Source organism: Clostridium sp. FP2, from assembly GCF_011065955.2.
Taxonomy (GTDB): domain Bacteria; phylum Bacillota; class Clostridia; order Clostridiales; family Clostridiaceae; genus Clostridium_AD; species Clostridium_AD tagluense.
The window spans coordinates 3,171,936-3,229,606 of the sequence record NZ_JAAMNI020000001.1; the positions used below are offsets into that span (position 1 = coordinate 3,171,936).

General features: G+C 30.7%; 56 protein-coding genes (2 of these 56 cut by a window edge). 12 read left to right on the forward strand and 44 right to left on the reverse strand.

Annotated features, from left to right (window positions below; genetic code table 11):
• Both G9F71_RS15255 and glyA read right to left on the reverse strand, forming a co-directional pair.
• Window positions 1-750 carry the 5' portion of an ATP-binding protein gene (locus G9F71_RS15255; RefSeq protein ID WP_164950254.1) on the reverse strand. 519 nt of this gene lie to the left of the window's left edge, so 750 of the gene's 1,269 nt are visible here — the first part of the coding sequence; its start codon is at window positions 748-750; the stop codon falls past the left edge of the window.
• A 170-nt stretch (window positions 751-920) separates the two neighbouring features.
• Window positions 921-2,147, reverse strand: coding sequence for a serine hydroxymethyltransferase (glyA, locus tag G9F71_RS15260; RefSeq protein ID WP_164950284.1), 1,227 nt, complete (start codon window positions 2,145-2,147; stop codon window positions 921-923).
• A gap of 405 nt (window positions 2,148-2,552) precedes the next feature.
• Here glyA and G9F71_RS15265 point away from each other — a divergent pair, with 405 nt between their 5' ends.
• Window positions 2,553-3,326 carry a threonine/serine exporter ThrE family protein gene (locus tag G9F71_RS15265; RefSeq protein ID WP_164950253.1) on the forward strand — a complete coding sequence of 258 codons (774 nt, stop codon included), beginning with the start codon at window positions 2,553-2,555 and terminating at the stop codon, window positions 3,324-3,326.
• Entirely contained in the window at window positions 3,323-3,748 is a 426-nt protein-coding gene (locus G9F71_RS15270; RefSeq protein WP_124999263.1) for a threonine/serine exporter family protein, read from the forward strand. The genes G9F71_RS15265 and G9F71_RS15270 overlap by 4 nt, the downstream gene beginning before the upstream one ends.
• A gap of 31 nt (window positions 3,749-3,779) precedes the next feature.
• Here the strand turns inward: G9F71_RS15270 and G9F71_RS15275 are convergent, their stop codons facing one another.
• From G9F71_RS15275 to G9F71_RS15375, 21 genes are all read right to left on the reverse strand, one after another.
• On the reverse strand, window positions 3,780-4,067 hold the full coding sequence (locus tag G9F71_RS15275) for a metal-sensitive transcriptional regulator (RefSeq protein ID WP_224617608.1): 288 nt from the start codon (window positions 4,065-4,067) through the stop codon (window positions 3,780-3,782).
• 229 nt (window positions 4,068-4,296) lie between these two features.
• Window positions 4,297-6,081 carry an aspartate--tRNA ligase gene (gene aspS, locus G9F71_RS15280; RefSeq protein ID WP_164950252.1) on the reverse strand — a complete coding sequence of 595 codons (1,785 nt, stop codon included), beginning with the start codon at window positions 6,079-6,081 and terminating at the stop codon, window positions 4,297-4,299.
• Between the two features lie 55 nt (window positions 6,082-6,136).
• Window positions 6,137-7,390 (reverse strand): histidine--tRNA ligase, encoded by a 1,254-nt coding sequence (gene hisS / locus G9F71_RS15285; protein WP_164950251.1) that lies wholly within the window; start codon window positions 7,388-7,390, stop codon window positions 6,137-6,139.
• Window positions 7,391-7,480: 90 nt separating this feature from the next.
• Window positions 7,481-8,908 (reverse strand): coproporphyrinogen III oxidase, encoded by a 1,428-nt coding sequence (locus G9F71_RS15290; protein ID WP_164950250.1) that lies wholly within the window; start codon window positions 8,906-8,908, stop codon window positions 7,481-7,483.
• Window positions 8,909-8,963: 55 nt separating this feature from the next.
• Window positions 8,964-9,572 (reverse strand): MBL fold metallo-hydrolase, encoded by a 609-nt coding sequence (locus tag G9F71_RS15295; protein WP_164943878.1) that lies wholly within the window; start codon window positions 9,570-9,572, stop codon window positions 8,964-8,966.
• Window positions 9,573-9,582: 10 nt separating this feature from the next.
• Window positions 9,583-10,029 (reverse strand): D-aminoacyl-tRNA deacylase, encoded by a 447-nt coding sequence (gene dtd, locus G9F71_RS15300; RefSeq protein ID WP_164943879.1) that lies wholly within the window; start codon window positions 10,027-10,029, stop codon window positions 9,583-9,585.
• 33 nt (window positions 10,030-10,062) lie between these two features.
• Window positions 10,063-12,264, reverse strand: coding sequence for a RelA/SpoT family protein (locus G9F71_RS15305; RefSeq protein WP_164950249.1), 2,202 nt, complete (start codon window positions 12,262-12,264; stop codon window positions 10,063-10,065).
• Window positions 12,265-12,383: 119 nt separating this feature from the next.
• The gene (locus G9F71_RS15310) at window positions 12,384-12,902 is read right to left on the reverse strand and encodes an adenine phosphoribosyltransferase (protein WP_164950248.1); all 519 of its coding nucleotides are present in this window, start codon (window positions 12,900-12,902) and stop codon (window positions 12,384-12,386) included.
• A 151-nt stretch (window positions 12,903-13,053) separates the two neighbouring features.
• Window positions 13,054-13,932: a DHH family phosphoesterase gene (locus G9F71_RS15315; protein WP_164950247.1), complete on the reverse strand. Its 879-nt coding sequence runs from the start codon at window positions 13,930-13,932 to the stop codon at window positions 13,054-13,056.
• 155 nt (window positions 13,933-14,087) lie between these two features.
• Window positions 14,088-14,966, reverse strand: a complete 879-nt coding sequence (gene secF / locus G9F71_RS15320; RefSeq protein ID WP_164950246.1) for a protein translocase subunit SecF — start codon at window positions 14,964-14,966, stop codon at window positions 14,088-14,090.
• 4 nt (window positions 14,967-14,970) lie between these two features.
• Window positions 14,971-16,209 (reverse strand): protein translocase subunit SecD, encoded by a 1,239-nt coding sequence (gene secD / locus G9F71_RS15325; RefSeq protein WP_164950245.1) that lies wholly within the window; start codon window positions 16,207-16,209, stop codon window positions 14,971-14,973.
• Between the two features lie 79 nt (window positions 16,210-16,288).
• Window positions 16,289-17,653, reverse strand: coding sequence for a thioether cross-link-forming SCIFF peptide maturase (gene scfB, locus G9F71_RS15330; RefSeq protein WP_164950244.1), 1,365 nt, complete (start codon window positions 17,651-17,653; stop codon window positions 16,289-16,291).
• A 62-nt stretch (window positions 17,654-17,715) separates the two neighbouring features.
• The gene (gene scfA, locus G9F71_RS15335; RefSeq protein WP_124999239.1) at window positions 17,716-17,853 is read right to left on the reverse strand and encodes a six-cysteine ranthipeptide SCIFF; all 138 of its coding nucleotides are present in this window, start codon (window positions 17,851-17,853) and stop codon (window positions 17,716-17,718) included.
• A gap of 67 nt (window positions 17,854-17,920) precedes the next feature.
• Window positions 17,921-18,289, reverse strand: a complete 369-nt coding sequence (locus G9F71_RS15340) for a TIGR04086 family membrane protein (RefSeq protein ID WP_164950243.1) — start codon at window positions 18,287-18,289, stop codon at window positions 17,921-17,923.
• Between the two features lie 97 nt (window positions 18,290-18,386).
• Complete coding sequence (gene yajC / locus G9F71_RS15345; protein WP_164950242.1) at window positions 18,387-18,680, reverse strand: preprotein translocase subunit YajC; 294 nt, start codon at window positions 18,678-18,680, stop codon at window positions 18,387-18,389.
• 129 nt (window positions 18,681-18,809) lie between these two features.
• A complete protein-coding gene (tgt, locus tag G9F71_RS15350; RefSeq protein WP_164950241.1) occupies window positions 18,810-19,940 on the reverse strand; it encodes a tRNA guanosine(34) transglycosylase Tgt in 1,131 nt (376 codons plus the stop codon).
• 50 nt (window positions 19,941-19,990) lie between these two features.
• A complete protein-coding gene (gene queA, locus G9F71_RS15355; RefSeq protein ID WP_164950240.1) occupies window positions 19,991-21,016 on the reverse strand; it encodes a tRNA preQ1(34) S-adenosylmethionine ribosyltransferase-isomerase QueA in 1,026 nt (341 codons plus the stop codon).
• A 32-nt stretch (window positions 21,017-21,048) separates the two neighbouring features.
• A complete protein-coding gene (gene ruvB / locus G9F71_RS15360) occupies window positions 21,049-22,107 on the reverse strand; it encodes a Holliday junction branch migration DNA helicase RuvB (RefSeq protein ID WP_187353487.1) in 1,059 nt (352 codons plus the stop codon).
• Between the two features lie 23 nt (window positions 22,108-22,130).
• A complete protein-coding gene (ruvA, locus tag G9F71_RS15365; protein ID WP_124999227.1) occupies window positions 22,131-22,730 on the reverse strand; it encodes a Holliday junction branch migration protein RuvA in 600 nt (199 codons plus the stop codon).
• Between the two features lie 205 nt (window positions 22,731-22,935).
• Entirely contained in the window at window positions 22,936-23,694 is a 759-nt protein-coding gene (locus tag G9F71_RS15370; RefSeq protein WP_164950238.1) for a hypothetical protein, read from the reverse strand.
• A 61-nt stretch (window positions 23,695-23,755) separates the two neighbouring features.
• Complete coding sequence (locus tag G9F71_RS15375) at window positions 23,756-24,751, reverse strand: YbgA family protein (protein ID WP_164950237.1); 996 nt, start codon at window positions 24,749-24,751, stop codon at window positions 23,756-23,758.
• A gap of 300 nt (window positions 24,752-25,051) precedes the next feature.
• Here G9F71_RS15375 and aat point away from each other — a divergent pair, with 300 nt between their 5' ends.
• Window positions 25,052-25,720 (forward strand): leucyl/phenylalanyl-tRNA--protein transferase, encoded by a 669-nt coding sequence (gene aat / locus G9F71_RS15380; protein ID WP_164950236.1) that lies wholly within the window; start codon window positions 25,052-25,054, stop codon window positions 25,718-25,720.
• 103 nt (window positions 25,721-25,823) lie between these two features.
• Here the strand turns inward: aat and rd are convergent, their stop codons facing one another.
• From rd to G9F71_RS15420, 8 genes are all read right to left on the reverse strand, one after another.
• Window positions 25,824-25,982 carry a rubredoxin gene (gene rd, locus G9F71_RS15385; protein WP_124999217.1) on the reverse strand — a complete coding sequence of 53 codons (159 nt, stop codon included), beginning with the start codon at window positions 25,980-25,982 and terminating at the stop codon, window positions 25,824-25,826.
• A 208-nt stretch (window positions 25,983-26,190) separates the two neighbouring features.
• On the reverse strand, window positions 26,191-27,201 hold the full coding sequence (gene splB, locus G9F71_RS15390; RefSeq protein WP_164950235.1) for a spore photoproduct lyase: 1,011 nt from the start codon (window positions 27,199-27,201) through the stop codon (window positions 26,191-26,193).
• Window positions 27,202-27,376: 175 nt separating this feature from the next.
• Window positions 27,377-27,610: a hypothetical protein gene (locus G9F71_RS15395; RefSeq protein ID WP_124999212.1), complete on the reverse strand. Its 234-nt coding sequence runs from the start codon at window positions 27,608-27,610 to the stop codon at window positions 27,377-27,379.
• Window positions 27,611-27,726: 116 nt separating this feature from the next.
• Window positions 27,727-28,218 carry an LURP-one-related/scramblase family protein gene (locus G9F71_RS15400; protein WP_164950234.1) on the reverse strand — a complete coding sequence of 164 codons (492 nt, stop codon included), beginning with the start codon at window positions 28,216-28,218 and terminating at the stop codon, window positions 27,727-27,729.
• Between the two features lie 91 nt (window positions 28,219-28,309).
• Window positions 28,310-30,064, reverse strand: coding sequence for a DUF4153 domain-containing protein (locus G9F71_RS15405; RefSeq protein WP_164950233.1), 1,755 nt, complete (start codon window positions 30,062-30,064; stop codon window positions 28,310-28,312).
• A 23-nt stretch (window positions 30,065-30,087) separates the two neighbouring features.
• Window positions 30,088-30,876, reverse strand: coding sequence for a RelA/SpoT domain-containing protein (locus tag G9F71_RS15410; RefSeq protein WP_164943898.1), 789 nt, complete (start codon window positions 30,874-30,876; stop codon window positions 30,088-30,090).
• Window positions 30,877-30,923: 47 nt separating this feature from the next.
• Entirely contained in the window at window positions 30,924-31,844 is a 921-nt protein-coding gene (locus tag G9F71_RS15415) for a putative RNA methyltransferase (RefSeq protein WP_164950232.1), read from the reverse strand.
• A gap of 2 nt (window positions 31,845-31,846) precedes the next feature.
• A complete protein-coding gene (locus tag G9F71_RS15420; protein ID WP_164950231.1) occupies window positions 31,847-32,872 on the reverse strand; it encodes an AI-2E family transporter in 1,026 nt (341 codons plus the stop codon).
• Window positions 32,873-33,045: 173 nt separating this feature from the next.
• Between G9F71_RS15420 and G9F71_RS15425 the strand changes: the two genes are divergently transcribed.
• Entirely contained in the window at window positions 33,046-33,306 is a 261-nt protein-coding gene (locus G9F71_RS15425; protein WP_164950230.1) for a glutaredoxin family protein, read from the forward strand.
• A 55-nt stretch (window positions 33,307-33,361) separates the two neighbouring features.
• Here G9F71_RS15425 and G9F71_RS15430 read toward each other — a convergent pair whose 3' ends face one another.
• Together G9F71_RS15430 and G9F71_RS15435 are read right to left on the reverse strand one after the other, a co-directional pair.
• Window positions 33,362-34,084, reverse strand: coding sequence for a hypothetical protein (locus G9F71_RS15430; protein ID WP_164950229.1), 723 nt, complete (start codon window positions 34,082-34,084; stop codon window positions 33,362-33,364).
• Window positions 34,085-34,533: 449 nt separating this feature from the next.
• Window positions 34,534-35,808 (reverse strand): DEAD/DEAH box helicase, encoded by a 1,275-nt coding sequence (locus G9F71_RS15435; RefSeq protein WP_124999191.1) that lies wholly within the window; start codon window positions 35,806-35,808, stop codon window positions 34,534-34,536.
• Between the two features lie 406 nt (window positions 35,809-36,214).
• Here G9F71_RS15435 and G9F71_RS15440 point away from each other — a divergent pair, with 406 nt between their 5' ends.
• From G9F71_RS15440 to G9F71_RS15450, 3 genes are all read left to right on the forward strand, one after another.
• A complete protein-coding gene (locus G9F71_RS15440) occupies window positions 36,215-37,084 on the forward strand; it encodes an SDR family oxidoreductase (protein ID WP_164950228.1) in 870 nt (289 codons plus the stop codon).
• Window positions 37,085-37,168: 84 nt separating this feature from the next.
• Window positions 37,169-38,104: a M15 family metallopeptidase gene (locus tag G9F71_RS15445; protein WP_164950227.1), complete on the forward strand. Its 936-nt coding sequence runs from the start codon at window positions 37,169-37,171 to the stop codon at window positions 38,102-38,104.
• A gap of 15 nt (window positions 38,105-38,119) precedes the next feature.
• Window positions 38,120-39,235, forward strand: a complete 1,116-nt coding sequence (locus G9F71_RS15450; protein WP_164950226.1) for an amidase domain-containing protein — start codon at window positions 38,120-38,122, stop codon at window positions 39,233-39,235.
• A gap of 67 nt (window positions 39,236-39,302) precedes the next feature.
• Here G9F71_RS15450 and G9F71_RS15455 read toward each other — a convergent pair whose 3' ends face one another.
• The gene (locus G9F71_RS15455) at window positions 39,303-40,967 is read right to left on the reverse strand and encodes a ribonuclease J (RefSeq protein ID WP_164950225.1); all 1,665 of its coding nucleotides are present in this window, start codon (window positions 40,965-40,967) and stop codon (window positions 39,303-39,305) included.
• Window positions 40,968-41,277: 310 nt separating this feature from the next.
• Here G9F71_RS15455 and G9F71_RS15460 point away from each other — a divergent pair, with 310 nt between their 5' ends.
• From G9F71_RS15460 to pepF, 4 genes are all read left to right on the forward strand, one after another.
• Window positions 41,278-41,577: a hypothetical protein gene (locus G9F71_RS15460; RefSeq protein ID WP_124999181.1), complete on the forward strand. Its 300-nt coding sequence runs from the start codon at window positions 41,278-41,280 to the stop codon at window positions 41,575-41,577.
• A 309-nt stretch (window positions 41,578-41,886) separates the two neighbouring features.
• Window positions 41,887-42,597, forward strand: coding sequence for a Crp/Fnr family transcriptional regulator (locus G9F71_RS15465; RefSeq protein ID WP_164950224.1), 711 nt, complete (start codon window positions 41,887-41,889; stop codon window positions 42,595-42,597).
• 121 nt (window positions 42,598-42,718) lie between these two features.
• Window positions 42,719-43,165, forward strand: a complete 447-nt coding sequence (locus tag G9F71_RS15470) for an RrF2 family transcriptional regulator (RefSeq protein ID WP_164950223.1) — start codon at window positions 42,719-42,721, stop codon at window positions 43,163-43,165.
• A gap of 226 nt (window positions 43,166-43,391) precedes the next feature.
• The gene (pepF, locus tag G9F71_RS15475) at window positions 43,392-45,356 is read left to right on the forward strand and encodes an oligoendopeptidase F (protein WP_164950222.1); all 1,965 of its coding nucleotides are present in this window, start codon (window positions 43,392-43,394) and stop codon (window positions 45,354-45,356) included.
• A gap of 151 nt (window positions 45,357-45,507) precedes the next feature.
• Here the strand turns inward: pepF and G9F71_RS15480 are convergent, their stop codons facing one another.
• From G9F71_RS15480 to G9F71_RS15505, 6 genes are all read right to left on the reverse strand, one after another.
• Window positions 45,508-46,851, reverse strand: a complete 1,344-nt coding sequence (locus G9F71_RS15480) for a patatin-like phospholipase family protein (RefSeq protein ID WP_164950221.1) — start codon at window positions 46,849-46,851, stop codon at window positions 45,508-45,510.
• 178 nt (window positions 46,852-47,029) lie between these two features.
• Entirely contained in the window at window positions 47,030-47,803 is a 774-nt protein-coding gene (gene sigG / locus G9F71_RS15485) for an RNA polymerase sporulation sigma factor SigG (RefSeq protein WP_124999171.1), read from the reverse strand.
• A 185-nt stretch (window positions 47,804-47,988) separates the two neighbouring features.
• Window positions 47,989-48,354 (reverse strand): hypothetical protein, encoded by a 366-nt coding sequence (locus G9F71_RS15490; protein ID WP_164950220.1) that lies wholly within the window; start codon window positions 48,352-48,354, stop codon window positions 47,989-47,991.
• 48 nt (window positions 48,355-48,402) lie between these two features.
• Window positions 48,403-50,274, reverse strand: coding sequence for a MutS family DNA mismatch repair protein (locus G9F71_RS15495; RefSeq protein ID WP_164950219.1), 1,872 nt, complete (start codon window positions 50,272-50,274; stop codon window positions 48,403-48,405).
• A 184-nt stretch (window positions 50,275-50,458) separates the two neighbouring features.
• Window positions 50,459-50,611, reverse strand: coding sequence for a hypothetical protein (locus tag G9F71_RS15500; protein WP_164943911.1), 153 nt, complete (start codon window positions 50,609-50,611; stop codon window positions 50,459-50,461).
• A gap of 582 nt (window positions 50,612-51,193) precedes the next feature.
• Entirely contained in the window at window positions 51,194-52,075 is an 882-nt protein-coding gene (locus G9F71_RS15505; RefSeq protein WP_164950218.1) for a GNAT family N-acetyltransferase, read from the reverse strand.
• A 485-nt stretch (window positions 52,076-52,560) separates the two neighbouring features.
• Between G9F71_RS15505 and G9F71_RS15510 the strand changes: the two genes are divergently transcribed.
• A complete protein-coding gene (locus G9F71_RS15510) occupies window positions 52,561-53,301 on the forward strand; it encodes a hypothetical protein (protein WP_164950217.1) in 741 nt (246 codons plus the stop codon).
• A 306-nt stretch (window positions 53,302-53,607) separates the two neighbouring features.
• Here G9F71_RS15510 and hfq read toward each other — a convergent pair whose 3' ends face one another.
• From hfq to mutS, 4 genes are all read right to left on the reverse strand, one after another.
• The gene (hfq, locus tag G9F71_RS15515; RefSeq protein WP_164950216.1) at window positions 53,608-53,859 is read right to left on the reverse strand and encodes an RNA chaperone Hfq; all 252 of its coding nucleotides are present in this window, start codon (window positions 53,857-53,859) and stop codon (window positions 53,608-53,610) included.
• Between the two features lie 81 nt (window positions 53,860-53,940).
• Window positions 53,941-54,879 carry a tRNA (adenosine(37)-N6)-dimethylallyltransferase MiaA gene (miaA, locus tag G9F71_RS15520; RefSeq protein WP_164950215.1) on the reverse strand — a complete coding sequence of 313 codons (939 nt, stop codon included), beginning with the start codon at window positions 54,877-54,879 and terminating at the stop codon, window positions 53,941-53,943.
• Between the two features lie 15 nt (window positions 54,880-54,894).
• On the reverse strand, window positions 54,895-56,781 hold the full coding sequence (mutL, locus tag G9F71_RS15525) for a DNA mismatch repair endonuclease MutL (RefSeq protein ID WP_187353484.1): 1,887 nt from the start codon (window positions 56,779-56,781) through the stop codon (window positions 54,895-54,897).
• Window positions 56,782-56,802: 21 nt separating this feature from the next.
• Window positions 56,803-57,671, reverse strand: the 3' portion of a protein-coding gene (gene mutS / locus G9F71_RS15530; RefSeq protein ID WP_164950214.1) for a DNA mismatch repair protein MutS. Its footprint extends 1,813 nt past the window's final position; only the last 869 of its 2,682 coding nucleotides appear in the window; the start codon falls outside the window, past its right edge; the stop codon is at window positions 56,803-56,805.

Below are 57,671 nucleotides of genomic sequence, written 5' to 3' on the forward strand. Positions count from 1 at the left end.
TCCTTTTATAACACTGATATAATCCTTTTTTATTTCATGTACATCTTTTGCTATATCAAGAGAAATGTTTTTTAAATCTAAGGGATAGTTTTGCTGCGATATAACTTTATAAAGAGAATAGGCTTTTTTCATAACATCTTCAATATCCGAATTATTTTTGTTCATAAAATAAATTTCACTTTTTACACTTGAAGTCATTAAAATTAATTTTCTATATCTTTCTTCATGCTCATCCTTTATCAGTAAGAATTTGTAATATTTCAGTAGTAATATTATAGATATTGCTATTGCAGTTCTTATAAAGGCTATAATTGCTAAATCTTGGAACAATATATAGCTATACCCCTTGAAACAAAGCATTATGTTAATTTCTATAATGTTTGAAATAAAATCACAGAAAAATACCGAAAAAAATAAATCTGTTAAATTCGTTTTTAGTTTCCTCAAATAGAATAAGTAAAATAATATTCCATAGCTAAAATAAAACAAAATATCAGCGCCTATAAATCCAAGGGTAGTATGTAAATTATTAGTCCCAACGTATACGAATATTCCTCTATAAAGGGGAGAAATTATACCAGTTGCAAATATAATTTCCATTGCATTAAATTCCTTATAAAAATAAATGAAAACAGGCAATATTACAACTGACAAGGTTATTATAAATCCTGGCACAAAAAAATTTATATTAACTTGAGATGCTAAGGCGATGCCTATAGAAATAATAAAAATGGATTTTATCTTTTTCATGAGTTTCTCCCTTATATACAAAAATATAATATCATTATATATCAAATTAATTAAATCTAACACTTTAAAGACCTTAAATTATTTTATAATAAATAAACAAAAGCACCTACTCCTAAGCAGATGCCATTGACTATACTATAAAATCATGTTTTATTTGCTACCCAATTGCACTAATATAAAGGAAACTTACTACATAATTGAACTACTTTTTCTCTAATCTCTTCTAAATTACCTTCTCTATTTTCTATAGTTTCATTCATAAGTTCCGCTATTATTTTCATTTCTGATTCCTTAAATCCTCTTGTAGTTACAGCAGGTGTTCCAATTCTTATACCACTTGTAACAAATGGGCTTAATGTTTCATTTGGTACAGTATTTTTATTTACAGTAATACCCACAAGGTCTAATAGCTTTTCTGCTTCTTTGCCAGTTATATTTTTATTTGTTAATTCTATAAGTAAAAGATGGTTATCTGTACCGCCTGATACTAATTTAAAACCATATTTTAAAAGCTCTTCACCTAGTACTTTTGCATTTTTAACTACTTGGTCAATGTAAACTTTGAATTCTGGTCTAAGAGCTTCTCCAAAACAAACAGCTTTAGCAGCTATAGTCTGCATTAATGGTCCACCTTGCATACCTGGGAAAATAGACTTGTCTATTTGTTTTGCATATTTTTCTTTACATAAGATTGCTCCACCCCTAGGTCCTCTTAATGTTTTATGAGTAGTAGTTGTAACAAAATCAGCATAAGGCACTGGAGACTGATGTGCTCCTGTTGCTACAAGCCCTGCTATATGAGCCATATCTACAAACATATAAGCTCCAACTTCATCGCATATTTCCCTAAAGGCTGCAAAATCTATAGCTCTTGGGTAAGCAGAAGCTCCAATAACTATCATCTTAGGATTATGTTCTTTAGCAAGTGCTAGCACTTGCGCATAATCTATAGTCTCTGTTTCTAGATTAACTCCATAAGGAATGAAGTTATATAAAATTCCTGAAAAGTTTACTTTACTCCCATGAGTTAAATGTCCACCATGACTTAAATTCATACCAAGTACTGTATCTCCTGGTTTTAGTACAGAAAAGTATACGGCCATATTAGCTTGTGAACCTGAGTGAGGTTGAACATTAGCATGCTCTGCACCAAAAAGTTCTTTCATTCTATCCCGTGCTAAATCTTCTACTTTATCCACTACCTCGCAACCACCATAATATCTTTTAGCAGGATAGCCTTCTGCATATTTATTAGTTAATATAGACCCATTTGCTTCCATTACAGCTTTGCTAACAAAATTTTCAGAAGCAATTAGTTCTATATGATCCTCTTGTCTTGCATCCTCCTCTTGAATAATTTCGTAAACTTTTAAATCACTGTTTTTTAAATATTCCATCATATAAGTACCCTTCCTCTCATCTTTTAAATTAAATTATTATTTTGGTTTCTAATTTTGAAATTAAATAAATTTTTGAAAATAATATTATACCCCTATTATAAAATTTAATAACCTATTAATCAACCTAAAGATGAAAATTTTCCCGAAATGTTCTGAATTATTTGGGAAATACCCTTATTATGAGATTTTAAAACACTTTCTAGCATATTACTACAGGTTTGTATGCTATTTTGCACTACAAACAATAACAAATAATTCAATTTTCGAAAAAATAATATTTTATTAGATTTATGGTATATAATGATAGTGCGAATTTATTATAATATAATAAACATAATTTTATATTTACGATTTATAATAGCTATAAAATCTAAAATTAATTTTATACTGAAAGGAGATACAATGCATATTGATGATATTATTCATGTAGCCACTGACGCTGGTAAAATTATACTCGAAAATGGTGGAGAAACTTATAGAGTTGAGCAAACAATTAGTATGATATGTAAGTCCTATGGCATACCACACACTGAAAGTTTTGTTACTCCCACGGGCATTATGGTTTCTATAACTAACAGTGAAAATAAAACCATTTCATTAGTTAGAAGAATAAATAATAGAACGGTTAATCTTCGTAAGGTTGAGATGATCAATAATCTGTCTAGAAAAATAGTTACAAAGCCCATATCCACATATAAAATGAAAAAAGAAATTGAATATATTAATAATATACCACCCTATTCTTATAAGACCACAACATTTTTTGCTGCTGGCTCTTCGGGATTTTTCACCTTGCTTTTTGGCGGAAATTATAAAGATTTTTTTGTATCCTTTATAATTGGAGCTCTTATAAATTATTCAGGTGGATATTTAGATAAATTAGAGGTAAATGGTTTTCTGAAAAATATGCTTGGTGGTGCCTTAGCTGCAACCGTAGCCCTTATAGCTGCAGCTTTAGGAATAGTTGGTAATATGGATACTATAATAATAGGGTCTATAATGATACTCGTACCTGGTATTTCTATAACAAATGCAATACGAGATACTATTGCTGGTGATTTAGTTTCTGGCGTATCACGGTCAATAGAAGCGCTATTCGTAGCTATCGCCATATCTGCAGGCACAAGTATAATTTTCAAAATATGGGTATTGTTATTTGGAGGTGGTTTAATATGATTCTTAATTCATTTTATGCTTTTTTAAGTTCTCTTGGTTTTGGAGTACTATTTAATATCAGAGGTAAAAACCTAATTATAGCATCAATTGGAGGAGGTCTTAGCTGGTTTACTTATCTTCTTTCCGCAAGACTACAACCCTCATTAGTTTTTTCATTGTTTCTAGCCTCCCTGATAGGTAGTGTTTACTCAGAAATAATGGCAAGGATTTATAAAAGTCCTGTGACCCTATTTATAATTTGTGCAATTATACCTCTTGTTCCAGGTGGTGGAATGTATTATGCAACTCTTGAAGCAGTAAAGGGGAATTTTGATGCTTCTCTATCCAAAGGTGTAGTAACTTTGTTTAGTGCAGGTGCCATTGCAATTGGAATAGTTTTTGTATCCTCCATAAGTACAATTTTCAAAAAAATAAAGAAGTGAAATTTGTTAACAAATTTTACTTCTTTATTTTTTATTTTAAAAACATAAGAAATGTTGAAACTAACTCCTGAATTTTTTCTTCTTCAATTGGGTCATCGTCGTGTAAAAGACAGTTTTTTGTATATCTCTCTAAAACTAAACCACCGACCTTACTCATAGCAGCGCGAGCAGCCGCAACTTGAACCAATATATTCTTGCAGCAAACTTCACTTGTCACCATCTTTTCTATACCCTTAACCTGTCCTTCAATTTTCCTTAGTCTCACTTGAATATCTCTCACTAGCTCATCATTCATTGCTTTATCTTTTTCCTTTGTCATTTTATCACTCCTATATATAATATAGTGAACCACTGTCCATGGTTAATTATAAATTTTAGTTCTATCATCATACCCGGTATAGGTACTATTTATAATTATAGCATCAGAATTATTACAAATCAAGAGGTAAGCAATGGAATTAATACATAAATTTTAAAATTATAAACGTAAAAACAGCATAATATAAGAATATTATGCTGTTTTTACTTAACTATATTCTATTGGTATATTACTTCTTTATCTCTGCTTTTGTGATACCTAATTCCTCAAGTTGCTTGTCATCAACCATATTTGGTGCCTGGGTCATTGGACAGAAAGCATTTTGATTTTTAGGGAAAGCTATTACATCTTTAATATTTTCTGTTCCGGCTAAGAACATTACTACTCTATCTAGTCCAAAAGCAAGTCCGCCATGTGGTGGTGGTCCAAATTTAAACGCTTCTAGTAAGAATCCAAATCTTTCCCATGCTTTTTCCTGAGTAAATCCTAAAACTTTAAACATAGTTTCTTGTAGGCTAGAATCATGTATTCTTATACTTCCTCCACCTAATTCTTCACCATTTAATACCATATCATAAGCTTTGGCCCTAACTCTACCTGGCTCTGACTCTAAATACTGTAAATCTTCATCCATTGGCATTGTAAACGGATGATGAGCTGCTACATATCTATTTTCTTCTTCGTTATAATCTACCAGTGGAAATTCTGTAACCCATACAAAATTAAATTCCACATTATCTTTTAATATTTCTAGTTCTTTAGCTAACTGTAATCTTAATGCACCTAATGATTGTAATACTATGCTATCTTTATCCGCAACAATAAGTACTAAATCTCCAGTCTTTGCTTCTACCTTATTTAATATAGCTTGCATTTGCGTCTCACTTAAGAACTTAGCTATAGGGGATTTAATCTCATCCTCTTTATACGCAATATAGGCAAGCCCTTTTGCTTTGTAAGTTTTAACAAACTCACCTAATTTGTCTAGTTTTTTTCTTCCCATATCTGCAGAATTCGCAACTTTTATAGCTCTTACTGACCCACCATTATCTATGGCATTTTTAAATACTACAAATTCACATTCACGTACTTCTTCACTAATATCCACTATTTCCATTCCAAATCTTAAATCAGGTTTATCTGAACCATATTTATCCATAGCCTCTTTGTATGTTATTCTTTTCATAGGAAGGATAACATCTTCATTTACTACTTCTTTAAATACTTTTTTAATTAGTGCTTCATTTACAGCTATAACATCTTCCTCTTCCACAAATGACATCTCTATATCTACTTGTGTAAATTCAGGTTGCCTATTTGATCTTAAATCCTCATCTCTAAAACATCTTGCAATTTGAAAATACTTATCATATCCAGACACCATTAATAATTGTTTGAACAATTGTGGTGATTGTGGAAGTGCATAAAAGTTTCCTGGGTAATTCCTACTTGGAACTAAATAATCACGAGCACCTTCTGGAGTACTTTTTGTAAGCATAGGTGTTTCTATTTCTAAAAAACCATTTTCGTCTAAAAAGTCACGAATTACCTTAGCTGTTTTATGGCGTATCATAAGGATTTTTTGCATATCTGGTCTTCTTAAATCAAGATACCTATATTTTAGACGTATATTTTCTGAGGCATCTAAATCTTCTTTTATATATATAGGTGGAGTTTCTGATTCAGACAATATCTTTATACTTTCTCCTTTAAGCTCTACTTGCCCTGTTGGCATATTATCATTGGGAGATTGTCTTTTAATTATTTCTCCAGTTATAGCAATACAGTACTCTGGTTTCACTAAATCCGCCTTTTCAAAAGCTTCTTTGTTTATTTCTTCTCCAAATACTACCTGTAATAGTCCTGTTCTATCTCTTAAATCGATAAAAACAAGTCCTCCTAAGTTTCTTTTTGTTCCAACCCAACCCATTACTGTTACTTTATTTGATATATGTGTTTCACGAAGATCGCCACACATATTTGTTCTTTTTAAGCCGTTTAATGCTTCTGCCATTTTGTTCCCTTCCTCTCTTTAATGTCAACCTTAACCTTAGTTTAAGGGTTGTAATTTATGCTTTTACTATATCAATAATTTCTTGTAACATATCTAATTTAATTTCAAACTGCTGCCTGTCAGACATTCTTTTTATTTTAGCAATTCTTGTTTTAATTTCATCTTCACCTAAAATAATTGTATAGTAGGCCTCAATCTTATTTGCATATTTCATTTGAGCTTTTACACTTTTGTCCATATGGTCGCATTCACATTTTATTCCCTTTTCGCGAAGAGAATTCACAATTTTAATTGCTTCACATTTAGATGCTTCATTCATAGAACCAACATAAAGCTCCATGTATTTTTCACTTGGAATCTCTATATTATTTTCTTCAAGTGACATTAGTAGTCTTTCGATTCCCATACCAAAACCCATAGCTGGAACATCTGGTCCACCTATTTGTTTAATTAAATTATCATATCTTCCACCACCGCAAAGTGCAAGACCATTTTTGTCAAGTACTTCAAATACAGTTTTGGTGTAATAATCAAGTCCTCTTACTATAAGTGGATCCACATCAAAGTGTATATCCATAACTCCTAGGTAATTTTTTAAACTTTCAAAATGAGTAGAACATTCGTAGCAAATGTAATCGGATATAATTGGGGCCCCACTAACTATTCCCTTACAACTATTAACTTTACAATCTAAAATTCTTAGTGGATTTTTTTCGAATCTGCTTTTGCAAGTTTCACAAAGCTCTTCATATTTATTCCCTAAAAATTCTTTTAATGCTTCATTATATTTTTTTCTACAACTCGGACATCCCATACTGTTGATTTTTAATTGAACACCTTCTATTCCAAGCTCTTTATATACTCTCATAACAAGGCTAATTACCTCAGCATCAATGGAGGCTTCCACCGATCCGCAAACTTCAACCCCAAACTGATGATGCTCTCTAAATCTTCCCTTTTGCATTTTCTCATATCTGAAACAAGGAGTAAAATAATATAATTTTGTAGGTTGCACCTCATTAAATAGACCATTTTCTATAAATGCTCTTACTGCAGGTGCTGTTCCCTCTGGTTTTAGTGTAATACTGCGTCCACCCTTATCTTCGAAAGTATACATTTCCTTTTGAACCACATCTGTAGTTTCTCCTACGCCTCTTTTAAACAATTCAGTATGTTCAAACATAGGTGTTCTAATTTCGCGACAACCATATACAGAACATAATTTTCTGAATAAATTCTCTACATACTGCCATTTATAAATATTTTCAGGTAGTATATCTTTAGTACCCTTAGGTGCTTGAATATCCATTTTATGCCTCCTCTTACTCCGTTGAAAATTGAGAATGAAAAGTTGAAAGTTTTAATTTTCCATTTTCAACTATAAACAAACTTTCAATTTTTAATTATACAAAGTTTCCAGTAAATCAATTTTCTTTTCTATCATCTCATCTATCCTTTTTATGTACTCGCGAACATCCTTAATATTTGCAAACCTTTCATGCCTGTTTTCTTCTAAAAAAACAACTTTACAAACAGCATCTGCACCAAGTGCTATAACTGTCTGCTTTTCTTCAATCATTTGAATATTATATATTCCTTCTTTACCCGGTGTTTTATATCCAATATTTTCCATATTACCCACCATATTTTTCTGCCTATACATATAATAAGGTTTCATATTAAGTTTTTTAGATAATTCTACCGTCTTCTCATACATTTGATTTAATTCTTCTTGACCAGGAATTACAAACCTATAGTTATTAAGCATCTTTTCATGGAGCTTAGAAGCTCTTTTTATAGACAAGCCATGAATTGTAATACTATCAGGTTTAATTTCAAATATTTTATCACAAGTTTTTATTATATGTGAAATCTTCTCCCCAGGAAGTCCTACTATTAAGTCCATATTTATATTATCAAACCCTAATTGCCTTGCCATATCAAACTTTTGAGTAACGCTATCTACGGAATGACTTCTACCAATTAATTTCAAGGTATCATCATTCATAGTTTGAGGATTAATACTTATTCTATGCACTCCATACTTTTTCATAGTAGTTAACTTATTAAAAGTTATACTGTCGGGCCTTCCGCATTCTACAGTAAATTCACGTACATTGTTATTCTGAGTAAAAGCTTCATAAATACATTTCATTATATATTCAAATTGCTCATCATTTACAGAAGTGGGGGTACCACCTCCAAAATAAACACATTCAATATTTAGCTTCTTTTCTTTGATGTAATTACTTATCTCTTTAATCTCATGAGACAGTGCCTCAAGATAAGGCTGTACTATGTCTTTGCAACTTTCTATAGGATTTGAAGCAAAAGAACAGTATAGACAACGTGTAGGACAAAAGGGCATGCCAATATAAACACTTATATTGTCCCTGTTTTTATTAACAATATTTCTCTCAAACTTTGCAACATCAATACAAAGTTGTGCTTTATCTTCTCTTGCAACATGTTTTTCTTTGAACTGTGCTATGATAGCTTCCTCCGAATATCCCTCTTGTAATAGTTCAAGAGCTTTTTTAGAAGGCCTAATTCCTATTAAGGTACCCCAAGGTAGCTGATTTTCTGTGCTCTTTGAAAAATATAAAAAAACAGCTTTTTTTACTTCATCCTTTAGTTTATAGGAATTATCAACTTTGTATTCAAAACTTTCAGAGCCTTTTTTTATTGTTACTATATCTTCCTTTACTTCAATATTAAAATCATAATTTTCTTCTACAAATTTAATATCAGCGAATAAAAAAAATAAATTTATCATTTGATATACATCATAATTAAATTCTGCATTATTTAATTTTACCTTAATCATTTTAACTCCTTACGAACCATAGTTTAAAAAATTCTTAGTCCTATAATGCTCTATATTAATCTTGTAAAAAAGGGTTGCTTAATTTTTCATTGTTTATTGTGCTACTTGGTCCATGACCAGGATACACTATGGTGGATTCAGGAAGGCACAAAAGTTTTAATTTTATACTCATAATTATAGTATTAAAATCTCCTCCTGCAAAATCTGTTCTTCCAATGGAACCTGCAAAAAGAGTATCTCCAGTGAAAACACAGTTTTCAACTTTAAAGCACATACCACCAGGTGTATGACCTGGTGTGTCTAAACAAGTGAACTCTAAGTTAGAAATTTTTATTACATCCCACTGCTTTAATAACTTATCTGCACCACCTTCAATAAGAGGACCAAATAAATACTCGCCCTTTGTTATTAAATCATCATCTGCTTTGCTTATACATACTGTTGCATTTGTGATGGCTTTTAACTGCGCCACACCAGTGGTATGATCTAAATGCCCATGAGTCAAAAGTATATACGTAACTTTCGCACCCATAATATCTATAGCACGAGTAATATCATCCACGTCTCCACCAGGATCTAGTACTACAGCTTCTTTTGTAGTCTCATCCATTACAATATAGCAATTTGATCCATATATTCCTGTAATAAGTCGTTTAATTTCCATTTTATACCTCCTAGAACTCTTTCTTGCTCTCTATAAGTAAAGTTACTGGTCCATCATTTTGTATAAAAACCTGCATATCTTCTCCAAAATCTCCGGTTTTAACATCACCTAATACTGCCTTGCACTGTTTAACAAATTCTAAATATAGTATTTTCGCTCCATCTCCACCAAGTGCTCTCATGAAATTCGGTCTTCTGCCTTTTCTACAATCCCCATATAGCGTAAATTGAGAAACCACAAGCATTTCTCCCTCTACGTCTATTAATGACTTATTCATTTTTTCATCTTCTTCAAAAATCCTAAGATTTAATATCTTATCTACTAGGTATTTTACATCGTCTTCCGTATCTTCCTCGCTAATACCTAGTAGAACATTTAAACCAAACCCTATTTCACTCCGTAATTTACCATCTACTTCAACCTTTGATGACTTTACTCTTTGCACTACTGCTCTCATAAATATTCATCTCCTAAATAGAAAAAATATCCTTTAGTTTTTAATTCTGTATACTTCTATTACCCCAGATAATTTAGTGATTTTCTTTTGCAATTCCTTCAAATGCTCTGTATCAGAAACTCTTAATTTTATATTTATTAAAGCCACATTATTTTTTAGTGTTTTTGCGTTAATTGAATATAACTGAGTTTTTGTTACTGTTATTACTTCCATTATGTCGGACAATAAACCATACCTATCATCTGCTTTAATTTCAATTTCAGTAATATAGCCTTTTCCCTCAGAAGCGCCCCAGCTTACTTCAACAACTTTATTAATTTCATTTTTCATTAAGGCTTCAACATTTTTACAGTCACATCTATGAACCGAAACTCCTCGTCCCTTAGTTATATAACCTATTATTTCATCTCCTGGAACTGGATTACAGCACTTAGCAAACCTTACAAGTACATTGCCCTCACCTTTGACTATTAACCCTTGAAAATCCAATTTCTTTTTCTCATCTTTAGCCGAAGTCTTGGTTATCTTTTGTTCAATGTCTTCTATTGTCAAATTTTCCGTTTTATTTTTATTTTCAAAAACCTCTCTCAATCTATTAACTACAGTGGAAGGCATAATATCCCCTACTCCAACATAAGCAAATAAATCATCAATAGCTTTAAAATTATATTTCTTGTATATTTTTTCTATGGCTTCACCCTTAGCAATTTCTCCAAAATTATGTCCTTGCCTTTTTGATTCTTTTTCTAATACTTCTTTACCCTTTTCAATGCTCTCTTCTCTTTTAGCCTTTTTAAACCAAGCTTTAATTTTACTTTTAGCTTGATTACTCTTTGTAATATTGAGCCAATCAATATTAGGGCCCTTAGGTGCAGGTGAAGTTACAATTTCAACTATTTCTCCAGTTTTTAGATGATATTCTAGTGGTACCATTCTCCCATTAACCTTTGCACCCATGCACCTATGACCTATATCTGTATGAATTCTGTATGCAAAATCAATTGGTGTTGCATCAAGTGGTAAATTAATAACCTCTCCCTTTGGCGAAAACACAAAAACTTCGTCAGAAAACAAATCAATTTTAAACCCTTCCATAAACTCTTCTGCGTCAAAGGTTTCCCCTTGCCATTCGAGAATATCTTTTAACCATGAAAGTTTAGAATCGAAAATTTCCTCATTATTTCCTTCTGTATTATCTTCATCCTCTGTGCCCTCTTTATATTTCCAATGAGCAGCAATACCATATTCTGCAGTTTTATGCATCTCATAGGTTCTAATTTGGATTTCAAAAGGTTTACCCTGTGGTCCAATTACTGTTGAATGAAGAGATTGATACATGTTGGGTTTAGGCATTGCAATATAATCTTTAAATCTTCCAGGAATTGGTTTATAAACTGTATGCACTATTCCTAGAGCTGCATAGCAATTTCCAATATCATTAACTAAAATTCTAACTGCAGTCAAATCGAAAACCTGATCTAAAGTTTTGTTTTTTTCAACCATTTTCCTGTAAATACTATAAAAATGTTTTGGCCTTCCATCAATATCAGCATCTATTCCTACAATATTTAAGTTGAATTTTAACTCTGTTATTATGTTGCTGATATTTTCTTCCCGCTCAACTCTTTTTTCTGCAATTTTCCGTACTAAATTATAATATTCATTTGGGTTTAAATATCTAAGTGATAAGTCTTCTAGTTCCCATTTTATTTTAGACATTCCAAGTCTATGGGCTAGTGGAGCATAAATATCCAAAACTTCTTTTGCCTTTAACTTTTGATTTGCAACAGGCATATATTTTAGCGTACGCATATTATGAAGTCTATCTGCAAGCTTAATAAGGATAACTCTAATATCCTTTGCCATAGCGAGTAGCATCTTGCGAATATTATCAGCTTGTTCTTCTTCCTTAGTTTTATATTTTATGAGACCAAGCTTTGTTACACCCTCAACTAAATTTGCTACTTCTATATTAAATTCCCTAGTTATATCTTCATAAGTATATACGGTGTCTTCAATTACATCATGAAGTAAGCCCGCAACAATAGTGCTAGTATCAAGCCCCATTTCTGCCAAAATACAGGCTACCTCCAATGGATGCACAATATAAGGCTCTCCTGATTCTCTCTTTTGCTCTTTATGCGCAGCATAAGAAAAATTAAAGGCCTTAACAATAAGCTCTTTATCTAGAATATTACAATTATTTTCAATCTTATATAATAGTTTTTCCAACATGCTTATACACTCCTAAAATCAAAGGCTGGTTTAATTAACCAGCCGATACTTTTTACTAATATTATATAATATTATGTAGAATTATGCAATTTTAATTTACTACATAAATTAAATAAGAATTAAATATCGTACTTTACAAGCGACATTATATCATAACCTTGTAATTTGTCTTTTCCATTAAGGTCTGTTAACTCAATTACAAAGTTTAAAGAAACAACTTCTCCACCCATTTGCTCTATAAGTTTTGTTACTGCTGCAACTGTTCCACCAGTAGCAAGTAAATCGTCCACTATAGCTACCTTTTGTCCAGGTTTTATGGCATCTGCATGAATTTCAAGTTTATCTGAGCCATATTCAAGATCGTACTCAATTTCTATAGTGTCATAAGGTAATTTGCAAGGTTTTCTAACTGGTACAAATCCTGCTCCAAGGGCATAGGCAACTGGTACACCAAATAAAAACCCTCTTGCCTCTGGTCCTACTATAACATCTATTTTTTTATCTTTTAAATATACTACCATTTCATCTATAGTGTATTTAAGGGCATTGTGATCTTGTAGTAAGGTAGTTATATCTTTAAAGCTGATACCTTTTTTCGGAAAATCCTCTATTATTCTAATACTATTTTTTAAATCCATGATAATTCCCCCCCAAAAAAATAAAGTCAACATGTACACCTGTACTAAAATCCGACTATTTTTTTCATCAATAGTGCTCATTATAATATATTATACTGCCTATTATATATTATAATGAGCTATTTATGCAACACAAAGATTATGTAGTATCTCACCTACCTATGAGACTATGTTTTAATTCCTTATCTAAGTACTTTGATATCTGTAGCGCTCTATTGCTATCTGAGGTAATAAATAACTCAACAACAATCTTAGCATTATCCATTCTTCCAACGGCATTAATGGTAGGCATTACTGTTAATGCTAATTTTGATACTGTATCTTCATTAATAACAAGAATATTATGAGTTTTTAGTAGTGCACAAAACCCATAATTATTTGTGCTTTTTAATTGCTTTATGCCTTCTTGCGTAAATATTCTATTCTCACTGTCAAGCTTTGTTTTACTAGAAATAGTACCTATCATTACCAAATCCATATATTTGTTTATGGATTTCATCTTGTAGTAGGATGATATTGCTTGTGCTATTTTAAAGGCTACTCCGCAGGCACATAACCCCTTGAAAGGATAATCACAACCCTTCTGTTTTGGATTCACAACAATGGTGTCTGGAGCTATATTAATGGGCTCATGAAAATCTGTGATTATAACATCAATCCCCATGTATTTGCATAATTCTATTTCACTGAAAGAATTTATGCCACAGCCTACGGTTATTATAAGTCCTGGACCTAAATATTTTATATGACTAGTAATATCACTTTCACATAAATCACGACTTTCACTACATTCACCCGGTATAAAATACTCAACATCAGCATTTAGAAACTTAAGCACGAGCATCAATAAGGAAATTGCCGTAATACTATCTACATCATAGAATCCATAAAGGACTATTTTTTCTCTTTCATTTATAGCTTTGACAATTCTAAATAATGCAGCCTCCATCCCTTTTAATAAAAATGGATTATACATATTATAATCTATAAAGTCATTATTATTCACCTGCATGTCTTTAAGATAATCCATTATAAAAACTCCTCAAAGTTAATAAAAAAATAAAATAAATTTTAAATTTCTTATTTAACAAAATTAAAAAAGACAAAGAAGTAATTAATACATCATACTTCTCTGTCTTTAATTTTTAACTATTTGAGCAAAAGTGTAACTCCAGCAATTGCCTCTTATGCTCTTGCTTTCTTAGTTTCCTTAATACTTCTTTTTTTAAGAATTACCCAAACTGGGCTCGCTATAAAGATTGAAGAATAGCATCCAACTAGTATACCGATTATTAATGGGAAACTAAGTTCTTGTATAGATGGTACAAATATATATACTGCAATTATAGTAAATAGTGTTGTAGCAACTGTATTTATTGATCTTGCCATAGTTTGTGTAACACTTGTATTTGTAATCTCTTCTATAGAAGATTTTCTCATATTTTTTTGATTTTCTCTTATTCTATCAAATATAACTATAGTATCATTAATAGAGTAACCAACTACAGTAAGAATAGCTGCTATAAAAGTTGCATTTACTTGTATTCGGAATACTGCGTATACTCCAATCATAATTAGAATATCGTGCAATAATGCAATTATTGCTGCAGCGCCAAACTTAAATTCAAATCTTATACCGATATATATCAGCATACAAATTATAGCAATAATCAAACCAGTTATCGCCTTTGTTTTTAATTCAGTACCAACAGATGCACCAATTGTATTTTCTGTAAGCAATTCACTAGATTTAAACTGAGTCTTAATTTCTTTTACCATGGTTGCTGTTTGATCAGCGGTAAGCGCATCACTCTTTACGGTTATTTCCAAATTTTTGCCTTCATCTAATGTTTTTGACAAATATTGATTTTTTGCATGTTTATCTATTATTTTATCTACATCTGCTTTTACAAAAGCCTGATTCATCTTTATATCAAGTTTTGTACCACCTTTAAAATCTATACCTAGGTTTAGTCCTTTTGTTACCATGAATCCCATTCCTATTATAATAACGAATAGAGACATAGCAAACCATAATTTAGTTTTTTCAACTATTTTTAGCATATGCTTACCCCCTCTTCACGCCAAAATGAGATGTTTTACTTAATAGTCCCATTTCGACAGCTAATTTTAATAAGAATTTAGTGCTAGTAAGTGCTGTAAATACGCTTATAATTATACCAATCATAAGTGTTAGTGCGAAGCCTTTAACTGCGCCTGATCCAACAGTATAAAGAACTAAAGCAGAAATTATAGTTGTAATGTTTGAATCTAATATTGATGACAAAGCTCTATGAAAACCAGCATCTACAGCAGATTTTATTGATCTTCCAGTTCTAAGTTCTTCTTTTATTCTTTCGAATATTAATACATTAGCATCTACTGCCATACCAACCGTAAGCAGGAATCCTGCTATACCTGCCAGTGTCAAAGTAGCATTAATGGCTGAGAATGCGCCAAGAACCAAAACCACATATAAAATTAGTGATATATCTGAAATTATTCCAGGTGCTCTATAATATAACATCATAAATATCAATATAAATAATATTCCAACAGCTCCAGCCTTCATACTTAATGGTAATGCATCTTTACCTAAAGTAGCTCCAACTGTATTAACTGAAACAGCTTTTAGTGTTACAGGCAGTGCTCCTGATTTAATGATTTGAGATTGTCTTGTAGCTTCTGCCAAATCTTTACTTCCTGAAATTTGAGCCTTACCATCCGTAATAACTGATTCCACTGTAGGATCAGTTAACACCTCATTATCCATAAGAATAGTAATTTTTTGTTTTAAAAACTTCTGCGTAGCTTGTGCAAATTTTTGCTTTCCTGCTTCATTAAGTTCAAGATTTATAATAGGTTTATTTCCTTCACCAAAGCCTGTAGTAGCATCCTTTATATCCTTACCAGTAAGAATTGTAACTTTATCAGGTCCAACGAATTTAAGCTCTCCTGACTTTGCAACAGTATCAAGGACTACTTTAGAATCGAATATTCCTGGTATTTCAATTCTGATTCTATTATTACCTTCTTTGGCAACTAGTGTTTCACTAACTCCCATTTTATTGACTCTCATAGAAATAAGCTCAATTGTCCTATCTAAGGTCTTTGCATCAACCTTCCCACCTTGAACTTCTTCTAAGACAGAAATTCCACCTTGCAAATCTAACCCTTTATTTATTGTTTGGGTAAAAGGTTTAAATCTATAATCGCCTATTGTAAACCCTTTAAAACCTGCAAATGCCAATATTCCAACAACTAAAACACTGGTAAAAAACAGTATCGTGCTTTTTTTCTTTTTCATCTTTTTCCCCCTCTGTTGCTTAATCATAAATACAATTATATTATGATTAACAAAATTAGTCAATATTAGGTAAATTTATTTATTTTTCCATAGTTTTCGCTTTTAATGCTACAGCACATTCTATCCTTTTCTTTTGCATCTTGCATCCGATTTCATAAGGAATGTGCATATCTCCATTAAAATTGAAGTTATTTGCTTGGCATCCGCCACTACAATAAAATTTAGCCCAACAATCAGTACATTTAGGCTTATTGTAAATGTGTGCTTCTTTAAACTCTAGTTCCATTTTTTTATTATGCATTCCATTATATATATCGCCCATTAGAAAATCTTTATTACCAACAAATTGATGACAAGGGTATATATCACCATCCGGAGTAACAGCTATATATTCATGGCCTGCTCCACATCCAGAGATTCTCTTATAAACGCAAGGGCCACCTTTAAGATCTATATTAAAATGATAAAATTTAAACTCATTTCCGTCTTTATGTCTTTGAAGCATATCTTTATATAATTTATCATATTGCTCAAAAATAACCGGTAAATCTTCCTCTCTAAGCGACAGCACATGTTCATTTGGTAGTACTACTGGTTCTATTGATATTTCTTTAAAACCTAAATCTGCCATATGTTTTATATCTTCAAAAAAGTCAGTATTCTCTCTAGTGAAAGTTCCACGAGCGTAATAAGCTTTTGACTTATCTCTCATATCAACCATTTTTTTAATCTTAGGAAGTATTCTATCATATGAACCAGTTCCATCTGCGCGTACTCTAACCTTATCATTAACAGATTTTCTACCATCTATGCTAAGTACTATATTACCCATATTTTCATCCATATATTTCATGATTTCGTCATTGAGCAATGTAGCGTTAGTTGTCATAGTAAATCTTATAGATTTATTATGAAGTTTTTCTTGGACTTTCGCATGTTCCACTATTTCTTTTATTGTATCAAAAGCCATAAGTGGCTCTCCACCAAATAAATCCACCTCAATGTTTCTTCTTGGACCTGATTTCTCTATAACAAAATCTATTGCTTTCATTCCCACTTCTGCGGACATAACGCTTCTAGCACCATGATATTCACCCTCATCAGCAAAACAGTATTTACATCTCAAATTACAATCATGTATTACATTAAGACACAGTGCCTTTATATAAGATTCGGTTTCTCCAATGCCCATAGCGATTTCTCTATACAAGTCTTTTGTGTAGAGCATTTCTTCCTCAATTAAGCTAAGAATTTCACCATAAGCTTCTTCAATATCTGCTACCGTATATTTATTTTTAAAATTTTCTAATAACTCTTCTTTTTCTCTTAGGGAATTATCATCCAAAAGATCATAAACTATTTCATCAACTACATGTAGTGCTCCGGAATTTACATCAATTACATAATACTCGCTGTCTTGTATATATTTATGAATTAGTGACAAGTTATTTTCCTCCTAACAAATTTAAAGCAGTAACTCTAAGTGTTACTGCCACATTAGTAATATTAGTTCTCACAAGCTAAGTTAGCTACTGTACAAGAAGTTTTACATGCTGATTGGCATGAATTAGCACATTCTTTGCATCCTGGTTTTTTCAAACTTTCTTTAATGCTTGTTTTATTTATAGTTTTTATATGTTTCATTTCAATTCCTCCATTCATAAAGTTTCGGTATGATTATATCATAATATCTTGGCTAAATAAAGTATTTCTATAGATTTATTCCAAGCATTCCAGCAAGTGTACCTATACCCAAGGCTAAAGCCATTCTTACTACTTCTCTCATACTAATAGAAGTACTTCCACCACCAACAACTTTAACTAGGTATAAAACTATCATGTAAATAGCTGCCACCATAATACCCATTAGCCAACCTTTTTCTCCTGCTTTTTTTGCAGCATATACTGATCCATAAAGCACACTAACTAATGTTATTACAATATAAAAGACAGATGTTACCTTCATGCTAGCTGTTAAATAGCTTGTTATTATAGAATAAGCTACTAATACAATTAAGGTTAAAATTGAAGCCCTAAATACACCTTCTGCAGCACAAGAAAATTTTATTTTGTTTTCCATGTAAATCCCCCCCTTTTTGTGGATTCCAATAAAAAAAATTTAGTTGAAATCTATAGTATTAATTATGATTTAAAAGGGGGTTTTATTACTTAATTATTTACTTTTTCTCTAGTACTACATCAGAACTGCTTGAATTTCTAACAGAACCTATTCCGGTTCTTGCCAATTTAAACTTAGTTCTATCTGGACCACTTTCCAATATAACAAATTCTTCTTGTAGATTAACTATTTTCCCAATTATACCACCTTTAGTCATTACTTCATCATTTAATTTTAAATCATTTAGAAGTGCGGCATATTTTTTCTTTCTTTTGTTTTCTGGTATAAATACTACTAAATAAAACACTACTAGCATTAATATTATAGGTAATAAAGATACTATTTGATTCATTTATATTCCCCTCCTTTCAATATTTTTTTAAATTATAATAAAATAATTCCCCTATAAAAATTAATAACTAAGAATTAATAACTTTACTTATTATTACTTTGTATAGGGTGATCATATTATAGCAATTAATTATGCGTTCTCATTCCACTTAGCTAGTTTTTCAGCCTTAAATTCTTCAAAACAATCATTATCAATGGCAGATCGTATGTCTTCCATAAGTTTATTATAAAAATACAGATTATGAAGTACACAAAGTCTCATGGCTAACATCTCTTTCGCCTTAAATAAGTGTCTTATGTAGGCTCTTGTATAATGCTTGCAAGCAGGGCACTGACACCCTTCATCAATAGGATCTGCATCTAGCTCAAATTTAGCATTCATTATATTTATTTTACCATCACTTGTAAACACATGTCCATGCCTTCCATTTCTTGCAGGCAAAACACAATCAAAAAAATCTACGCCTCTTGATACAGCTTCTAAAATATTACTTGGATAACCTACTCCCATAAGATATATTGGTTTATCCTGTGGCAAGTATGGAACAACAGCATCAATAATTCTATACATATCTTCATGAGATTCACCCACTGCAAGACCACCAATAGCATAGCCATCCAGGTTCATCTTAGTAATGGTTTTAGCATGTTCTATTCGGATATCCGCGTCGGTTCCCCCTTGATTTATTCCAAATAACATTTGTTTGTTATTGACAGTGCCCGGAAGAGAATTCAGTCTATCCATTTCAATTTTACATCGTTCTAGCCACCTTGTAGTTCTTGCTACTGAATCAACTACATATTCTTTGGTAGATGGGTTGGGTATACATTCATCAAAAGCCATAGCGATGGTAGATCCTAAATTGCTTTGTATTTGCATACTTTCTTCTGGCCCCATAAATATTTTCTTTCCATCAATATGCGAATTAAAGTAAACCCCTTCTTCTTTAATCTTTCTCATGGCTGCAAGAGAAAATACTTGAAATCCACCTGAATCTGTAAGAATAGGTCTATCCCAATTCATGAATTTATGAAGTCCTCCCATTTGCCTTACAACCTTGTCTGTCGGTCTTAAGTGCAAATGATAGGTATTAGATAATTCAACTTGGCAATTAATTTCTTTTAAATCCATGCTAGAAACGGCACCCTTAATAACTCCTTGCGTTCCTACGTTCATAAAAACAGGTGTTTGAATTGTGCCGTGAGGAGTTGTAAATTCTCCACGTCTTACTTTACCACTTTTCTTAAGTAATTTATACATTTTTACCCTTCTTTCCTTACAATAATTAAGAGTTAGTTCTTAATTATTCACTAATATAAAAACATTGCATCTCCAAAGCTGAAGAATCTATATTTTTCTTTTACCGCCATATCATAAGCACCCATAACTAAATTTTGGCCTGCAAAAGCACTAACTAGCATTATTAGTGTAGATTCTGGTAAATGAAAATTAGTTATTAATGCATCAACAATTTTGAATTTATAACCTGGATAAATAAATATGTCTGTCCAACCTGATTTTTCTTCTACTCTGCCATTTTCATTTGCTATACTTTCTAATGTTCTATTAGAAGTAGTTCCTACAGCAATTATTCTGCCACCATTTTCTTTTGTTTCATTAATTACATCAGCTGTCTGTTTATTTAAAACATAGTATTCTGAATGCATTTCATGTTCTTCAACCGTTTCAGCTTTTACAGGTCTAAAAGTACCTAGCCCTATATGCAATGTTACAAAGGCAATTTTTACACCCTTAGCTTTAATTTGAGACAGCAAATCCTCTGTAAAATGGAGCCCTGCAGTAGGAGCTGCTGCTGACCCTATTTGTTTTGAAAACACAGTCTGGTATCGTTCTTTATCTTCTAATTTTTCAGTTATATATGGTGGTAGGGGCATCTCTCCAAGTTTATCTAAAACCTCTTCAAAGATTCCTTCAAATTCAAATTCTACTATTCTACTACCACCCTCAGAAATACTTATAACCTCTGCCTTTAATTCTCCATTACCAAAGATAAATCTAGTTCCAATTTTTGCTTTTTTCCCAGGTTTTACCAAGGTCTCCCAGTGATTAATATCTATTCTCTTTAGAAGAAGAAATTCCATTTTACCGCCTGTTCCTTCTTTTACACCAAGAAGTCTTGCTGGTAAAACCCTAGTATCATTTAGCACTAAACAATCCCCTGAGTTTAAATAATCTATTATGTCTTTGAATTTTTTTTGCTGTATTTCGCTACTAGTTTTATTAATTACCATAAGTCTTGACTCATCTCTTTTTTGGAGTGGATGCTGCGCTATAAGTTCCTGTGGTAAGTCAAAATTAAAATCCTTTACTTTCAAAAAAACTACACCCTTTCTTTATGCAAAATAATTTAAATTTCGTTGTCTTTATCATCAAATACTGTAAATTGTCTAAGGTTTTTATGAACCTTGGACCTTTTCAAAGGTTTATTTAAATGTTCATAGGCCTTTTCAGAGGCTATCCTTCCCCTTGGCGTTCTTATTATAAATCCCTTTTGAATTAAATAAGGTTCATAGACATCCTCCAGAGTCCCTATTTCTTCACCTATAAAATAAGATAGTGTCTCTATGCCTACTGGTCCACCATTAAAATTATCTATAATAGCTGCTAGCATTTTGTTATCTATTCTATCAAAGCCTTCACCATCTATTTCAAGAAGTTCTGATGCTAACCTAGCTATTTTCAAATCAATAATTCCATTGCCCTTAACGTCACAATAGTCACGAACCCTCTTAAGCAAACGATTAGCAATCCTAGGAGTACCCCTTGAACGTCTTGCAATTTCAACAGCCGCCTCATCAGTGATTTCTACCTTTAAAATATCTGAAGACCTAATTACTATTTCTTTTAACTCATCTTGCGTATAATATTCCATAGCACTTAGTACCCCAAATCTATCACGAAGAGGTGCTGTTAGTAGTCCTATTCTAGTGGTTGCACCAATGAGTGTAAACTTTGGTAAATCGAGTCTTATAGATTTAGCTGAAGCTCCCTTTCCAATTACAATATCTAGTGCATAATCCTCCATAGCAGGATATAATATTTCTTCTATATTTCTACTGAGCCTATGTATCTCGTCAATAAAAAGCACATCATAATCACTAAGTGAAGTTAAAATAGATGCCAAATCTCCTGCTCTTTCAATAGCGGGACCTGAGGTTATTTTTAAGTTTCCCTTCATTTCCTTTGCAATAATATTGGCAAGGGTTGTCTTTCCAAGTCCAGGTGGTCCATATAAAAGCACATGATCAAGAGCTTCTTCTCTGCTAATAGCTGCTTTAATGAATATATTTAGCTTTTCTTTTATCTTTGGTTGACCAATATACTCTCTAAGCCTTTGTGGTCTTAGGGAATATTCTGCCCCCATATCTTCTTCAATGATAGAAGAAGTAATAATTCTTTCCTCTATATCATCCATAGTATACTCCCACCTTAGTTCATTAAATATTTCAAACAATCTTTAATCATATTTTCAAGGGTTAGTTTCTTATCGCTAGCTTTTAATGCCTTTTCAGCTTCTTTTTCAGAATATCCAAGTGACATAAGGGCTCCTAAAACCTCCATAAGTTTTCTATCCTCAACTAAATCACTCCCTAATCCCTGTGATAAATTGTTAACTTCAGACTGCTCAATATGAATTTTTTCCCTAAGCTCTAGAATTACCCTTTGCGCAATTTTCTTCCCTATGCCAGGGGCTCTTTGCAGAGTTTTTTCGTCTCCTGATACAATAGCATATCTTAGACTTTGTACATTACAAATAGAAAGTAGTGATAAGCCAGCTTTTGCGCCAACTCCATTGACCCCAATTACTAGGGTAAACATCTCAATCTCATCGACTGTTAAAAATCCGTATAATCCAATAAAATCTTCTCTAACAATTTGCTTTATATATAATAACACACTTTCATTAGTTTTAGGCATCTTTGCCATAGTACTGCCGGAGGTATATATTTTGTACCCCATACCATTATTATCTATTACAATATAGTCTTTATTAATACCTACAAAAATTCCTTTTATATATTCGTACACAATATTCCTCCTAGCGTTCTCAAGGGATATAAAAATTGACATTTACTATTTCCACCAGAAAATAGCGACTATATAATACTTTACCACCTAACCGCTATTAATTCAATAATTAACAATAGAAATGTTATAAATAAGTAAAAAAACCTTAAGAAATATATTTTTCTTAAGGCTCTAGTGCTTGTTTTTTTATTTTACAATGAGGGTATTAAGATTTTAATAAACCCCTAGCATAATCAAAAGCTTTTTCAGGAGTTTTGAATTCTCCACTTTCGTATTCCTGATCAACTTCTATAGATTGGGGACCAGCAATGTCTTTACTATATTTTCTACCATAAATTAAATCTTCTACCAATCCGTCTTTTTCTTTTAAGTCATTTATTTTTATATATTGTAATTCTCCGCTGTCTTTTGCTTCAAAATCATATTGCCTCTGGTTACCATCTTCTGCATATACATTAGAATTAAATATTTTATGAGCCGTTATATCGCCTTTATTATCTGTTTTGTAAATTGTTACAAGGTTATCATATACACCTAAAAAATATCTATTTGCACTATAACTGTACCTATCACTTTTACTAACAAAAACGATTTCACTGTTACTCATATTAGAAACTGTGTAACCTTGGTTTTTAAAAATTTCATCAAGCTGTGCCTGTGTTTTACTATTTAATAGAGTTGATCCATTAAAATGTTTTTCTAATACCATATTTCTTACTTCACAGTCTTTATATTTAATTTTAAAAACAAATTTCGTATTTTCTAAGGCCTTAGGCAAATTAGTAGTCACTGATGCTTGCATTGAATCCTCACCTTTGGCAGTAAGTTTTAAATATGGAATTTTACTAGAAGATTGTAGCTCTAATTTATGGTTAGTAATATATTGAGCAAGTGAGTAGCTGGCAATAACAAAAGTAACTAACAGGGTAGTTAACATTGCGTATAAAATTTTTCTGTTTTTCATATTACCCCTCCTTATTTGGAATTATGTCCATACAAAGAGGTATTTATTCAAATAATATATTTTATTTATCTAAACCCTTGCCAGAATCAGTAACATTATCTAATTCTAGGGGATAAGGCTCAAAAAAACTTTGATTAATAAGGTTTTTTTCTTCAAAACGTATAGCATTTGATTTTATAACATAAAGTGGCACACTAAAAGGTACTTTACTTTGTCTATATTGTTCTATTGTATCTAAAATGAATTCTTTTTCTCTATGGGTTAGCTTTTCCGAAAAATATCCCATAGACTTTGTTAGTACATTTATATTAGAAGTATATCTTGGTAACTTGTTTAAAGCCAGCATAAGATTTTCTTCGTATTGCGCGTAGACCTGCTGAGCATTTAATTCGCCATGCCTTCCTACAATACTTCCTAATATTTTCAATTGTTTTTGATTGTATGACATAAGAAGAAGTTTGTTAGTGCTGTGAAACTCCACTAAATCTTCTACTCGCATACTTTCTTTTATCACTCTAAAATTTTTCATAATATATAATTTTGTTAAAAAATGTTGCCTTATATTGTAATTTTTAACCCGACCATCATCCTCAATGGCCAAACCTTCAAATTTTTCCATTACAAGTCCTCCAAATAATCCACTGCCCTTAACGGATGTAGCACCTTTTTCTATACTTTTGTAAATTTTCACTTCTTTAATTCCACAAGAAGGAGATTTACTCTTTAGTATAAATCCATCCACTTTTGGTAACTCTTTAAGGAACTTCTCTCCAAATTCCATCATTTCAGTACTAAATTCTCTTTCACCGCCATGTTGCATAAGTTTTACAGGTGCATCCTCATTTTCTTTAACTACTCTTATAGCTTCTCTTGGTATTTCGAGTCCTATTTGCACCTCTGGGCATACAGTTATAAAATCAACAAAATTCTTTAGCTTTTCCACTAAATTACAACCATCCAGCTGGCCATTATATCTGCAAGCTTCAAATCCTAAGCATCTACTCACTACAACTACCGGTTTCACATTATTTATTCTCTCTTTATAAGATAGTTTCATATGTAAACATCCTTTCAAAATTAAAATTTATAATAAAAGATCTATTTAATGATTCTATTTTAACTTATTCAATATTACTTTTAATTCTCCTCTTTTTATTATGCACCAGGCTGTATTATTTAACGACATTTCAGAAGGAAAATCCCCACTTCTATAAAAAATTAACCACAAAATAAAACTGCCCTTGCAATATTTCTTCAAAAAATATAAACTCACCTTCCTTTAATGGAATTTATGCTGTAAAATTTAATATTATTATGATTGTTAATTGATTTTCAAATGCAATGAAAGGAGCATATAATGCCAATTTACAGATTATCAAATGATTTAGCATTCCCTGACCCATCTTTTGCAGAGGAGGATGGACTTTTGGCTCTAGAAGGAGATCTATCCCCAGAAAGATTACTCCTTGCCTATTCTAATGGAATATTTCCATGGTTTTCAGAGGAGGAGCCCATACTTTGGTGGTCACCAGATCCAAGATTTATTCTTTATCCAAAAGATATTAGAATTTCTCATTCTATGAAAAAAACACTTAAAAATAACACCTATAGAGTTTCCTTTGATACTTGTTTTAGAGATGTTATATCCAGCTGTTCTAATATGAGAAAAGAAACAGGTACATGGATTACAAATGAAATGATAGAGGCTTACTGCAAGCTACATGAACTTGGCTTCGCACATTCTGTAGAAGCCTTTTATGATGATAAATTAGTTGGCGGATTATATGGTGTGTGTATTGGAAAATGTTTTTTTGGTGAATCTATGTTTTCAACTATGGATAATGCCTCTAAGGCTGCCTTTATTACGCTTAGCAAGGTATTAGAAGCAAAGGGGTTTATTGTGATTGACTGCCAAGTTCATACAAATCATTTGGAAAGCTTAGGCGCAGTTTATATTTCTAGAGAGGATTTTTTACAAGTGGTACAAAGAGGAATTTCAATAGAACCTTTGAAATTGCACTTTTAGTTACATATATTCTTCAATTATTAGTAAGATAATAGATATATCTATAATAGAAAAAATAAATTAGCATAAAGATATATATCTTTATGCTAATTTATTTTTTCTATTATACTTTTTCAAACTCTGATTTACTAACTCCACATAGTGGACAAACCCAATCTTCAGGAATATCTTCAAACTTAGTTCCTGGTTTAATTCCACCTTCATCATCACCTACTGCTGGGTCATAAATGTAACCGCATACTGTACAAACATATTTATCCATAAATATTCCTCCTTTTTATTTCTATAGAGTAAATAACAATTATTAGTTATTATCCCCCCCCGAAATTTTTTATTACCATATTATTTTTCAATTCCAATTGTAGAAATACCTTTAATGATTTTCACGAATTTTCTAATAATTTAGCTTATTCACATATTATCATATTTGCTAGGGATTAACAATATTTATTTTTTCTTGATAGTAAGTATTAGGTAAAATATTCAATTATTGCCCTGTCAAAATTACTATTTATCAGTTTTGATATATAATTATTCATATCCTCACTATCTAGTTTCTTATATACATACTTAAATTTTCCATAAGGCCCCCATTTTAATTGCCTATTTTCTTCATTTAGGTTAAGCGCAGTATTCTTAAATCTTTGAACTATCAGTTCCTTTGCTGCTTTAGTAAATCTATGTTGAATAAGTTCAAAACTTATTTCGCCCTTATAACCCTGTAATGCTATTTTCAATGTGTCAAATAATTCCTTATACTCTTCTTTCCAATTATCATATATCATAATTGGGGCTATTATGAATCCTATAGGATATCCGGCACGAGCAATTTTTTTAACTGCTTTTATTCTCTCATAAAAACTGGAAGTATTATGTTCGAAGTTATTTATTACATAACGGGAATTTAATGTGAATCTAAACTTTGTGTGCTTGTTATGTTTTAGCTTTAAAAATGGATCAACATCATCAAATTTAGTAACCAATCTCAATCTGCCATTGGAACTCTCTCCAAAATATTCTATGCATCTTTTTAAGTTTCCACTTAAGTGTTCAAGGGCAATGGGATCTGTTATACTTGCACATTCAAAGGAAGTAATGTTGGGCATGTTCTTATTTATATAGCTTTGAATAACTTCCAAAATTTCATCCATATTTAAAAAAATTTTCATAAAAGGTTTTTCACCTTGAGTTGTCTGAAGATAACAATATTCACAATTGGCAGGGCAGGAACTTGATAATGAAAATTGATAGTCTGCTGATGGTCTGCAACTTACCAATTTCTTTTGGCCATTTGTTGTAAAAAGAACAGTCTTTTTAGCCATAGCATAATTTTCCTCAGGAGTTTCACAATCGATTACTACTTTTTTAGAATTAACTATGGGAATATTCAAGCTTTCTAAATATTCTATAGCTTTTTCCCCAGCAGGGTATTTTAGAATTTTAGGGTCTATATATGCAATATCTGGTATAAACAACTTCATTATTTTCACCTCATAGGTATTATTTTATTAAAGAAAGTTATTTATACATTTTATCATTTAGATATTATAGCGGATGGCTTTCTATTTAGCATTATAACCAAAATATAGGGAGAATGATACAATGAAAATATATCATCCTCCCTATATTAAATTGTTATTATTAAATAAATAATTTTTACCTAATATTGTATTTGTTGATTACCTTATTTCTTAATTTTATGCCAAGTGTTTCATTTACAAATCTATCAATTATGTCTTCCTTAGTAGCTTTACCTTCTACAAATATGTTATATCTCTTGCAAAGCTTACTTAAGTCGCCCTTACTTATCTCACAAGTTTTAACAAAGCTTTTTGCAGCTTTAACACTAGCCATAATCATTATACGTTTATATATCTCATCATTAGTCATATATGCACCTCTAATCTCTTATTTCTAATACATTATAACATCTTAAAGAGTATGAATAAATCATTTCTACTCAAATTAATAAAATTTTATTAGAAAATCCAGTATTTTAATAGTAATTATCCATTATTTTTGCTTTTGTTATCATGTAATACTTGATCTACTACAATTACCATTGCTAATATAAATGCATAATTTTCCTGTTCATTTATATTAATCTCATAAGTATCTCCCCAAGATAACCATTTTTTGTTTACTTGTGCAACCGTGCTACTATTCTTTGTAATGGAAAAATCATGAGCAAGAAAATCCCCTTCAATTTCATAGTTCCCCATGTTGCTATCTATATCAAACCTATTGCTAAAGAAAGTAAATTCTTTTTTCACTCTTGCAGCATAGTTTCCGTTTAAGTATATATTGTATTCAGGAAGTAATTTAAATAACTTTTGCTCAATATAAACAATCTCGTTGTTATTCACATCATAAATTTTCAGCTTATTTCCTATAGAAAAAAACTTTCCTTCTACATTGAACACATCATTACCTGAAGCATCCTGAATGCTAAATTTGTCACCTATTGAAAATATTTTTTCTCGAATATAAAACTTCATACAAAAACCCCCTTTAAAATTCCTGCTTATATATCCTATTAATAATTTATAATATTATTCAATTACTCAGGATAATCCCACACCCAATTGTTTATTTTAATTTCACAAGAACATAAAATTCAAAATTCTTTGATTCTATTTTACCACTTGAAGTATTCTTCTTTCCTGATAGATTAGAGAATTGAATCTTAATTTTCACTTTGCTATTTTCATCTTCAAAGAGCATTTCCTCTTGAGTTGTAGCTTGATTTTTCGGGTTAATTCCATATTTATCCATAAGCTTAGTTGCAAAATCCATTAAATCTTTTGCATAAATATCTTTTCCATCTTGAGCCATCTTTAAAACGCTTGATTCATAATCAAAATATATGCTAAAGTCTGAGCTACTTGCGCTCTGTTGCCTAGAATTTCTTGAATCAAACAAATAGTCATATCCTTTTATATCAATTGGTTTTAGTGCACCTAAGGAATTAAAATAAAAATATCCATTGTTACCTGTATTATATTCATCAGTGTATTTTACGCCCATTATCCTTTCCATATCAGATATTTTAAAGTCTAGTGGCAATCCCTTAATATCTTTTAGACTGTGATTTCTATCAAAGTAATTAAGAATACTAGATATTTGTCTTGAATCCTCAGAAGAAACCACAGCACTTGCTTTAATTACATTGCTATCTTTAATCATATTGTTTGCAATGAATATCTTAGCTAACCTCTTATTTTGACTGTATTTTGAAACTGAGTAGCTACTAAAAGGCCCAAATACAGATATAAATGTTATTACTGCAAGTGATAGTGGAAGCATTATATTTCTTAGTTTTTTTGTAGTTGCAAAGTAAATCATAACTAAAAATGCCCATATACCAAGCGCTACAACAAAGTATCTATTTTCAGTTACTCCATATGCATTAATTCTTATTCCTATAGAGATGAACATCATGACTATTAATGGAAAGATTGCCTTTGGAAAATACTTCATATATCTTTTGGGCCAGGTCTTTTCATGAAGTAAGGGTGATATAAAAAATAGCACCGCTGAACTTATCACAGAATACCAAAGCACCAAATGAGATACAAGACCCTCTGGCCATTGCCTTGTAATAATTATTTTCCCGAAATAGATATATAGTATTATTGTATATATTGAAATAAGTGGCATTATGATGTATAGCACAAGTACATTTAAAAGCCGCGAATAATCCTTTAAAGATAATATTTCATTTTTTGTAGGAAGACCTGCAAGAAAAAATGCTGGCGCGAATATACCAACGACAATAAGAAAAGCGTAATAGTAAAGCTCACCTTTAATATTAATTCCTAGAAGTCTATCAATTGTAAAAAGAATGGCCGCAAGTCCAAGATATAAAACTAGGGAGTATAAAACTGTAGTGAAAAATCTAGTAAAAACTCTTACAGCAAAAATCTCAAAGTTTTCTCGATTTGGTAAATATGATATGAAAAGAAAAATTAAATATAGAATAAGGCTAAAGGCAATATATCTTGACATTGAAACCATGTCAAGCATCCCTATATCCTTTAGGAAGAAGTAATAATAGAAGATTAGTAAAACAGCACCTCCTAAATAAGAAGCGTACAGCGATACCTTCTTGTAGGTTTCTAAGCCTTCAAAAAAAAGGTTAATACATAATGAAAGCGGAATTCCAAGAGCAACAATCATAGTTATCCTACGGAGGGTTTCTATAAAATCACCACTTGTTCCTGCTATTACTTCTGATATATAAATGAGAAGTATAACACACGCCGTTGATATACCAACAGTTTGTGGGAACCTATTAATACTGCTCACAATGCCTTTCAATATTGCATTAAATATTTTTTTCATTACATTCCTCCTTCATTATTTTATTATTCTCCTTTGAGTTCATTTATTTCTTTATCCTTTAGCGCTATTATCTTTTCGTATTTTGCTTCCATTTCAGTCCAATTTTTATTTAGTAGATTTATTAGAGAAGCCATTTCATCGGAACTACCTGCTATACGATTAAATAATAGTAGATTAAGTGCTAGCACTTCTGGAATTTCCTTATGTGAATATCTTAACTGATGGTCGATTTCACCATAGCCTTCTTCAAATATTGTTCTCACCTGAATCTCTGCTATAACCTTTTGGCTGGTTGGAAAAAATTCTATCAAATAGTGAACAGAACGGTAGCCTGATTTTCTAGAATGAATTTGAATATTTAATTCATCAAACCTTTTAGTATCATCACCTTCACGAACATTGGCAGTTATTTCAATTACTTTCCAAGTACTATAAATAAAATTGTGTATATCTTCCCAATCTTCTTTAAAAATATGTATTGCCCTAACCCCTATTAAATCATTTATTTCTTCTTTATAGTTTTCCATGGAAAATTGAAATTCTGCACCATATTTTTCTTTTCGCCCTGGTGTCTTTCTAATTATCTTCTCTATTAACCTATCCGATTCTTTAACTCTAGACTTTACTGAATGTATTTTTTTATGTGTTCTTAGAGTATCTGCAATAAATCCAGCCTGACTCTCATAACTACTCCTATAGCTATCAAAGTCAGTGTATATTTCATTTAATACCGCCCAATCTATTTCATTTTTAATAATATCATTTTCTGTAATATGAGTTTTCTTTAAGAAGTCTTCTTTTTTAAGATTCATGATTTCCCCCTAATTAATATAATATGCTTTATGATTTTAGTATATTATTAACACTTTTCATATACATTAATATTAAAATGGAGCAAGGTTGAAAGTTTAGAAGTGCCACTGGCTTTTTCTCTCATACAATTATCAAAAGTCCAATAATAAGGAGTCATTGCAATAAGATTTTTTACATGCTCCCCATCGTCTATATGAATATCGTATTTAACTTCTGCTCTGTGGATTAACTTAAATCCCTCAAAGGATATTTCTTTTTCTTCATGTTCTCTAGGATTTACATATAATATTTCTTTTAACCCATATAAATGTTGAATCCCAGGTGTTACAACAATTAACTTGCCGTTATCCACTAGAACCCTCTTAAGCTCAGTCTCATCAGAAGGTGCAAAGTTTCTGATGATAATATCTATGGTGTTTGTCATTATAGGTAAGTTAAAATTACTTCCAACTATAAAGTTTATTTTTTTATCTCTTTTAGTTGCATAAGTAACTGCTGCTTTCGAAATATCTACACCAAAAAAATTAATCATACTATTTTGGGTAATCTTAGGTTCACTGCTATATATAGCTTCCTTTAATCTCCATAAAAAATACCCTTCTCCACAACCAGCATCAAGTATATTTACAGTATTTCCACTTATATTTGATATTATTACCTCGCTTAATTTTTCAGAAAAAGTGTGATAATAACCTTTATTTAAAAAGTCTCTCCGACCTTCCATCATTTCTTTACTGTCTCCAGGCTCTTTTGTGTTCTTTTGATTAGCAAGTAAAAGATTAATATATCCTTTGCTTGCTATATCATAACTATGATTATTTGTACATATGTATTGTTTTTCATGTTTTTTTAGACATAAATTGCAAACAGGACATTTTAATATAGATTCCATATTTTCTGTTGTCACAAAATCACTGCCTTCCTTAAATCTGCTAAAGTCGTTTATATGTTTTCTATTTTTATTCAATTTTAGTGTGATTTTTTCTCGCTTAAATCTACGCCAATTATATCTAATAAAAATATGAATATTGGTATTCCAAGAAGTAGACCCCAAATGCCCATAAAATGTTCTGACACTATTAATGTAACAAAAGTAAAAAATATTGGGAGATGTGTGGTATCAGACATAAGCTTTGGGTTTAAAACATAACTTTCAATAGCATGAATTATAAAAATCATAATAAGCACAAAAACTACTTTAATTAGCCCACCTATCTTAAAAGCAATTAAACATAGTGGGATTAATGAAATAAATACTCCAGCTACTGGTACAAGACTTAAAATAAATATCATAAAGGCAAGAGCTAATAATTGAGGAAATCCCATTATAGTAAGTCCAATAATTGATAATACTGTGTTTGTAATAGCTATCATTATTTGAGCCTGTATTACTTTACCAAAAGAATTTAAAAAATTATTACCAAAATAGCTAAGGTAGTTATATTCCACTGATATTTTACTCTCTTTAAACTTATATACAAATTTTAAGATACTACCTTTCTCTAATATAAATATGAAGCTTATTAAAAGTGCCATAAAAAAATTCAAGCTCCATTTTCCAAAATCAGTTACAAAAAACATAATACTTTGGATACCAGATTTTGCATAACTAGCTATGTCAATTTGCTCTAATATTGGCGTTAAATAAACCATTACCCCACTAGTAGTTTTAGGAAATTTAATATACTCCAACTTATCCAAAATAAGTATACTTTCGGAAATAGCAATTGGTATATACTTAACTAGTAGAAGAACTATAGTTGCAGCCATAAACATATAAATAATTATGGTAATAAGAGCTGGATTTACTTTTATAACTTTATTGATTTGCTTAACCAATAAACACTGTAAACTATTAGCTAAATAAGTAATCATAAAAGTTAATAAAACCAAATTAAAAATAGATCTTATTAAATATGCAAATAATACTAATGATAGTAATAATATTATTTTTATTACTGTTTCTCTCTGAAATAACTGTTTAACTGTTTGCATTCAAGGTTCTCCTTCATTTCTTTTATTTATTTTTAACTATTTCATTATAGCAAATCATTTAACTGATTTCTATAAATAATTATTATAATAGGTGAAGAATGCGAAAAATAGTGTATAATATTTATATATAAAATAATATATATATTATTTAAAAAGTTTGGTGGTGATATTAAATGAAACCTGTAATTATGTTTGTAACTGAATGGTGTCCATATTGCAAAAAAGCACTTGCTTGGATGGATGATATAAAAAAACTAAATCCAGAATATGCTGACATTGAAATTAAAATAATTGATGAAGAACTTCAACCTGATATAGCAAAACAATACACCTATTATTATGTGCCTACCTACTATGTAGACGGAGTTAAAATTCACGAGGGAGCTACCTCTAAAAATATTGTTAATAAAGTGTTCCAAATGGCATTAAAATAGAAAAGTTTATATTGGCATCTAAAAAAATAGACTAGCATTTAAACTAGTTATTTTTTTAAAGATGTCTTGATTTTTTGTAATGATTAGCTTCTATTATAAATTTTTTTTCAATTTCTTTATACTCCCCTAAACTCTGAATCCTTATAAGAAAAAAATCAATGCCTTTTTCCATATTTATAATGCACTTTCTCATTCTTGCTAAGGACACTTTATCTGCAATTATTTTTCTCTTATATTTACTTATACTATTGTTATCATATTGTTTTTCTTGTCTAATTTTTTCCTTTATTTTATTACATTGCATGATTTTAGTTTTTATACTCATCTCATTAGAATATCTCAAAAATACCCTTCTATAGCTACTAAAAAGTATTTTCTTAATAGATTTAAACTTTTCTCTTTTAAGAAAAATTCTAAGGGCTTCATTATATTTTTTACTTTGTCTTCGCTCTTGTATTATTTTATTTTCTAACTTATTCATATTGACCTTAATTACCTTAATCTCCTGTTTGTGCTGTATAATCTTATCTTTCAGCTCTATTTGTCTTTTCTCAAAGCCTTTTATCTTTGATTTATTTATATCTATATTTCTAATAAACTCTTTTTCATATACATTTAAATCTTCATCTGAAAACACTCTTATCTTTAAAAGATTGCATAGGTCCATTTTAGCTTTAGTTAAATCTTCAACTTGGCTTTTCATTTTTTCTAAAATATCACTACTTAATTTAAATTCCATTACAATAGAGTTATAAATCTCATTATCTTCTACCATCATTGTAACTACCTCTTTTCACTCTTTAATTCAATAATTGCACAAATGTATTTTACCATATTTGTACAATTCCTGCAAAGCCCAATAATCTTCTAATACTACCTATATAAATGGAAGTGTGCTATTTATATAGTAGCTTATTAAGCTAAACAATTCCTTATTATAACTGGTGAAATAAAAAATGTAGAACTTGCTACTAAAAGATATTTTATTTCTACGTATATCTTTTTAAGTCTGGGTTATACTATTAATGTAATCAACTAGCCAACATTAAACTTATAAAGGGAGATGTTAGTTATGTTAATCAATAGATTTATGGTTTTAAGCGTAGGCAGTATTGCTAAGGCTAAGAACGGAGATTACTAAGTAAGTCCATATGAAATTTAAAATATGGATTAGTAAAGCCAATGATTATTTAACATAATCATTGGCTTTATGCATTTTATCTTATTTTATCTTGCTGCTCTAGCATTTCTAGGTTGCTGTCTTCCGGATTGATTTCTTTCATTCCGTCTTGCATAACCATTTGCTCCTGACTTTCCTGTAGAAACTTTCTTTGTGTTATCCTTAGTAACTACTATTGGTAAATTACTTGCAGGATAAGGATGATCCTCTATTACTGGTATTGATTTTGCAATAACCTTCTGAATATCCTTTAGGAAATCTTTTTCTTCTGCGTCACAAAATGAAATTGCTACTCCACCAAGTCCTGCCCTGCCAGTTCTTCCTATTCTATGTACATAGGTTTCTGGTATATTGGGTAAATCAAAATTGATCACATGAGATAATTCATCAACATCTATACCTCTTGCTGCTATATCTGTTGCTACTAATACCCTTGTAATACCAGCCTTAAAATTATTCAAGGCAAGTTGCCTTGCACTTTGTGATTTATTCCCGTGAATAGCTTGAGCCTCTATTCCAGAATTATTGAGATCTTTAGTTATTTTGTTTGCTCCGTGCTTTGTTCTTGAGAATACCAAAGCAGAAACTATGGACTTATCTTGCAACAAATGAATTAGTAGAGGTTTTTTATCTTTTTTATCCACAAAATATACTGATTGTTCAATAATTTCAATAGTAGAAGAAACAGGTGTCACTGCTACCTTTACTGGATTCACAAGAATAGAATCAACTAGCTTTGAAATTTCTGGTGGCATAGTTGCTGAAAATAGCATGGTTTGTCTGATTTTAGGTAGTTGCGCTATAACTTTTTTTACATCGCGCAAGAATCCCATATCAAGCATACGATCTGCCTCATCAAGTACAAACATTTCCACATGATGTATGCTAATAAATTTCTGTTGCATTAAGTCAAGTAGTCTACCAGTAGTTGCAATTAAAATATCTACTCCGCCTTTTAATGCATCAGTTTGTTTTTTTTGTGATACACCTCCAAAAATAACTGCACTAGTAAGATTCATATGTTTGCCGTAGGCATCAAAGCTTTCTCCAATTTGAATTGCCAGTTCTCTAGTTGGTGCCAGGATTAGGGCCTTTATATTTTTAGGTCCCTTTATAACTTTTTGCTTTCCACAAAGAATTTGAAGTATAGGAATAGCAAAGGCTGCTGTCTTTCCAGTGCCTGTTTGAGCACAGCCTAAAAAGTCTTTTCCACTCAATATACTAGGAATTGCAGCTTCTTGTATAGGTGTAGCTTCTACGTAACCTTCAGTTTCTAGTGCTTTTTTAATTGGCGTAATGAGATTTAAGTTTTCGAATAACATTATTTTCTCCTTTGGAAGTGGTCGTCTTGAACTTTAAATGTCGCAAATCACTGATATCCTGTTATGAATCTTCTTGAAAATTGGAAACAACAACTTTCGTGCATGATTATATTGCATCTAAGAAACCACCCTTTATTAGTGATATGAGTATATTTAGGCTGATTAATCTTCATTTTAACTCTGACTTTATAGGTCTTTATGTATAAATAAATTTGTTTCATTTATATCAACTTAATTTTATTATTTTTTTAATTTAAATTTTCGTTGTACTCATATTTTTTAATTATAACATATTTCAACCCTTCTTGCTATTCTTCTACTAGATTGTAGATGAAATGAATATAAATATCGATTTACCATAAACTATAGCTACAAAATATATTCTATAAAAAAAGGAGACATTTTTATGAATGAAAACTTTAATTTCCCTACCAACGTACCTGAGCAAAAACAAGATAAACAGCCGGGACTCGAGTCACTTATGAATCCAAGACCTATTTTCGAAAATCCAAATTGTGTAGGTTCTGGCAAATTAGTAAATAAAGTTGCCTTAATTACAGGAGGTGATAGTGGTATTGGAAAAGCAGTTGCGTTGTCTTATGCCAGAGAAGGCGCAGATATAGCCATAGTATATCTTGATGAGCATGAAGATGCGCTAGAGACAAAAAAACTTATTGAAACAAAAGGTAGGAAATGTATTTTGATACCTGGAGATATAGGGGAATATAATTTTTGTAATGAGGCTGTAACCAAAACAATAAATGAGCTTGGCAAAATAGACATTCTTGTGAACAATGCTGCGGAGCAACATCCTCAAAATAGTATTGAAGATATTACAGTGGAGCAACTAGAAAAAACCTTTAAAACCAATATTTTCGCCATGTTTTATATGGTAAAAGCTACATTACCCCATTTAAAAGAAGGTGCTACAATTATAAATACTTCTTCAGTTACCGCCTATGAAGGACATAAAACACTAATTGATTACTCCTCAACTAAGGGAGCAATAGTTACCTTTACTCGTTCCTTAGCTCTTTCTCTTACAAGTAGAAAAATACGAGTTAATGCAGTGGCCCCAGGTCCTATATGGACACCTCTTATACCCGCATCATTTAGCGCCATTGAGGTTGGTAAATTTGGAAGCAAAACTCCCATGGGAAGACCAGGTCAACCAGTGGAACTTGCTGAAACTTATGTATTTTTAGCTTCTGACGGCGCTTCCTATATAAGTGGCGAAACTATCCATGTCAATGGTGGTGTGGTTATAAATGGCTAGTGGCATCTTTATCCACACATATAATAAGAATTCATAGGCAATTATATATAGCAAAAGTATTTTTGAAAAGGAGATACTATTGTTATGAGAAAACACTTTGCTTTAATTTTTGCTACTAGTTTACTTTTTATCATGATAAATATAAGAATATCCCCTGTTGCAAATGCTATTTCCACTAAGGAAAATACTACTATATATAATGTGGCAATGAAGCAAGACCTACTATGTCTAATGATAGCTTATCCTAAATATATTACAAATATTGAAGAAAAAAATGGATATGTATATTTAGTACTTAGCTCTGGAAAGAAACTCCTGTACGATGACAGAATAAGAAAAAATTCACAAGAAAAACTAGAAAACCCAGATCTTCAAGATACCCTAGAACAAATATATCCCCTTTCACCTATTAGAACTATTATGAAAACAGATTATGACCCTGGTCGTACTCGTTCCTATGGGTTATTGACAGAAATTTATGGTTCTTCTAAAAAAGATATAGAATCTAGACTTACAAAAGTTAAGGTAGGCTACAACAATTATCAATTCAATATAAGTAATAGTGCAGCCGATTCACTGCAAGCTGTTATGAAAGAAGTAATGCCCCTTGCACAAAGAAACCCAAACGTGAGAACCTGCCTTTTGCCTTGCAGTGGTACTTTTAATTACCGGGTAATTTCAGGCACAAGTAGGTTAAGCCCTCATGCTTTTGGAATTGCTATAGATCTTGCTAGTGATAAAAGAGATTATTGGAAATGGGCTTCTAAAGAAGCTGGTGAAAAAAGATTAGCCTCCTATGCCAACGAACTTGTGGAAATCTTTGAGAACCACGGTTTTGTTTGGGGCGGTAAATGGTCACACTTTGACATCCTACATTTCGAGTATAGGCCTGAAATAATTTTAAAAGCACGCTATTTTACAAATAGTATGGATTCAACAAAATTATGGTATGAAGGTGCACCATTAAAACAACTTGATATAAAAAATGTCGTAGAAAAAATCGATACATTAATAAAATAATAGGAGTAAAATATTATGAATTTTTTTAAAGGGTCAAATCTACAATGGTCCAAAAACAGATTATTTATATTTATAATACTTCTTTTATTGGTGCAACTATGCTCTCCTAACTTTACCTACGCTGCAACAGATGATGAAAAAAAAGAAGTTACGAGTCATATAGAAAAAATTTTTCAAAGCAGAAACAAAGCTATATTAAGCGGTGATTTAGAATTAATTAAATCAATTTATAACATGGACACAAAATATGGAACTTGGGCTTATGAATATGAAAAACGAAAGATGGATTATATTAATAATTGGGAAGAAAAACAAGGTGTTAAGTTTATAGATATTACACCAACAGTAATTGTAAAAAGAATTAAAGGTAGTAATGATAATTTTTCTGTTTATTTATTGTGTTCCACAGAATATAAGTATATATATGAAGATCAACCAGAAATAGAAAATATTTCAAGAATCGGAACCTATCACAATTTACAGCTTATGAGTAAGGGCGGATCTTTGGTGATTTCTAAAGAGTGGTATAAAGATCCCTTTGCTAATTCACTAGACTTAGATAATATTAAGGTAGATTCAATAAAAAGCCATATACTATCTCAAACTGCAAGAGATTTTTCTACTCTGCACAAGAGAAGAGTCACAGCTATAGAATATGCTGAAAAATATTGCGGTGCTGCAAGTGAAGCTGAAAATGAATATAAGTATAACAAAAAATATGTTGACTATAATCCCCAAGGTGGTGATTGTGCAAACTTTGCCTCACAAATTCTTTTTGAAGGTGGGAAATTTAGAAAAAATTCTGCTTGGAACTATGACAAAAATGGTGCAACAACAGGTTGGCTTAATGCGGATGGATTTAAAAGATACATGACAAATAGTGGCAGAGCATCGATAATTGCCTATGGTAGCTACGAGAAAGTATACAAGGCTAGTTATAAACTACTGCCAGGAGATTTCGTTGCCTATGAAAAGAAAAATGACATCACTCATATTTCTGTTGTGACGGGGGCAGATTCAAAAGGATATTCCTTGGTTAGTTGTCATAATTCAGATAGGAATAAAGTACCTTGGGATCTTGGATGGAGCGATAAGAGCATTAAATTTTGGTTAGTTAGAGTTCATTATTAATAAAAATACTAAAAGCTGAGGAGATTAAAGCCTCAGCTTTTATATGCCATGTGGATGCACCTGTTTTTTAAATTTCCATGATAATAGGAAAAATAGTTGGTCTACGATTTGTTTTTTGGTATAAATATCGCTCTACGGATTTTTTCATGTTAGATTTTAATACATACCATTCAATGACTTTATTATCTAAGCATTTATTAAGTTCAGTCCTTACAATCTCTTTTACTTCATTAATCAATTCATCTGATTCCTTTGCATATATGAATCCACGAGTAATTATATCTGGTCCTGCAATTATACTATAAGATTCCCGCTCTAAGGTAACTACTATTGTTAACATCCCATCTTCTGCTAGGTGCTTTCTATCTCTAAGCACTATACTTCCAACGTCACCAACACCTAACCCATCTACAAATACAGCTCCCGTGTGTACTCTCCCTGCTATTTTAGCTTCATCAACTGTAATTTCTAATATCTGCCCTGTTTCCATAGTAAATATATTTTCACCCTGCATACCTAACCCTTGTGCTAATTTAGCATGTTGCCTTATATGTCTATATTCACCATGAACTGGCATAAAGTATTTAGGATGAACTAAGGCATGGATTAATTTTAATTCCTCTTGGTAGGCGTGGCCGGATACATGCACTTCTTCTAAATCCTCATAAATTACCTCTGCTCCTTTTTTGAATAACTCGTTTATTACTCTAGATATAAGTTTCTCATTGCCTGGAATTGGAGATGCAGAAATAATATACAAGTCCTCTGGCTCAATGGTAATTTTCCTATGAGTAGAAAAAGCTATTCTTGCAAGACCTGCCATGGGCTCGCCTTGACTTCCAGTAGTTATTATTGTAATGTTTTTATTATTGTAATTTTGCATATCATCCATTCTTATAATGTACTCTTCTAGTATATGAAGATATCCTAGGTCCATAGCCACTTTTGAGATGTTCTCCATACTCCTTCCACTAAAAACAATTTTTCTATCATTCATTACAGAAGCATCTGCAATTTGTTGCATTCTATGAATATTTGAGGCAAAGGTGGCTACAATAACTCTTCCAGTGGCATTAGAAATTATTCTAGTTAAAGTCTTTCCTATAGCTTTTTCTGAAATTGTATGCCCTTCCCGTTCCACGTTTGTACTATCCGCCATAAGAAGCATTACGCCCTCTTTACCTAAATTTGAAATACGTTCTAGGTCCATGACTAATCCATCAATGGGAGTAAAATCTATTTTGAAATCACCTGTATGTAATATGACGCCAAGTGGTGAGTGAATGGCAATAGCACAGGAGTCTGCTATGCTGTGAGTGACCCTTATAAATTCTATTTTGAAATTTTTTAATTCTATTATGTCTCCTGCATTTACATTGTGAAGTTCACAATCTGATAATATATTGTGCTCTTTTAGCTTATTTTCAACTATTCCTAGGGTTAGCTTAGTACCGTAAACAGGTACATTCAATTGTTTTAGAATGTAGGGCAATGCTCCTATATGATCTTCATGTCCATGAGTTAAAAAAATACCTTTTACTTTTTCTGCATTACTTTTTAAATAGGTTATATCTGGAATCACTAAATCCACACCATACATTTCCTCATCAGGAAATGAGATACCACAATCTATAACAATGATTTCGTCCTCGTACTCAAAAGCAGTTATATTCTTACCTATTTCTCCGAGGCCACCTAACGGAATAACCTTGATGCACTCTTCGCTTTTCACTAAATCCTCCCCTTCATTTATATGGATTAAATTATTAATTTCATTTTCTTTATTTTGCCTTATATTATGAAATTAATACCTTTCTTTTAGATAATTATTATTGTAAGATATTTTCAAAAAAAATAACTGCTTCAAAGTAGATCCTATACTGCTAACATCTATAATTTAAATAGGTATTCAGCTTTAAATCCATAGCTGTTCTTTACCTTACTTTATAAAAATATTTAAAAGAATACTAAAAAAATTAATGAGCACCCTAGTAGTATAGATAAAACCGTTAAAACTATAAACTATAAGGAGATAAACTAATATGAGAACTGAAGAGCAAATCAAATCAGAAGTTTCAAGGCAGGTTATTGACAGTATGAAAACTACTTTAAATGAAGAGTTAACTCAGGTAGAAAAAGAATTTGAAGAAACTTATAAAAATAAGCTTGAACAAGAACTACAATATTCTTTAGAGCTTGCAGAGAGTGGCCTTCAACATAATTCTAGCAAAACACTAAAAGTAGAAAACAAAAAACTAATGCAACAATTAGATAGTATAAGAGTTGAGAAAATGAAAGTTGAGAACAAGTTAAAAACATTAAATGAATTCGAAAATATATAGTCTCAAAAAATTAATAAATCACTTTAAATAAAAGCTCATGAAAATCATGAGCTTTTTATTAATTGATAAATAACTATTATAAGTGCTCCCTTATTAAGTATAAATTTATGAAATAGTACCTCTCTATTATCAACCTTACCTACCCATAATATATCTTTATTTACATAATATCTTTTCAATATGATCTAAATCAAAATATAAAAAAATAAACTGTGGTTATTAATAATAATTAGTCAGTTTAAGTTAAAGATGATATTATAAAATAAGTTAAACAAAAATTAAAAAATACATTTGGTAGGTGATAAATATATGAAGCAGTGTAATTGTACAAATTGTAATACCTCAATCTGCGCTAAAAAAGTACCAATATTTTCTTTCCTTTCTGATAAGGAACTAAAAAAAATTGTAGATATGACTGGACATAAATCTTACAAAAAAGGATCTGTATTGTGCCAGCAGGGAGATAAATCTGATACCTTATTTATAATTAATGAAGGTGGAGTGAAGATTTCAAAGCTCACGAAAGACGGCAAAGAACAAATTGTTCATATCTTAACTAGTGGAGATTTTTTTGGAGAATTGAGTCTTTTCAGCAATAATGAAACCTATAATTTTGATGTTTATGCCATATCAGACACAAAGATATGTACACTAACAAAGCAAAACATGGATGAAATTCTTCTGAATAATCCTGAAATATCTTTAAAGCTACTACAAGTAATCACAAAACGTCTCAGTGAAACTGAAAATCTTGCTCAAAATCTAGCTACTAATGATGCTGAAATTCGAATAGCATATATGCTTTTAGAATTTGCTGAAAAATATGGCGTTCCCACTTCAGAGGGTTTGCAAGTTAAACTGCCTATTAGTAAAGAAGAGATGGCAAGCTATGTGGGAGTCACAAGGGAAACTATAAGTAGGAAACTTAGCATATTTGAAGACTTGGGCATTATAAGCCATAAAGGCAATAAGATGCTAATTATAGAAAAATTAGATATGTTAAAATCCTATGTAGAATAAGCATTTAGATAGCCACAATTTGACTTATTCTTTTCATTATAGTATGATTTAGCTTAATGAATAAATATTACATTATGCATTATATGTATATTTTAGTATAGATAAGGAGAATTAAATTACCATGAATATTTCTACTAAAGGAAGATATGGTTTAAGGGCAATGGTTGATATCGCTGTGAATTCATCGAGAGACTATATTCCCTTAAAGGTTATCGCTGAAAGACAAGCCATCTCAGAAAATTATCTAGAACAGGTTTTCTCAGTACTTAGAAAGGCTAATCTTGTAAAAAGTGCAAGAGGTTCTCAGGGTGGTTATACCCTATCAAAAGAAGCATCAAAAATCACTGTAGGAGAAGTTTTAAGAATTCTTGAAGGTGACTTAAGTATTACTGGCGATAATGATGGGGCCTTAGGCCTTGATAAAACCATAAAAGTTTGTATAAACACCCTGGTATGGGAAAAGGTTAATGAGCAAATTAATAAAGTTATGGACTCTGTCACACTACAAGATCTCGTAGAAAAGTACAATACCCTTAATACAGAATATACCTTGGACTTTATAATATAAATGAAGAATAATAGCATTTGGGTTACCCAACGGTTATTATTCTTCATTTATTTTCACGGATAATTTTTATCCCTCCAATTTCTCATGGAACTCTTAACTATGATGAATTCGAAATAAACTATTTTTTAGAATTTTTACATAGCTCTTGTAATATATACAAACTAAGTATATAATTGCATTTATGTATTATATTTACATGTTTAAAGAATATGTGGGGGAGGATATTATGTCAAACTCAAAAAAGAAAATTATTATATCATGTATGGCCGCTGGGATATTTTTGACTACATCAATTAATGCTTCTGCATTTGTTAATGTAAATGAGGTAAATACAAATGTAAATCATTCAGCAACTTATGCAAAAGATAAACAGGACGTAACAGCACCAGCAGCAACACAAAAAATTGATGACAAGTACAAATGGAACTTAGCTGATGTCTATCCAAATGTACAAGCTTGGGAAAAAGATATTGAGAAATTAGAAAAAGAATATTTACCCAAGTTTAAAGATTATAAAGGAAAACTAAATGACCCTAAAAAATTGCTTGAGTTTTTAAAATTAGATGACCAAGTATCAAGTATTTTAGATAAAGTTTATTGGTATGCTGGATTTAAGGGTGATTTAAATCAAGGAGACACTGAAGCTACAGAATTAAAAGCTAAAGCAGAAAGTATTTATGGGGAATATGGACAACTTGTAACCTTCTTTACCCCCGAATTATTGGCACAAAGTACTGATTCATTAAAAAACCTTGTATCAAATCCTATTTTAAAAGATTATGCTCATTTTATAGATGTTTTAATAAAACAAAAGGACCATAGTCTTTCAACTGCAGAAGAAAATATATTAGCTAATGTATCAGAATTTGCTAGTTCTCCACAAGAAATTTTCACTAAATTAAAAGATGCAGATATGAAAAAAGCAGTTATAAAAGATAAAGATGGAAAAGATTTAGAATTAACCGCAGGCGTATATTCAAACATACTTGATGGTAAAGATAGAGAGTTAAGAAAAACAGCCTTTAAAGCTAATGGTAAAATAACAGAAGAATTTCAAAATACCTTTACTTCTGTTTACCTAGCCTCCGTTAAGAAGGATATTTTCCTAGCTAAATCTAGGAAATATAAATCTTCCCTTGAAGCTTCTCTTTCACAAGATAGCATTCCAACAGAGGTTTATGAAAATTTAGTTAAAGCTGTTAATAATAACATGAAGCCACTTCATAAATATATAGAGTTAAGAAGAAAAGTTATGAATGTTGATAAAGTTCATGGTTATGATTTATATGCTCCATTAGTTGGTAATTATAAATTAACAATTCCTTATGAAGAAGCTAAGACTATGATTTTAGATGGATTAAAACCACTTGGAAATGAATATTTATCTATAGTAAAAAAAGGTTTTGATAGTAGATGGTTAGATGTTTATGAATCAAAAGGTAAAACAACAGGTGGATATAATTTAGGACTTAATGGAGTACATCCTTTTATACTTTTAAACTATAACGATTCTTTAGATGCAATGTCAACAACAGCTCATGAGATGGGTCATGCTGTAAATGCTGTTTATGCCGGAAAAGCTCAAACATATAGAAACTCAAATACTCCTACATTTACTGCAGAAGTAGCTTCAACTGCTAATGAATTAATAATGACAAAATATCTGATAAAAAATGCTAAAAATGATGATGAAAAATTATATTTATTAAACCAATTAATCGAAAATATAAAAGGAACAGTATACACTCAAGTAATGTTCTCAGAATTTGAAAAAATAGCACATGAAAAATTAGAGGCAGGCGAACCTTTATCAGCTAAGTCTTTAAATAAAATATATGGTGATTTACAAGTTAAATACAATGGTGATAGCTATATGCTAGATGAAGAGTCAAGTGTCGGATGGGCTAAAGTACCACATTTTTATACCAATTTCTATGTTTATAAATATGCCACTTCTATGGCTGCTTCTAATGAAATAGTTAAAAATATACTTGATGGAAAAGACAAAAATGCAGTTAATAATTATTTGGATTTCTTAAAATCAGGATCTTCTATATATCCTGTTGATGCTCTAAAAAAGGTAGGAGTTGATCCAACAAAAACAACTTCAATAGATAACCTATTAACTGAATTTGGACAATATGTAGATCAAATGGAAACTATTCTAAAAAAGCAAGGTAAAATAAAATAATTACAAGATGAAAAATCGTCATATTTCTTAGGTTAAGAGTGAATTCTATCCCATATTTAAGATTAGAATCCACTCTTTGCTTTTTGAAATACCGCTAAAATATTACAGCTAAATATTTATAAATTTTATACAACATATTATCATCGCATCTTTATTTAACTATTTCTTCCTTGATTTTAAACTCCTTTAACTTTGCATCCTCTAATTTTCTATTTAATAATAGTGAAAAAAATAAATTTGCTATTGCATATTTAGGTTGACTTAATGCAATTAAAATTCTTTTTTTAATAATAGAGGGGGATACTTCGTTTAAATCTGGTTCATAAAATACCAATGCCTTATTAAGGCTATCCACTTTACTTATTGAAAAAATATTATTTGTTTCCAATGTTGCTTTCTTATAATTTTCAAATTCCTTCATAATTTCCTCAATTAATTGCTCTAAACTGTATATCTGTATTCTATGTATTCCTAAACATTCTGAGCATATTTCGGCCATAGATATAATGACACTATGTCCATTTAATTCACCTGTTATATATTTTCTTATTTTTCTTAATAATCTAAATTTAATGCTACTTGTAATGTTTGAATTACTTTCATTTATATTTGATCCATAAAATGCATATATTTTCTCAATTTCTTTTTCTTCTAAATCATTAGCGAATTTATTCTTGCTCCCCTTACAAATTTCAGTATCTACAATGTAGTACTGTTTTCCTATAGTCTTGCCAAATGCCCTCAGAGTATCAAAATAGCCAAGCTCTATATTGTTTTTTGAGCTTTCTTCATTAAACTGAAGTGTTCTTCCAAGATATTCTGAATTTTTAATATAGATAATTTTATTATTGCTTGTATCAACCTTCTTTATCCTACCTAAACCAGAAACATCTACTATGATGATATTTTTACTTTTCTCGCATATTAGTGAAATGGGTATATTATCATATATCCCTCCATCTACATATCTTTTTTCATCAATAATCTGAGGTTTGAACGTAGGAAAACATGAACTGGCAAGCAAATATTCTATAAGCCTACCTTCTGGAATATCTTTTATAAAAATATTTATTGGTTTAAAATCTGTTAAAGAAAAAGTAACAATTCCAAAATCAATTTTTGATTCTCTTATTTTCTTTTCATCAATCACCGTGTATAATAGTTCTTTTAATGGTGTGACATCCATACCACCTGATAGTAGTGAACTTTTTATGGTATTTATAATTGACACTAAGCTTAAGTTTTTGTGTGTCAATATATTCTTTTCTTGTCCAAAATTAATGATTTTACTCATGGTCAAATCATTCCACATGTTATAAGCTATATCAAAATCTCCTTGCACCATAATAGCTCCATTTAAAGCCCCCACAGATGTTCCTACAACTACCTCCACATAAATCCCCAATTCACTTAGAGCTTTCCAAACTCCTATTTCATATGCTCCTTTGGCACCGCCACCGCCTAAAACAACTCCGTATTTTTCATTATTTTTCATGCTTTTTTCCTCATATTAAATTTCCTCCTTAAGCCTATATTGATATTATATCAATAAAAAGAGTACATAATTACAATTAGATGTTTAAAAAAACTTTATTACTTGTTTTTTACTTATAGGTATAGAAGTGATAGTATCGTTAAAATAAAATTAAAAAAGGGGTCCCACTTTGGGGACCCTATACATACTTTCTCATGTGCTTTAATGCATTTTTTTCAACTCTAGATACCTGTGCTTGTGATATGCCTATTTCATCAGCCACTTCCATTTGAGTTTTTCCATCGAAGAACCTCAAATTTAAAATTAACTTTTCTCTATCTTTTAATTTTTTCATTCCCTCATTAATTGATATATTTTCAAGCCAACTATCATCTGAGTTTTTACTGTCGCTAATTTGATCCATTACATAAATTTCATCTCCACCATCATGATAAATTGGTTGAAATAAAGATACCGGATCTTGTATAGCATCTAGTGCAAATACTACGTCCTCCCTTGGTAAATTTAGTTCTTTTGCTATTTGAGATATAGTTGGTTCTTTATTGTCTTCATTTACCAATCTATCTCTAACTTGTAATGCTCTATATGCAATATCCCTTAATGATCTACTAACTCTTATAGAGTTATTATCTCTTAAGTATCTTCTTATTTCCCCTATAATCATAGGGACTGCATATGTTGAAAATCTAAGGTTTAGACTTAAATCAAAATTATCAATGGATTTCATTAATCCAATACAGCCTACTTGAAATAAATCATCTACATTTTCCCCTCTATTATTGAAGCGCTTTATAACACTTAAAACCAACCTTAAATTCCCTTCAATAAATTTTTCTCTACACTCATACTCGCCATTTTGTATCCTTAATAGTAACTCTTTCTTCTCTTTTTCTTTTAATACAGGCAATTTTGAAGTATTTACTCCACATATTTCTACTTTATTGAACATCATAAGGTCATCCTTCCCTTCAGAGTAATTGCTTTTAAATTATGTCCTTATGATTTATTTTTTATACTACAGACAACCCTAAAACATTTTCTTATAATTTTTTCATTCAACATTTATTGGCCTTTTGATATATTTGAAGGTTTAATAATATGGCTATATAAGACACCACATAATAAGAAGGTTATGAACTAATTTCTATTTCTGATTTTTTTACAAATTATTTGCATAAAAGCAATCATAGTTATAGAAAGACCAATAATACTAATCAATGTATCATTTTTATGATAATTATATGTTAATGCCTGTTGCATAGATATAAACCATAGCAATAATGGCAATAGTATCAATAAGGAATTTATTAATAATAAATTCGTATTTCTCGCATAAACACCATATAAAATTAAAAATAAAATTAATAGTAATGATATTACCATAACCTCATTAAAAGGTACTTCAACTGGTATATCACTTGCGATTAACATTTTATATCCCCATAATACAAGTATAAACGTATTTATCCCTAAACAAATAATAGTATCCCACGCTTTATTCACTTTTCTCATACCCCCATCTTTGTAACACTAATTTTTCATGATATACATCTAATTGCTTTCATCTATTTCAATACCAGCTAACTTCATTAAGTATATGGCATTTCTTGTAGGTGAAACTCCAATTTTTAATTTATAATCAAAATGAATTTCATTCTCTCTATAATATTCAGAAAAATGATAGTTCTTAATTTTTGAATTTTTATGATTTTCCATTTCGCCGAGCTTTAAATCATGTGTGGATATAAATCCTAGATTTCCAGTTTTACTTAGTTGTTTTACCAAAACCATAGCTCCAGTGTGTCTATCCCTTGAATTGGTTCCTTTAAAAACTTCATCTAATAAAAACAGTACTTGTTTTTCATCTTTTGAAGCCTTAACGATATTTTTAATTTTTAATATTTCTGCATAAAAGGAAGATATACTTTGCCCTAGATTATCACTTACCCTCATACAACTATAAAGATCCATAATAGTACAATAAAACTGCTCTGCACATACCGGAGCCCCAGCATAAGCTAATACAATATTAATTCCCACAGTTCTCATAAATGTACTCTTCCCGGACATATTAGAACCTGTTATAAGTATAACTGGATGTGGTGCTTCTACCTTTAGGTTATTGCATACCCGTTTTTCTCCTAAAAGTGGATGCCCCATATTTTTAGCTGTAATCATTGATGGCCCCGTTACAATCCTTGGCATACTCCAATAGGGATTATCATATTTGATAACTGCAATACTACACAAAGCTTCTAATTCGCCTATTGTATTAATCCACTTTTCAAATTCATTCTCTGATTTTATCTTCCACCTTTCAATAGAAATAGTCCAGTGATATTCTATCATGAGAATGAGATTTAAAATAGGGTATAGCGTATTACGCCTATTGGCTATAACTTCACAAATTTTAGAAAAAGCATCAATCTGTTTAGACGCACTTCGCCCCTCATTATCATAAAGTTTTTCACATAAATTCACAATATACCCTGATTTAAATTTGTGCTTTTCTATATGTCTAAGCATATTTCTATATGTTTTTATATTATCGTTATATTTTTCAGCAATAATTAAATTCTTCATTCTATCTTGTTTTTTTATCCTTAGAACAATGGATTGAATCATAATTAATAAAATAGGTATATAATATGGAATTAAATAAAATATTTTTGGCGCACTTCTATCAATATCAAATAAAGCTGCTAGCACATAGTCCATTATTCTAACTACCACGGTTAAGGTAGTTAGCGTGGTCACCATTGAAAAGATTCTTAAAAACCAAATTACTGGCTTTTTTAATATATAATTATTTCTTTCTTTTATCCACGAAAAAAGCTCTTTGGGATTCTGTTTGTTGCTGCAAACTATTTTTCCTTCTGCCTCAAGCCTTTGTCTAAAATATATCTTTTGTTCAAGTTCTTTAACTGCAGATTGTCTATCATATATGCTCTGTTCATTTTGAGGTTTTTCCGTGAATATCTCTTTAAGCTTTTCTCTTCCAATATAAGTATAGGCTACATTTATCCATTGGAATAAAGAGCCCTTGCCAAAAATGTCAAGATCATATGAATAGTTATGATTTTCATTTATAAAGTCTTCACCAGTATCTTCAAAGTGTTTCCAGTCTCCATTAAATCGTTTTATGGAAGTTTCATTTATTTCATATAATGCAGTTGTGTATTTTTTTCTATTCTCCATGATTTTATGTAAATAGGCTAAATAACAAAATAAAATAATCGTAACTAACCCTACTAAAGCAAATAAGTAATACCTTCTCAAAGTATACGTTCTTATTAAAATTATAAGCCCTAGGACAAAAATAACAAATCGTAAGATGCTTATATTATTTATACGCTTCTGTTGCTTCTTACCCAATAGATTATATTGAGTTTTTCTCTTTTTATATTTTTTTAACGCTGACATTAAATCCTATTCCTCCTTTAATGTTGTTATGTATTAGCTGTTTCACTTATTTCCCCAGCCATAACATGTCCCATATGTATACCCCACCCCTCTGGTGTATATTAATTCAACATTAACCCATCTTTCCCTTCATTATTTGTAAAAATAGGTAAAAATAAAACTCTGAGATTACCCCAGAGTTCAATTAACTGTTCTTTAACCTTATAAATACTACTTCGTTACAGCTTTTGCAGACTAAAATTAAAGTACCATCATCAATAGTTTTAAATTCATACCTTTCAATCAACTTATCAGTTTTTATATCTTCAACATTACCACATTTACAAAGTAATTTCATTTCGCTGCCTCCTACTTGGTTACTTTATTAACTTATTATACCATATTTTGAAAGCAATTACTATAGCTGCAATTAAAAAAACTGTAGACATGACCTGTACGATTCATCAATTTCATTTGCTTTATTGCTAAATTTATTATTTTATTTTCCAAAACAATCTCCCCTCCATGCAACCTAAAATTACATATAAATTATTATTGTTTCACATTAGAGTACAAGTTCAATATATCCCCTAAGCATATTTCTATAAATTCCTATTATTTTCCTTCTTTATTTACATGAAAAGTAAATTAAACCGAAATTTCACTCTTTCATTAACCTTACATATTCTTTAATCTTATAAAATAACAAAAAAATAACACTAGCATTTAACTAATGTTATTTGACTTTAAAAATACAAGGAGACACCTTTCATTAATCCCCCTGTTATTTAATGTTCAATCACCATTTTTATACTCTATTAATCATCACAGCTACATTTATTCCGAGTACTCTCTTCCCACCAACCAAAAGCTATCCTACCTGAAGTCTTAATTTAAAGATATTCTCAAAAGAAGTTTTATAAAAGTTAAACAATAAAAATTATACTGTCTTCTGCCATTCACAGTTTATACCGTATGCTAAAAAGCCTACACTCTTGTACAAAGTCTGTGAAGCGATATTACGGCCTCCTGTGCCAACATATATATATTTGGTTCCACGCTCTTTCAGTAGGTTCATCCCATATAATAAAGTACTTTTCATAATACCTTTACGTCGATGTTCCTCTACGCATGCAACAGGCTCTAATATTGCTATCTTACTGACAGGGTCCTCCCAAATTGTACAGTAAGCAATTATCTCTGCCTTATCCGTCTGAACTACCAAATCCATTGCATAACAATATGATGGCGAATTCATCATTCTTTCATATCTTTCTGCTGTTGTTCCTATTCCTCCGGTAGCGAGTCCAAATATTTCTGCACGTCTTTCTACATCCTTCATCTGCGATAGACGCATGCTGAATCCATCTGGCAATGGCGAACATATGGATATTTTAGATAAATCACATATACCATTAAAACGAGATCTATCTGTTTTGGTATACCCTCGCTCTTCCAAAATATTACTTAATAGCTTGTCCTCACTATTTGCGTCAGTTGTGATTGTATCCCCGTGAATAAAATAATTATGCTCTATATAATCCAATATATATTCTGTATGGTGTTCAAATTCTAAAAGAAGGGTAATGTAAAATTCATCTTTCTCCACTGTGATAAAACCAATTTCCATTTTGTTATCAGACACAAACCATGTTGTCTTATACAATATATCTGGACTTTCTTCGAAGGCATATCTTTCAAAATCTAGATTGCCTATATGCAGCTGGGGATATAAATGTCCAGTTTGCGCACAATTATGCTGCACTATACATCGCATAATATTATAATCACTCTCTTTATCAAATTTACGGTAACTCAGCATTTTTAACCTCCATATTTAAATCCTTAATTTGAATTATTGTTTTCGTGTAATTAATCTACTTCTCTTTCTTTTTTAAAAATGTAACATCAATTTAAACAGATAGTGGTAACTTTATTTCCCAATTTTCTATGTCTACAAACTTCATCTGTAAATCACTCTCCCGAAAAATTATCTTCCTGCTAACGATATATGATCTCTTCTTTACACGCATTTTTATTTTATTTTATTTTATGTTTACGCTCTAATAATACCATAATTTATCATAAATTCAAAGATTATATATATACTAAGATTCACGATGGCCTATATTTCTAAAATATCACTAATTCAAAATCCCTGATTCAACAAATGGATAATCCTTAGTGCATCCTAATTTAGTATTAATTTTATTATTAATATTACAATTCTATACCATTTTAAGTTTACTATGCATAAAAATGGTAGTAAAATTAAATTAAGGATGATGATAAAAGGAGAAGATATAAATGAATGAAGAAGCATATAAAATTAGATGGGAGATCAATAATCTTAAGAAAAAATTAAAGGAAATTGAAAAAAATGAGATGTCTGCAGAAGAACACGCTCAAGCATGCTCTTCTGCAGTGTGTGGACAAGATGAGATTTTATCAATTATTCAGAAGCTATGTAAGGAGAGAGGACAAAAAAATTTAGCTGTAATGGCTTGTTGGGAGAAAAATGAAAATGGCAAAGCTAGGTGGTATGTAACAAATGCATCTCCTGTCTGCCTACCATATTTATTAAGAGGAGTAGAAAATATTATAAGTTGTTTTTCACCTATAAATAATGAACTTTCTCTTAAAATACTCGAATTAATGTTGAATGAAGATAGTGTAATTACTAATTTTTTCTATGAAAAACTTGAATTTAGCGAAGCGGAAATTAATAAAAAATTACAGGTGTTGGAGGAGAAAAGTTTTATAGCAGGCGATAGTGGAAAATGGAGGCTTCTTGATAAAGGGTGGAAAAGTTATATTGTTTTAGCACATTTAGCAGTAAAATTAGAAGTAGACCTACCAATTGAAAAGGCCCTTTATATAGCCCAAGCTTTTGAGGTAGCGTTAGGCAAACAATGGGGAGAGCATTTAGGTAAAAGCTTTGAAGACATAGTTGTTATTCTTAAAGATAGTAACTGGTTAGAAAAACTTCAACATAAAGGTATTACATTAAAGGATATAGAGCAAGCAGTATATGAAAATAATTGTTAAAATATAAGAATAGAATATGATGAGATTAGGCGAATTTTTGTAGGGTATCTTGGGTAAATATTTATTTGAAATATCAGGAGAAATTAAAAAAGAGCTAATTGAAGCTTTTTTGAATATACACATAAAAAATATAAAAACATACCTTAATATGCAAGGTATGTTTTATAATTTTATACTACTCCTCTGAAGGGCTTCCTTCTGAAATATCATTAAATCATCATCTGCGATGCTAAAATATTAACGACTTCAAAAGGAGATTTAGACTCCCCCTAAAGTTTTCTATTTGTTATAGCTTGTAACTCTCACTTATAGAAGTGGTGACTTTCCTTCTGAAATGTCGTTAAACAATATTGGTTTTAATGGAGTTATAGTAGAAATAGCATGTTTATATATCATCATTTGTTTTCCATCGCAATTTAATATTACTGTGAAACTATCAAACCCTGTAACATTTCCCTTTAACTGAAAACCATTTGTCAAATATAAAGTAACAGGTATTCTATTTTTTCTTGACCCATTCAAAATTATATCCTGTAAATTATTAGTAGATTTATTCATAGCACACCTCCATAATATGTATTTTAAGAATATTCTATAAATAACCTAAAAATCCTTTTTATTTTATGAAAATATAGTAATTTATAATTTTTTCATAGAATCTAACTTACTTGCAATATATTCTACGATTTCATCATCATTGTTAAAATCATCCTTATTAATCCAATTTATTCGTGGATCTTTTCTAAACCAGGTAAGTTGTCTTTTAGCGTAATTTCTACTTCCTTGTTTAATCATTTCTATAGCCTCATTTAAGGATATTTCATGGTTTAAATAATATAATATCTCTTTGTATCCTATGCCCTTCATTGACTGCATATCTGAATTATAGCCCATTTCTTTTAATTTTATAACTTCCTGGATTAAATTTTTTTCCATCATTATATCTACACGGGAATTTATTCTACTATATAGCTTTTGTCTATCCATATTTAGCACAAAATAATGTACATTATAAGGGATATCTAAAAGGTTTTGCTCCTCTTTAAACTCGCTCATGGGTTTACCACTGACTTTATAAACTTCTAAAGCTCTAATAACTCTTTTTAAATCATTAGGATATAGTTTATTGTAGGATTCTTCATCGATATCTTTAAGCAAGGTATGTACATATTCATTTCCCTTTGTATTTGCAAGTTCTGTAAGGTAATCTCTATATTCTTCATCTTTATTAGTATCAGCAAAGCTATAATTATATATTAGTGAATTTATATAAAAGCCAGTTCCACCAACTATCATTGGAAGTTTATTTTTATAAGTTATCTCTTTAATAGCACTTTCAGCCTTTTCTTTAAACTCTGCCACACTAAATCCTTCACTTGGCTCTATTATATCTATTAAATGATGAGGAACTCCCCTCATCTCCACTTTTGAAATTTTAGCAGAACCAACATCCATATATTTGTATATTTGCATTGAATCCGCTGATATAACCTCTCCATTTAACCTTTGTGCCAGCTTTATAGAAATTTCCGTTTTGCCTATAGCTGTAGGACCTGCTAAAATAAATAAATCTTTCATTTTTCCACCTTTTCTCTATTGTATTCTTTTAAATTTTTTTTCTAGTTCATTTAGTGTTATTTTTATTATTGTAGGCCTTCCATGAGGACAAGTAAATGGCTCATCAATATATCTTAAATCATTGATTAATTTATTCATTTCCAATTCTGACAGCTGATTATTTGCTTTTACAGCTGCCTTGCAAGCAAGTGTTGCTATACGTGTATACTTAATTTCTACAGTTTTACCTGTGCCCATATTTTTTAAATTATCCAAGATCTCATTAAAGAGATTTTTAATATCTGGTTTACCAAGTATAATAGGAACTTCCTTTATACTTATTGTGTTTTCACCAAATTCTATAATATCAAAACCAGAATTCTTAAACACCGCTTCATTTTCAACGTAGTATGCGTAATCATCTTGGCTAAGTTCTATTACTGTTGGCGTAAGTAAAATCTGAGATATCACCTCTGAATTTATAATTTCACTTTTATATTTCTCAAACAGTATTTTTTCATGAGCTGCATGTTGGTCAATTAGGTAAAGTTCATTGTATACCTCACCTATAATATAGGTTTTATTAAATTGCCCAATAATTCGTAGCTCAGGAAACTTTGAGATTTTAGAAATTTCATGTGCGGAAGGCTCCTTACTCATATCATAATTAATGCCATAGTTCTCTTTAATATTTTCACGCACATCTTCATTAGGTAATTCATAAGTATTTCCACCATACAAATTATCCCTTTCATCATTTACTGTTTTATAATTAAAATCTAATGGGATTTGAACCTGTTTTTCTAATTCCTGCTTATCTTTTTCATCTATTACTATCCTGTTAAAATCATAAATTTGACTTCTCAAGGTATTTTTTTCTATTTCTTTTCCAACATAATTTTCATTATCCTCTTCTTCTATGGTGAAATTGCCTCGCAAGCTATCAGCAATTGCTGTATGCACCGCATCAAAAACAATTTTGAATACAGCTTTGTCCTCTTGAAATTTAATTTCAGTTTTTTGTGGGTGAACATTTATATCTATATACTCAGGAAAAATGTCCAGAAATATAAGAAAAAAAGGAAACTTATTTATAGTCAAAAAAGATTTAAAAGCATTTTCTACAGCTGCGGTAATTAGACTGCTTTTAACATACCTTTTATTAACAAAAATACTTTGCCTATTTCTACTTCCGCGACTTATTTCTGCATTACCAATATATCCATGAACGGACATTATATCGCCCAACTTTTCAAAACTTGTAACATTATCTACAACCTCTTTGCCATATATATATCTGATGGTATCACAAATGTTTGTAGAGCTATAGGTAGTTAAACCCTTTTTATCATTATTGATTAGCTTAAAAGAAATTTCATTGTTAGCAAGTGCTAGTCTTCCTAAAATATCTGATATTAAAGCTGCTTCTCTTTGAGGTGATTTTAAGAACTTTTGTCTTGCAGGAACATTAAAAAATAAATCCTTAACTTCTATAGTTGTACCAATATTACATCCTATTTCTTTAACGTATAGTATGTCCCCTGAGGACTGAGATATTTCTTTGCCTACCGTTGATTCTCTAGTTCTACTATTTAATGTAGTTTTAGATACAGAGGCAATACTTGCTAATGCCTCTCCTCTAAAACCTAAGGTGTGTATATTATAGATGTCTTCAACATATTTTATTTTACTAGTGGCATGAGGCAAAAATGCCTTTTCTATATCATCTATATGTATTCCAGCGCCGTCATCAATTACTTTTATATTTTTTTGACCACCCTCAAAAATCTCCACGATAATATTTTTAGCACCTGCATCTATGCTATTTTCCACTAACTCCTTTACTACTGAGGAAGGGCGCTCTACCACTTCACCTGCAGCAATTTTATTAGAAGTTTCAACTTCTAATATATTGATTCTCATGATAACTCACATCCTTCGCTATTATAGCAACTTAGCTCTATTAACTAACTCATATAGCTTATTAAAGCCATCCATTGGTGTTAGATTAAGGATATTTATGTTTTTAATTTCATTTAATATATTATCTTTCTCTATGTCTGTAAAATTAATTTGAATGATTTCATCTTTTACTATATTAGGTTCATAATCTATAGCTGCTTCTTTGACTGCAGTTTCAACAAGCTTTTTTTCATTCTTATTATTAGTTTTTTTACTTGAAGTTTTCTTGTCGATTAAATCAATTTCAGTATTATTAAGATTCTCTAGTACTTCTAATATTTCGCTTGCCCTGGTAATTACATCTTTTGGAAGGCCTGCAAGCTTTGCCACCTCTATACCATAGGATTTATCAGCCCCCCCAGGTACAATTTTTCTTATGAACACAATTTCATTTTCGATTTTTTTTACAGCTACAGAATAATTTTTAACACCCTTAATCATACCCTCAAGTTTTGTTAACTCATGATAGTGAGTAGCAAATAAGGTTTTACTCCTCAAGCTTAAATTCTTACAAATATACTCAATTACAGACCAAGCAATACTTAGTCCATCATAAGTACTAGTTCCGCGACCTACCTCATCAAGTAAAACTAAACTTCTATTAGTTGCATTTTGTAGTATATTGGATACTTCCCACATTTCTACCATAAAAGTACTTTTACCAGCAGCAAGATCATCTGAAGCTCCTATCCTAGTAAATATCTTATCACATATAGATATATCAGCTGACGCACAAGGAACAAAGCTCCCTAATTGAGCCATAATAGTTATTAAGGCCACTTGACGCATATAGGTAGATTTACCAGCCATGTTAGGTCCCGTTATTAATAGTAATTGATTATCTACAGTAT

What these genes read in the sequence shown, in the direction of transcription:
- G9F71_RS15420 (WP_164950231.1), bottom strand. Translation starts at nt 32,872, where the DNA reads ATGCAAACAGTTAAACAGTTATTTCAGAGAGAAACAGTAATAAAAATA.
- tgt (WP_164950241.1), bottom strand. Translation starts at nt 19,940, where the DNA reads ATGTATAAATTACTTAAGAAAAGTGGTAAAGTAAGACGTGGAGAATTT.
- G9F71_RS15465 (WP_164950224.1), top strand. Translation starts at nt 41,887, where the DNA reads ATGAAGCAGTGTAATTGTACAAATTGTAATACCTCAATCTGCGCTAAA.
- splB (WP_164950235.1), bottom strand. Translation starts at nt 27,201, where the DNA reads ATGAAGTTGTTTATACCAGATATTGCATATATAGACCCTAAAATTCTA.
- aat (WP_164950236.1), top strand. Translation starts at nt 25,052, where the DNA reads ATGCCAATTTACAGATTATCAAATGATTTAGCATTCCCTGACCCATCT.
- hfq (WP_164950216.1), bottom strand. Translation starts at nt 53,859, where the DNA reads ATGAATAAATCTACTAATAATTTACAGGATATAATTTTGAATGGGTCA.
- G9F71_RS15480 (WP_164950221.1), bottom strand. Translation starts at nt 46,851, where the DNA reads ATGAAAAATAATGAAAAATACGGAGTTGTTTTAGGCGGTGGCGGTGCC.
- G9F71_RS15290 (WP_164950250.1), bottom strand. Translation starts at nt 8,908, where the DNA reads ATGATTAAGGTAAAATTAAATAATGCAGAATTTAATTATGATGTATAT.
- G9F71_RS15500 (WP_164943911.1), bottom strand. Translation starts at nt 50,611, where the DNA reads ATGAAATTACTTTGTAAATGTGGTAATGTTGAAGATATAAAAACTGAT.
- G9F71_RS15430 (WP_164950229.1), bottom strand. Translation starts at nt 34,084, where the DNA reads ATGATGGTAGAAGATAATGAGATTTATAACTCTATTGTAATGGAATTT.
- secD (WP_164950245.1), bottom strand. Translation starts at nt 16,209, where the DNA reads ATGAAAAAGAAAAAAAGCACGATACTGTTTTTTACCAGTGTTTTAGTT.
- G9F71_RS15460 (WP_124999181.1), top strand. Translation starts at nt 41,278, where the DNA reads ATGAGAACTGAAGAGCAAATCAAATCAGAAGTTTCAAGGCAGGTTATT.
- G9F71_RS15400 (WP_164950234.1), bottom strand. Translation starts at nt 28,218, where the DNA reads ATGAAGTTTTATATTCGAGAAAAAATATTTTCAATAGGTGACAAATTT.
- G9F71_RS15470 (WP_164950223.1), top strand. Translation starts at nt 42,719, where the DNA reads ATGAATATTTCTACTAAAGGAAGATATGGTTTAAGGGCAATGGTTGAT.
- G9F71_RS15375 (WP_164950237.1), bottom strand. Translation starts at nt 24,751, where the DNA reads ATGAAACTATCTTATAAAGAGAGAATAAATAATGTGAAACCGGTAGTT.
- secF (WP_164950246.1), bottom strand. Translation starts at nt 14,966, where the DNA reads ATGCTAAAAATAGTTGAAAAAACTAAATTATGGTTTGCTATGTCTCTA.
- G9F71_RS15340 (WP_164950243.1), bottom strand. Translation starts at nt 18,289, where the DNA reads ATGGAAAACAAAATAAAATTTTCTTGTGCTGCAGAAGGTGTATTTAGG.
- G9F71_RS15270 (WP_124999263.1), top strand. Translation starts at nt 3,323, where the DNA reads ATGATTCTTAATTCATTTTATGCTTTTTTAAGTTCTCTTGGTTTTGGA.
- mutL (WP_187353484.1), bottom strand. Translation starts at nt 56,781, where the DNA reads ATGAGAATCAATATATTAGAAGTTGAAACTTCTAATAAAATTGCTGCA.
- pepF (WP_164950222.1), top strand. Translation starts at nt 43,392, where the DNA reads ATGTCAAACTCAAAAAAGAAAATTATTATATCATGTATGGCCGCTGGG.
- G9F71_RS15410 (WP_164943898.1), bottom strand. Translation starts at nt 30,876, where the DNA reads ATGAATCTTAAAAAAGAAGACTTCTTAAAGAAAACTCATATTACAGAA.
- G9F71_RS15370 (WP_164950238.1), bottom strand. Translation starts at nt 23,694, where the DNA reads ATGAAAAACAGAAAAATTTTATACGCAATGTTAACTACCCTGTTAGTT.
- G9F71_RS15440 (WP_164950228.1), top strand. Translation starts at nt 36,215, where the DNA reads ATGAATGAAAACTTTAATTTCCCTACCAACGTACCTGAGCAAAAACAA.
- G9F71_RS15265 (WP_164950253.1), top strand. Translation starts at nt 2,553, where the DNA reads ATGCATATTGATGATATTATTCATGTAGCCACTGACGCTGGTAAAATT.
- dtd (WP_164943879.1), bottom strand. Translation starts at nt 10,029, where the DNA reads ATGAGAGCAGTAGTGCAAAGAGTAAAGTCATCAAAGGTTGAAGTAGAT.
- scfA (WP_124999239.1), bottom strand. Translation starts at nt 17,853, where the DNA reads ATGAAACATATAAAAACTATAAATAAAACAAGCATTAAAGAAAGTTTG.
- G9F71_RS15405 (WP_164950233.1), bottom strand. Translation starts at nt 30,064, where the DNA reads ATGAAAAAAATATTTAATGCAATATTGAAAGGCATTGTGAGCAGTATT.
- rd (WP_124999217.1), bottom strand. Translation starts at nt 25,982, where the DNA reads ATGGATAAATATGTTTGTACAGTATGCGGTTACATTTATGACCCAGCA.
- G9F71_RS15495 (WP_164950219.1), bottom strand. Translation starts at nt 50,274, where the DNA reads ATGTCAGCGTTAAAAAAATATAAAAAGAGAAAAACTCAATATAATCTA.
- G9F71_RS15305 (WP_164950249.1), bottom strand. Translation starts at nt 12,264, where the DNA reads ATGTTGGAAAAACTATTATATAAGATTGAAAATAATTGTAATATTCTA.
- aspS (WP_164950252.1), bottom strand. Translation starts at nt 6,081, where the DNA reads ATGGCAGAAGCATTAAACGGCTTAAAAAGAACAAATATGTGTGGCGAT.
- G9F71_RS15295 (WP_164943878.1), bottom strand. Translation starts at nt 9,572, where the DNA reads ATGGAAATTAAACGACTTATTACAGGAATATATGGATCAAATTGCTAT.
- yajC (WP_164950242.1), bottom strand. Translation starts at nt 18,680, where the DNA reads ATGAATCAAATAGTATCTTTATTACCTATAATATTAATGCTAGTAGTG.
- G9F71_RS15425 (WP_164950230.1), top strand. Translation starts at nt 33,046, where the DNA reads ATGAAACCTGTAATTATGTTTGTAACTGAATGGTGTCCATATTGCAAA.
- hisS (WP_164950251.1), bottom strand. Translation starts at nt 7,390, where the DNA reads ATGGATATTCAAGCACCTAAGGGTACTAAAGATATACTACCTGAAAAT.
- glyA (WP_164950284.1), bottom strand. Translation starts at nt 2,147, where the DNA reads ATGGAATATTTAAAAAACAGTGATTTAAAAGTTTACGAAATTATTCAA.
- G9F71_RS15395 (WP_124999212.1), bottom strand. Translation starts at nt 27,610, where the DNA reads ATGACTAATGATGAGATATATAAACGTATAATGATTATGGCTAGTGTT.
- G9F71_RS15435 (WP_124999191.1), bottom strand. Translation starts at nt 35,808, where the DNA reads ATGTTATTCGAAAACTTAAATCTCATTACGCCAATTAAAAAAGCACTA.
- miaA (WP_164950215.1), bottom strand. Translation starts at nt 54,879, where the DNA reads ATGAAAGATTTATTTATTTTAGCAGGTCCTACAGCTATAGGCAAAACG.
- G9F71_RS15450 (WP_164950226.1), top strand. Translation starts at nt 38,120, where the DNA reads ATGAATTTTTTTAAAGGGTCAAATCTACAATGGTCCAAAAACAGATTA.
- G9F71_RS15510 (WP_164950217.1), top strand. Translation starts at nt 52,561, where the DNA reads ATGAATGAAGAAGCATATAAAATTAGATGGGAGATCAATAATCTTAAG.
- sigG (WP_124999171.1), bottom strand. Translation starts at nt 47,803, where the DNA reads ATGATGTTCAATAAAGTAGAAATATGTGGAGTAAATACTTCAAAATTG.
- G9F71_RS15445 (WP_164950227.1), top strand. Translation starts at nt 37,169, where the DNA reads ATGAGAAAACACTTTGCTTTAATTTTTGCTACTAGTTTACTTTTTATC.
- G9F71_RS15310 (WP_164950248.1), bottom strand. Translation starts at nt 12,902, where the DNA reads ATGGATTTAAAAAATAGTATTAGAATAATAGAGGATTTTCCGAAAAAA.
- G9F71_RS15505 (WP_164950218.1), bottom strand. Translation starts at nt 52,075, where the DNA reads ATGCTGAGTTACCGTAAATTTGATAAAGAGAGTGATTATAATATTATG.
- G9F71_RS15275 (WP_224617608.1), bottom strand. Translation starts at nt 4,067, where the DNA reads ATGACAAAGGAAAAAGATAAAGCAATGAATGATGAGCTAGTGAGAGAT.
- G9F71_RS15315 (WP_164950247.1), bottom strand. Translation starts at nt 13,932, where the DNA reads ATGGATTATCTTAAAGACATGCAGGTGAATAATAATGACTTTATAGAT.